The organism is Mycobacterium sp. (assembly GCF_004298145.1).
In the GTDB taxonomy this organism is placed as follows: Bacteria; Actinomycetota; Actinomycetes; order Mycobacteriales; family Mycobacteriaceae; genus Mycobacterium.
In genome coordinates, this window is sequence record NZ_SCRH01000062.1 from 1 (window position 1) to 57221 (window position 57221).

The window sequence follows — 57221 nt, forward strand, 5'->3', positions numbered from 1 at the left end:
GGTGAGCGAGCAGAACGAGCGTGGTGAGTGATGCGAGGGAGTCGACCCCTCTGACGTGGGAGGTGAGCGAGCAGAACGAGCGTGGTGAGTGATGCGAGGGAGTCGACCCCTCTGACGTGGATGGCGAGCGAGCAGAAGCCGTGACGGCGATCTCGTTGTCCTGTCGGCGGGCGGCGCGGCCGGTAAACTGGTCGGATGCTTGAGGCCACCGCGGCAGCCGACGTTCACCCGCTCGTGTCCCAGCTTTCGGCGCTGCACCGGTTCCACCTTCATCTCGACATCGCCGTCGTCGTGGTGGTTCTCGTGTTGACCGACCTGATTGCGCACTTCACCACGCCGTGGGCCAGCATCGCCACCGTCCCGGCGGCCGCTGTGGGGCTGGTCATCTTGATGCGGTGCCGGGGTTTGGGGTGGGCGGACCTGGGCCTGGGCCGCGAGCACTGGAAGCCCGGACTGGGCTATGCGCTGGTGGCCGCGGCCGTCGTGGCGTCGGTGATCGCGGTCGGTGTGCTGCTGCCGGTGACCCGGCCGATGTTCATGAACAATCGCTACGCCACGATCTCGGGGGCGATGGTCGCCTCGATGGTCGTCATTCCGCTGCAGACCGTCATCCCCGAGGAGCTGGCTTTTCGGGGCGTCCTGCACGGCGCGCTCAACCGGGCCTGGGGCTTTCGCGGGGTCGCGCTCGCGGGCTCGCTGCTGTTCGGTCTGTGGCACGTCGCCACGTCGTTCGGATTGACCAGCAGCAATGTGGGTTTCACCCGGCTGTTCGGCGGCGGAATCGTCGGAATGCTGACGGGGGTGGTCGGCGCCGTGTTGGTGACGGGAGCAGCGGGTTTCGTCTTCAGCTGGCTGCGCCGGCGCAGCGGCAGCCTGATCGCGCCGATTGCACTGCACTGGTCACTGAATGGGCTCGGTGCGCTCGCGGCCGCGTTCGTGTGGCATTTGTCCACCTGACGCATTCACACCAGCAGCACCGCCGCGCCCGCGATGCGGCCGGCGCTCAGATCTGCCAACGCCCGATCCGCTTGTCCAAGAGGATATTCCGGCGTGGTTACCTGGATGTGATGCTTACCCGCGAAGCCGAGGAAGGCCCGCGCGTCGGCCCGGGTGTTGGAGGTGACCGATCGGACCTGGCGTTCCTGAAACAGGTGGCGCTGGTAGTTCAGCGTCGGGATATCCGACAGGTGGATCCCGGCGATCGCCAGCGTGCCACCGCGATCCAGCGCCTCCAGCGCGGGCAGGACCAAATCACCGACCGGAGCGAACAGGATCGCGGCGTCCAGGGGCACGGGTGGCGGCTCCGCCGCGCCTTGTGCGGATGCGGCGCCAAGTTCCAATGCCAGCTCGCGGGCCCGGGATCCTCGGGTCATCACGTGTACCTCGGCCCCTTGCGCCAGGGCGACCTGCGCGGTGATGTGTGCGCTGCCGCCGAAACCGTAGAGACCCAGGCGTCCACCGGGCGGCAGCGCGGCGCGAAGTAGCGAGCGGTAACCGATGATGCCCGCACACAACAACGGGGCGAGTTCGCTGTCGCTGTAACCGCTGGGCAGAGGGTGTGCGAAAGCGGCTGGGACGGTGGCGAATTCGGCGTACCCGCCGTCTGCGTCCCAGCCGGTGTAGCGCGACTCCGGGCACAGGTTTTCGTTGCCTTGACGGCAGAATTTGCACGCGCCGCAGGTGTGGCGCAGCCAGGCGATGCCCACCCGGTCCCCCACCCGAAACTCGTCACCGGCCGCGGAACCGATTTCGACGACCTCGCCGACCACCTCGTGCCCGGGTGTGACCCGGTCGCGGTGGACGGGAAGGTCGCCTTCGGTGACGTGCAGGTCGGTGCGGCAGACCCCGCACGCGCGCACGGCCACCAGCAGTTCGGACGGCCCGGGCCGCGGCACCTCCGTGGTGACCTGCTCGAGCGGGCCGGTGTCCATCGGCCCGGGTCGACGCACGCGCCAGGCGCGCATTGCCGTGGTGGTCACCGGTGTAGCCATCACACCATCATGCCGCTAACCACCACGGCTGCAACGGGTTAAGTTGCTATGTTCTGCGCACCATGCCGACGATCCAGAGCAAAATCAACGAGCCGAGAAGCGCGGTGAAGAAGGTGAAGAAGTAGCCGCCACTTGCGGTGTCGACGAAGAAGCTCAAGATGAACCCGCCGACCAACGCGCCCACAATGCCGATCACGATGTCCATCAAGATGCCGGCTCCGCTACCGCGGATGATCTTGCTGGCAATCGCACCGGCGATGCCGCCGATGATGATGTAGCCGATCCAGCCGACGCTGGTGAGTGTGCTTGATCGAGCAAGGTATTCGGTAGCTGCCATGACGGTCATGAGAGGTCTCCTTGCAATCGCTGGCAAAGCCCAGCGCTTTGCTGGGCCATCACTTCGGTATACCCAGTTTGGGTCACGAAATTAGTGCCGAATTGGAGACGGTTGACGACCCAGTTCGGTGTCGCCTCCGTGCGATATCGAGACGGTCAGGCCGAGAGGGTCTGCTGCGGCGCCGGTGTGGGGGCGGTGGGAGTGACCTCTACGGCCGGCGCCTGGCCGGGCGCCGGCGCGGGTGCTCCCGGAGCCGCGGGCGCTGCGGGAGCACCCGGCGCGCCTGGCGCCGCCGGGGTGCCCGGAGCCGGTGGCGGAGCTGCCGGCGGCGTCCAAGCCTGGATCGACTCGGTGAGCGCCTTGGCCGCGCCCCTGTCCACCGGGTTGTTCGAGGTTCCGAGCCACACCACGAACCAGCGTTGGGCGTTCCCGCCATTGGCCGAGCCGATGACGCCCGTCCAGATCTGGCCGTTCGGCTTGGAGGCATCGCTGAATTTGACTTCGTAATACGACCCGCTTCCGGTGCTTCCATTGGCGCCGGTGAGCGGGCTGCTGTCCTGGTTGATGCGAGTACCGGGATAGGGCATGAAGAACTCGCCCATGTCTGAACCCAGGCGCACCGCGGCCTTGGCGTCGTCGGCTTCCGCACTGGCGTAAAGCTTTTGGTCGAGGCGGCCCATCACGATGCGGGTGTCGTTTGCAACGAGGGGCGGCTGGTCGGGCATCGGTGGCGGACCGGTCACCTTGCTCAGCAGTGCCGAGCCGTAGTCCAGATGGGAAGCGTCGGATTCCACCCAGCCGGCGGGCAGGACGTAGCTGAATCCCCCGACGGCGTTGTTGATCCGCCCGGCGTTGGGGTCAACCGGGGGCGCGTTGGGGTCGACGGGCGGGGGCGCCCCGTTCGGCGCGGGGGGTGGCGGCGCTGCCGCGTTGGGATCCACCGGTGCCGGTTGCCCATTCGGCGCGGCCGGCGCCGCGGGCGGGGCCGTGGCCGTGCTCGGCGGGACGGGGGTCGGGACCTCGGGGTCGGCAATCGAGGTCGCCGGCAACGCGATGGCGAGTGCGCTGGCACCGCTCACCGTGGTGATCGCCAGTGTCGTCCACAGTCCTTTGCGACGGGTCGAGGTCGGTTCCACCTGCTCCATGGCGACGAACCTACCGTGTTACCGCTGTGACGCAAGGAGCTTTGCGGACTAATGCAGCGCAGTTGTGCCGATGTTGCCAATGTGCAACCTGCCGGGTACCGCCGCGTCGCCCGGCCAGTCCGCCGGCGGCGCTCAGTGCGCGGCCGGATATAGCGCCACCTCATGGGCTTTCACGGAGAACCACACCCGGTCCCCCGGCGTCAACCGCAACTCCGAAGCGGCGTCCGCGGTGATCTCCGCGGCCAGCCCGGGCGCCCCATCGGGTTGTTGAGCGCCACGCACCAACACCGCCGACCCGCGGATGTCCATCTCGGCCACGGTGACCTCGACGGCGTTGCGGGGGCTGCCGTGCGGCTGGTCGCGATAGACGGCCACCACCGTCGGCGGGAAAACCGCGATCGCGTGCTGCTCGGGTGAGACCAGGTCGCCTCGGTCTCGTGGGGCCGCGTACCAGCGGTCTCCGGACTGCGCGACCAGCGAACCGTCGCGGTCGACCGTTCCATTGACCAGGTTGACACCCGCGATGCGGGCCGCGAAATGGCTGCGGGGCGCCGTGAGCACATCGGGCACCGGGCCGATTTCGGCGACCCTCCCGGACTCGAGCACCAGCACGCGATCGGCCAACGTGAACACGTCCAGCAGATCGTGGGTGACCAGGATCGCCGCGCAGCCGACGCGGGTGACGACCTTGCGCAGCAGCGTGCGGATCGCTGCGGCCGCGGCGACGTCAAGGCCGGCCAGGGGCTCATCGAGCAGCAGCACGTCGGGTTCGGCCGCCAGTGCCCGCGCGATCGCGACCCGCTGAGCTTGTCCGCCGGAGAGCTGCCGCGGTTTTCGATCGGCAAGGCGCTCGGCGTTCACCTCACGCAACCAGCCCAAAGCCGTCGCTTTCGCGCGAGCCGAGCGCAGCCTCGCGCGACGACCATGCGGTCCGAAAGCGACGTTGGCGGCAACACTCATGTGCGGGAACAACAGTGCGTCTTGCAGCAGCAGCCCGACCCGGCGGTCGTGGGTGGGGACGTTTATCCCGGCCGTGGTATCGGTCAAGACCCGGTCCCCCAGCCGCACCACCCCGTGGTCGGGTCGAAGGAGACCCGCGATGACATGCAGGACAGTCGATTTGCCCGCGCCATTGGGGCCCAGCACCGCGAGCACCTCCCCCACGGACACGGAGAACTCCACATCCAGATGGCGCTCGGAGACGACGGCGCGGAACCGCAGTTCGCTCATGGTCCGGCCCTACCTGACGTCGGTCCCGGTCAGCCGGCGCGTGCCCAGCCCCAGTACCACCAGGGCCGCCACCACCACCAGCAGGATGGACAACGCCACGGCCGCGTCGGCGTCGGTCACCCGTTGCAAATAGATCTCCAGCGGCAGCGTGCGGGTGACCCCCTGCCGCGAGCCGGCGAAGGTCAGGGTCGCGCCGAACTCGCCGAGCGAGCGGGCGAACGCCAGCACCGCGCCCGAAACGACGCCGGGCACCAGCAGCGGCAGGGTGACGCGCCACCAGACCACGCCGGGAGGCGCCCCCAGCGTCGCGGCCACCACCTCGAAATCGGCTCCCGCGGTACGCGCGGCACCCTCGAGGGAAATCACCAGGAACGGCAGCGAGACGAAGGTCTGCGCCAGCACCACGGCGGTGGTGCTGAAGGCGATGCTGACACCGGCAGCCTCCAGGTATCGGCCGAGCAATCCGAGCCGCCCGAACGCGTACAACAACGCAATCCCGCCCACGACCGGCGGCAGCACCAACGGCAGCAGAATCAACGGCCGCAGCAACCGCACGGGCCGCGCCGTGCTGCGCGCCAGCACCAGCGCCATCGGCACGCCGAACGCCACGCACAGCACTGTGCTGGCGGCGGCGGTCTCAAGGCTGAGCAGCAGCGCCGCCCTCGACGAGGAGCTGGTGATCAGCGACCAGAAATGCGGCCAATCGACCTTGACCGCGATGGCCAGCAAGGGAAGCACCACGAAGATCGTCCCGACGGCGGCGGGGAGATACACCCAGCGGGGCAGATCCGTCGGCCGGTGCACGGTCGGGGGTCAGGGCCTGACGAAACCGGCCTGGGCCAGGATCTGTTGCCCGGTCGGGGAGGTCACCAGGTCGACGAACTTCCGCGCCTGCGTGGGAAGCTGAGCCTTCTTGAGCACACCGATGGGATAGACGTTCACCGCGCCGGCGGCCTCCGGGAAGGTCACGGTCGCGACCTTGCTCCCGGCGGTCCTGGCGTCGGTGACGTAGACCAGCGCGGCATCGGCCTGGCCGCTGGTGACCTTGTTGAGGGCGTCCGTGACGCTGAGTTCCTCGCTGACCGGGTTGAGACGCACCCCGGTGCTGTCCTCGACGCGACGGGTGGCCGCCCCACACGGCACCGGCTGCTGACAGATGACCACGTTGAGCCCGGGCCGGGCCAGGTCGGCAAAGGTTCCGATCTTCTTCGGATTACCCGGCGCGGTGACGATGACCAACGTGTTCGACGCGAAGTTCGTCGGGTCGCCGGTCAGCAGGCCCGCCGTGCTGACCTTGTCCATCTGCGCGGTGTCGGCCGATGCGAAGACGTCGGCGGTCGCACCCTGCGTCAACTGGATCGCCAGCTCGGAGGAGCCCGCGAACTCGAATTCGACGCCGGTGCCCGGGTTTTCGGCCTTGAACCGCTGGCCGATCTGGGTGAACGCCGGTTTGAGCGACGCGGCGGCGAACACCATCACTTTCCCCGATGCCTGGGAGGACTGCGCCGGCTGTGGTTTGGAACCGCACCCGACCAGCCCCGCTACCAGCACCGTCGAAACCAACCCGGCCAGGATCCCGATCCGACGCATGGATGCACCCTAACCCGCCGATGATGCGGCCCGCGCGGCGGCTGAATCACCGCAAGAAAGTGACGCACCAATAGTTACCCAAATGATCCGCGCGTCGCGGCGCAAAAATTTCGTCAGGTAGCTACTGTCCAGTAACATATACGGGGATTGACGCCATAACGCGCTGAGATCCCAGGCAGAGGAGGTCATGGCAGTGGAGGTACTGGTTACCGGCGGAGACACGGAGCTGGGGCGCACGGTGGCCGAGGGCTTCCGCGATGACGGCCACAACGTGACCCTCGTGGGCGCACGCAAGAGCGATCTGGAGATCGCCGCCAAGGAACTAGAGGTCGAGGCGATCGTCTGCGACACCACCGACCCGGCCAGCCTCGAAGAGGCTCGCCCGCTGTTCCCCCATCACCTGGACACCATCGTCAACGTGCCGGCACCCACCTGGGAGGCCGGTGATCCGCGCACCTACTCGATCGCCGATACGGCCAACGCCTGGCGCAAGGCCCTTGACACGACGGTGCTTTCGGCGGTGCTGACCGTCCAAACCGTGGGTGATCATCTGCGCTCGGGCGGGTCCATCATCAGCGTGGTACCCGAGAACCCACCGGCGGGCAGCGCCGACGCCGCAATCAAAGCGACGCTTGCGAATTGGACCGCGGGACAGGCAAGCGTTTTCGGCACGCGCGGAATCACGGTCAACGCCGTCGCGAGTGGGCGCAGCGCTGCGGCCGGCTACGACGGACTCTCACGCACGCCCGCGCCGGTGGCCGCGGAGGTCGCCCGGTTGGCATTGTTCTTGACCACGTCGGCGGCACGCCACATCACCGGTCAGACGTTGCACGTGAGCCATGGCGCGCTGGCTCAGTTCGCCTGAGGCGTAACGCGCGCCCTTCGCAAACCCTTCTCCCATGCCCGGCCGATCGCTACGGTAATCACCGTGGCTATTCGACTTGGTCTGCAGATTCCCAACTTTTCCTACGGCACCGGGGTAGAGCAACTCTTCCCCACCGTCATCGCTCAAGCCCGCGAGGCCGAATCCGCCGGATTCGACTCGGTTTTCGTGATGGACCACTTCTACCAACTGCCGATGTTGGGATCGCCCGATCAGCCCATGCTGGAGGCCTATACCGCCCTGGGGGCGCTGGCCACCGCCACCGAACGGGTACAGCTCGGCACCCTGGTGACCGGCAATACGTATCGAAACCCCACGCTGCTGGCGAAAATCATCACCACGCTGGACGTGGTGAGCCAGGGCCGCGCGATTCTGGGGATCGGGACGGGCTGGTTCCAGCTCGAGCATGACCAGTTGGGTTTTGAATTCGGCACGTTCACCGACAGGTTCAACCGGCTCGACGAGGCGCTGGCGATCATCCTGCCGATGATCAGGGGCGAGCAGGCGAGCTTCTCGGGCAAGTGGTACCGCTCCAGCGAGGCGTTCGCCAATCCTCGTTTCCGCGAACACCTTCCGCTGATGATCGGTGGCAGCGGCGAAAAGAAGACAATCCCGCTCGCCGCAAGGCATTTCGACCACCTCAACGTGATCGCGGGCTTCGATGAACTGCCCGGCAAGTTGGAGGTGGTGCGCCGCTCCTGCGAGGAGGTGGGCCGCGACCCGGCCACCCTGGAAACCAGCACGCTGACCACGGTGCTGATCGACGAAAACGCGAGCCTCGACCAGATTCCCGCCGAGATGAAACAGCGGATGGTGGTCGGCACCCCGGACTCGGTCGCCGATCAGATCAAGACCAAGGTGGTCGACGCGGGAATCGACGGCGTGATCATCAACCTGCCGTTCTACACGCCGGGTGTCGTCCAGGCGGCCGGTGAAGCGCTGCGCCCGCTCGTCGGGCTGTAACGACTTCGCCCGCGTGCGGTCGCGGATTCGTCGCGCCGCGGTAATACTTTCGTGTAGCAGCGTTTACCTGCGCCACAACCGCGCAGCGCAGAAGAATAGGGCCCGGGAAGTCCATGAAGAAACGAGCGTGGGCGGCGATCGCCGTTGTCGTGGCGTTCGCCCCGGCCCCCGTCGCGCATGCCGACAACAATTGGATCGCGATGGCGATATCGGACTCCACCGGGCACATCAGCATCGCCGATGGCGCAGCCAACCAGGGTGCGGCCGAGAAGTCGGCCATGGACACATGCCGCAAGAGCATCAGCGACTGTCGCCTGCTGGCCAGCGGCCAGGGCGGCTGCATGGCCCTCGTCTTGAACGCGGCCAAATCCGGATACTTCGGAGGCTGGGGTCCGACACGCGAGGAAGCGGAGGCGGCGGCGCTGGCGCGCGCACCCGGCGGAATGATCCAGGCAGGCCATGATCACTGCACGGGAGAAGGTTCTCTCCAATGACGACGGGGTGATTCGCAGGTCTGATAACCAGGTCTGATAACTACGCCACAGTGCCTGTCGACCACCAGGGGTGATACAGGCGATGTGGTTGATTACACATGTTGCGAGTTAGGTTTCGGGGTATCCGCCTGACTAGCGTGGTTGGTAATCGCAGTCGCGTGCCCAAAAGCCCCCGTCAGGAGCAGCGGAAACATGAGCCCCCAGCCAGGAACGACAGCTGGACCGGAGCGTCGCCATCAAGTCGTCGTCATCGGCTCGGGCTTCGGCGGGCTCAACGCTGCAAAGAAACTCAAGCACACAGGCGTCGACATCAAATTGATCGCCCGCACCACGCACCACCTTTTCCAGCCGTTGCTCTACCAAGTGGCGACGGGCATCGTGTCCGAAGGCGACATCGCCCCGCCCACCCGGGTCGTCTTGCGCCGGCAGCGCAACGTCCAGGTATTGCTCGGTGACGTCACGCACATCGACTTGGCCGGCAAGTTCGTCGTATCGGATCTGCTTGGCCACACCTACGAAACCCCTTACGACAGCTTGATTGTCGCCGCCGGGGCCGGGCAGTCGTATTTCGGGAACGACCATTTCGCCGAGTTCGCCCCGGGCATGAAGTCGATCGACGACGCCCTCGAGGTACGTGGGCGGATCCTGAGCGCGTTCGAACAGGCCGAGCGGTCTCGTGATCCGGAACGGCGGGCCAAGCTACTCACGTTCACCGTGATCGGGGCAGGCCCCACCGGCGTCGAAATGGCCGGGCAGATCGCGGAATTGGCGACCTACACGCTGAAAGGCTCCTTCCGGCACATCGATTCCACCAAGGCGCGCGTGATCCTGCTCGACGCCGCGCCCGCCGTGCTGCCGCCCTTCGGCGACAAGCTGGGTCGGCGGGCCGCGGACCGGCTGGAGAAAATGGGTGTGGAGATTCAGCTGGGCGCCATGGTCACCGACGTCGACCGCAACGGCATCACCGTCAAGGACTCCGACGGCACCGTCCGGCGGATCGAATCCGCTTGCAAGGTATGGTCCGCCGGCGTTTCAGCCAGCCCGCTAGGCCGCGACCTTGCCGACCAATCGACGGTCGAGCTCGACCGTGCCGGGCGGGTCAAGGTGCTGCCCGACCTGTCCATCCCCGGCCACCCCGACGTGTTCGTCGTCGGCGACCTCGCCGCCGTCGAAGGCGTACCCGGCGTAGCCCAGGGTGCGATCCAGGGCGCCAAGTACGTCGCCAACACCATCAAGGCCGAACTCGAAGGGGCCGACCCGGCCGAGCGGGAACCGTTCCAGTACTTCGACAAAGGCTCCATGGCCACGGTGTCGCGGTTTTCCGCGGTGGCCAAGATCGGTCCGGTCGAATTCAGCGGCCTGTTCGCCTGGTTCGCGTGGCTGGTCCTGCACCTGGTCTACCTGGTCGGGTTCAAGACCAAGATCAGCACGCTGCTGTCGTGGACGGTGACGTTCCTGAGCACCCGGCGGGGCCAACTCACCATCACCGAGCAGCAGGCATTCGCCCGAACCCGGCTCGAACAGCTGGCGGTACTTGCTGCGGAGACCAAGCGCCCGGTCGCCAGACGGGCCAGCTAGCCGGGGCTGGCCGGTTTGCGAATCCTGTTCCCCGACTGGGGTATTCGATAACCTTGGGCAGGTGAATCGTGGGCCCTTTGATCACCCTTCGCGGAGCTCGAGATTCTGCAGCCGCACCTGGCCCCGGGCGATCACGCGACCGTCGTCGTCGGTGATGGTGACCAACCACAATTGCTGGCGCCGGCCGCGGTGTATCGGCTCGACCTTGCCGTACACCATGCCCGAACCGATGGAACGCAGAAAGTCGGTGTTGTTGTTGACTCCCACGACATTCCCGCCGCCGCGGGTGGCCAGCCAGGTGTAGGCGGCCACGCTGGCCATGCTTTCGATCATCGAGCAGTAAACGCCGCCGTGCACGAGACCCATCGGCTGCAACAGTTTCGGGGTCACCTCGAGTTGGGCGCGGGCACCGTCGGGGCTGAGTTCGGTGAACTGCAAGCCGATCTCGCGGTCGAAGGGCGCGGTGAAATCGGGCGGAATGATCGTTTCCTGCGGCTCTGGCACGTCCCTGTGTTTACACCATCGCTTGCGGGCAGGCTCTCGCGGTAGAACAACCGGTCGGAGAACATCCTCCGAAAACGGCTGAGCCCCGTGCACAAGGCACGGGGCTCGCCGATCGAGTAAGACCGGGGGTCACTGCAGCCCTCAGGACTCTCACACGGTCCGTTATCGCTCGACTCGGTAAGCATAGGCAAGGCTGCCCTAAGTTTGCAAGGGGTATTGTTCGACGTGTTCGCGGCGGGACGCGTACGGCGGCCGACACAGTGATTCGTCAGCTTTCTGTACGACCGCCGGTAGTAAGCGGGAGTACTCTGGATTTGACGCTCAGGAGATGAACGAAACTATGGCCAAACTGACACGGCTGGGGGACCTGGAACGGGCCGTCATGGACCATCTGTGGTCCACGCCCGAGCCCCAGACCGTTCGCCAGGTCCATGAGGCGTTATCGGCGCAGCGCGACCTCGCCTACACCACGATCATGACCGTGCTGCAGCGGTTGGCCAAGAAAAACCTGGTCTCCCAGATCCGCGACGACCGGGCACACCGGTACGCCCCCGTGCACGGCCGCGACGAGCTGGTCGCCGGCCTCATGGTGGACGCGCTTTCCCAAGCCGAGGATTCCGGGGGCCGGCAGGCCGCCCTGGTGCACTTCGTCGAGCGCGTCGGCGCCGACGAGGCGGAGGCGCTTCGGCGCGCACTGGCCGAACTGGAAGCCAATCAACGCACTAACTCACCATCTGCTGGCGCTGCCCCGGAGGGCTGAGGGACACTAGCAGTGTGTCCGCGCTGGCTTTCACCATTCTCGCGGTGCTGCTGACCGGCCCGGTGCCGGCCATGTTGGCACGCGCGCGCTGGCCGCTGCGCGCCCCCCGGGCCGCAATGGTGTTGTGGCAAGCCGTCGCGCTGGCCGCGGTCCTGTCGGCATTCAGCGCCGGCATCGCGATCGCCACCCGGCTGCTCATGCCCGGTCCCGACGGACGGCCCACGGCCAGCATCGTCGGCGCCGCCGGCCGGCTGGGGTGGCCGCTCTGGACCGCATATATCGGCGTCTTCGCGTTGACGGTGCTCGTCGGCGCCCGATTGATGGTCGCCATCGCCCAGGTGGCGATCGCCAATCGGAGGCGACGGGCCCACCACCGCATGGTCGTCGATCTGGTCGGGGTCGGCCACGACGCGGCGCTGTCCCAGACGTGCACCCGAACGCGCGACCTTCGCGTGTTAAATGTCCCGCAACCGCTGGCCTACTGCCTGCCGGGTGTGCGCAGCCGGGTGGTGGTCAGCGAAGGAACGCTGAGCGCGCTCGCCGACGCCGAAGTCGCGGCCATCCTCACCCACGAGCGGGCTCACCTGCGGGCCCGTCACGACCTGGTGCTGGAGGCGTTCACCGCCGTGCACGCGGCCTTCCCGCGGCTGGTCCGCAGCGCCAACGCGCTGGGCGCCGTCCAGCTTCTGGTCGAACTGCTCGCCGACGACGCCGCGGTGCGCGCCGCCGGCCGCGCTCCCCTGGCCCGGGCGCTGGTCGCCTGCGCGTCGGGGCGGCCGCCGTCGGGCGCGCTCGCGGCGGGCGGTCCCAGCACGGTGCTGCGTGTGCGCCGGCTGGGCGGGCGCGGCAACAGCGCCACGTTGTCGGCGACCGCATACCTTGCCGCGGCGGCGGTATTCGTGGTGCCCACCGTCTCGCTCGCCGTGCCGTGGCTCACCGAGCTGGAACGCCTGTTCAACCTCTGAGGCCGCCGACGGCTGATCACCCCGGGCACACGTCCATGCGCTGTGCCACAGTGTCACCGAAAGCTTTTGCTGAAAAGTTCTCCCGATTGAGAGGCGAAGACATGAGTTCGTCGGACACCCAGGCGGGTTCCAAGACCGGCACCGCGCAGATCGGCGTCACGGGCCTGGCCGTGATGGGGTCGAACATCGCGCGCAATTTCGCCCGCCACGGCTACACCGTGGCGCTGCACAATCGGTCGATCGCCAAAACCGATGCGTTGCTCTCCGAGCACGGTGACGACGGCACGTTCGTGCGTTCGGAGACCATCGCGGAATTCCTGGACGCGCTGGAAAAGCCGCGGCGGGTGCTGATCATGGTCAAGGCCGGCGACCCGACGGACGCGGTGATCAACGAGCTCGCCGACGCCATGGAGGAAGGCGACATCATCATCGACGGCGGCAACGCCCTCTACACCGACACCATCCGCCGGGAAAAGGCGATGCGCGAGCGCGGCCTGCACTTCGTCGGCGCCGGCATCTCCGGCGGTGAGGAGGGCGCGCTCAACGGCCCGTCGATCATGCCCGGCGGCCCGGCCGAGTCGTACCGGTCGCTGGGCCCCCTTCTCGAGGAGATCTCCGCGCACGTGGACGGGGTGCCGTGCTGCACGCACATCGGTCCCGACGGCGCCGGGCACTTCGTCAAAATGGTGCACAACGGAATCGAATACTCCGACATGCAGTTGATCGGCGAGGCCTATCAACTGCTGCGCGACGGGCTCGGCAAAACCGCCGGCGAGATCGCCGACGTGTTCGACGAGTGGAACAAAGGCGACCTGGACAGCTTCCTCGTCGAGATCACCGTGCAGGTCTTGCGCCAGACCGACGCCAGGACCGGGAAGCCGCTCGTCGACCTGATCCTCGACGAAGCCGAACAAAAGGGCACCGGCCGCTGGACGGTCAAGTCGGCGCTGGACCTCGGCGTGCCGGTCACCGGCATCGCCGAGGCGGTGTTCGCGCGCGCGCTGTCGGGGTCGGTGACCCAGCGCAAGGCCACCACTGGGCTCGCGTCGGGGCAGCTCGGTGAAAAGCCCAGTGATGCACGGCAATTCACCGAGGACATCCGGCAGGCACTCTATGCGTCCAAGATCATCGCCTACGCGCAGGGCTTCAACCAGATTCAGGCCGGCAGCGCCGAATACGGCTGGGGCATCACCCCCGGCGACCTGGCCACCATCTGGCGTGGCGGCTGCATCATCCGGGCGAAATTCCTCAACCGGATCAAAGACGCCTTCGACGAAGACCCGGACCTGCCGACGCTGATCGTTGCGCCCTACTTCCGCAGCGCCATCGAGGCCGCCGTCGACGGCTGGCGCCGGGTCGTGGTGACCGCGACCCAGTTGGGCATCCCGATCCCCGGCTTCTCCTCGGCGCTGTCCTACTACGACGCGCTGCGCACCGAGCGGCTGCCCGCGGCGCTCACCCAGGGGCTGCGGGACCTCTTCGGCGCGCACACCTACGGCCGTATCGATGACGAGCCCGACAAGCGCTTCCACACGCTGTGGAGCGGCGATCGCACCGAAGTGCCGGCGTAGCGCGGCCACATTGGAGGGCGTAAGGGGGCTTGAGTTGCGATGAGGTTTCTCGACGGGCACCGACCCGGATACGACCTGACCTACAACGACGTCTTCATCATGCCGAACCGCTCGGAGGTCGCGTCGCGATTTGACGTGGACCTGTCCAGCGGTGACGGTTCGGGCACCACGATTCCGGTCGTTGTCGCCAACATGACCGCGGTGGCCGGGAAGCGGATGGCGGAGACGGTGGCGCGCCGGGGTGGCCTCGTCATCCTGCCGCAGGATCTGCCGATCACCGCGGTCGAGCAGACGGTGGAGTTCGTCAAGGGCCGCGACCTGGTCCTCGACACCCCGGTGGTGCTCGGGCCCGACGACTCGGTGTCCGACGCGACGGCGTTGATCCACAAGCGGGCGCACGGTATCGCCGTCGTGGCCTTCGAGGGCCGTCCCGTTGGTTTGGTGAGCGAATCGTCGTGCCTCGGCGTGGACCGCTTCACCCGGGTGCGCGACGTCGCGATGACCGACTTCGTCACCGCCCCGGTGGGCACCCAGCCGCGCAAGATCTTCGACCTCCTCGAGCAGTCCGCGATCGGTGTCGCGGTCATGACGAATGCCGATGGGACGCTGGCCGGGGTGCTGACCCGCACCGGCGCCATCCGCGCGGGTCTGTACACCCCGGCCGTCGACGCGCGTGGCCGGCTGCGGGTGGGCGCGGCCGTCGGCATCAACGGCGACGCGGGAGCCAAGGCGCGCTCCCTGGTCGAGGCCGGAATCGATCTCCTGGTCATCGACACCGCGCACGGACATCAGGTCAAGACGCTGGAGGCGATCCAGACGATCGCGTCGCTCGATCTCGGTGTGCCGCTGGCGGCGGGCAATGTGGTCTCGGCGGAGGGCACCCGCGATCTGCTCGGCGCCGGGGCGAGCATCGTCAAGGTCGGGGTCGGCCCGGGCGCGATGTGCACCACCCGGATGATGACCGGAGTCGGCCGCCCACAATTCTCGGCCGTCGTCGAATGCGCCTCGGCCGCAAGGGAATTGGGTGGACATGTGTGGGCCGACGGCGGCATCCGGCATCCGCGCGATGTGGCGCTGGCGCTGGCCGCCGGTGCGTCCAACGTGATGATCGGGTCGTGGTTCGCCGGCACCTACGAGTCGCCCGGCGACCTGATGCGCGACCGCGAGGACCAGCCGTACAAGGAGAGCTACGGCATGGCGTCCAAACGGGCCGTGGTCGCCCGCAGCGGCGCCGAGACCGCGTTCGACCGGGCCCGCAAAGCGCTGTTCGAGGAAGGCATTTCGACGTCCCGGATGGGGCTGGACCCGGCCCGCGGCGGCGTGGAGGATCTGCTCGATCACATCACCTCGGGGGTGCGCAGCACCTGCACCTATGTCGGCGCCGCCAGCCTGCCGGAACTCTACGAACGGGTCGTGGTCGGGGTGCAGTCGACCGCGGGCTTCGCCGAGGGGCATCCGCTACCCCTGGGGTGGTGACACGCTGGCTAGGGTAAGGCCAGCCTTGCCTAATTGGCCCTGCTAACCTACTGCGCCATGACCTCCTCCTCCCCTACCTCCTCATCCACCGTGAGCGCCGAGGTGCTGAGCATCCTGCGCGATGACCTCAACGTCGACGTGTCCCGCGTGACCCCCGACGCCAGGCTGGTCGACGACGTCGGACTGGATTCCGTGGCATTCGCCGTGGCCATGGTGGCCATCGGAGAACGGCTGGGTGTCTCGCTGTCCGAAGAGGAACTGCTGAACTGCGACACGGTCGGCGACATGCAGGACGTGATCGCAGCAAGACCTCGCGATGAGTGAACTGGCCGCGGCGCTGGCCGCCGCGATGCGCGGCGGCACCAGCGATCTGGTCGTCTTCGACCGCGAGTCGTCGGCATGGCATCGCCATCCCTGGCCCGAAGTGCACGGGCTGGCCGAAAGCATCGCCGCATGGCTGCTGGACCGGGGTCGGCCCGCCGCCGTTGGGCTGGTCGGCGAACCGACCGTCGAATTCGTCGCCGCCATTGCGGGCGCGTGGCTGACGGGCGCGAGCGTCTCGATCCTGCCCGGCCCGGTGCGCGGCGCCGACGGCCGGCGCTGGGCCGAGGCGACGCTGACCCGTTTCAGCGGCATCGGGGTGCGCACCGTCCTGAGTCACGGCTCGTACCTGGACGGCCTGCAATCGTTGGATCCGGCCGGCCTCGACGACGACATGGTCATCGAAAACCTTGGCCCCGCGGCACATACGGGCCGATCATGCATCGATGTGCCCGCGCGAAGCGAGAATCCGGCGATCCTGCAGGGGACCGCGGGCTCCACCGGCTCACCCAGAACCGCCGCGCTCTCGCCGGACGCGGTGCTGGCCAACCTGCGCGGCCTCAATCAGCGCCTCTCCGTCACTCCGGCGGACGTCGGCTGCTCGTGGCTGCCGCTCTACCACGACATGGGGCTGTCCTTCTTGCTCGCATCGTCGCTGGGCGGCATGTCGGTATGGCTCGCTCCCACATCGGCTTTCACCGCCTCGCCGTTTCGCTGGCTGGGCTGGCTGTCGGAAAGCCGAGCGACGATCACCGCGGCACCCAACTTCGCCTACAACCTCGTCGGCAGGTACGCCCGCCGGGTCTCCGATGTCGATCTCGGCGCCGTGCGGGTGGCGATCAACGGCGGGGAGCCGATCGACTGTGAGGGATTCGAGCGATTCGCCGAAGCGATGGGCCCCTTCGGATTCGACGCCGGCGCCGCCACTCCGTCTTACGGCCTGGCGGAGTCGACGTGCGCGGTGAGCGTGCCCACCCCGGGCACCGGACTGCGGTTCGCCAACGTCACCGACGAGACGGGGTCGCGCCGCCACGCGGTGCTGGGCGAACCCATCCCGGGCACCGAGATTCGGATCTCGCGGCGCGACGGCGCGCAGGGCGACATCGGTGAGATCGAGATCCGCGGCGCGTCGATGATGGACGGTTACCTGGGTCACGAACCCGTCGACCGCGAAGACTGGTTTCCCACTGGCGATCTCGGCTTCTTCGCCGACGACGGGCTGGTGGTGTGCGGCCGGGCCAAGGAACTCATCACCATCGCCGGACGCAATATCTTCCCGACCGAGATCGAGACGGTCGCCGCCGGAGTGCGCGGGGTGCGCGAAGGCGCGGTGGTGGCGCTGGCCACCGGCGAACGTTCGGCGCGTCCCGGCCTGATCGTCGCCGCCGAATTCCGGGGGGCAGATCAGGCGGGTGCGCGCACCGAAGTCATCGCGCGCGTCGCATCCGTGTGCGGCGTCGTTCCCTCCGACGTCATCTTCATGGCACCGGGATCGCTGCCGCGAACCTCGTCGGGCAAACTGCGCCGCCTGGAAGTGCGGCGCTCTCTGGAGGCGGTGGATTGAGTGACCGCAACGGTTTCCACGTGAGCTGATCGCCGCCGGGACGGCGCCCGAATACGGCGGCTACGCGCCCGTCGTCGGGGCTTTCAGCTCGTAGAGCGCCATGCGCCGGTTCGTCGTGTCGTGCTCGCCGAGGAACGTGCATCCGACGTACTCGCACAGCCTGCGCGCGGCGGTGTTGCGGTGATCGGGGTCGAACATGATCCGGCGGCAGCGCGGCTCCACCGAAAAGACGCTGGCCACGATCCGCGGCAACAGCATCGGGCCCAAGCCCCGGTTCACCAGTTTCACATCGGCGATGGCGGCATGCAGTCCCAGGTCATAGGGCTCTGCATCATAGTGCCGTGAGATCAGATCCTTTGCGCCCCAATAGAGTTCGAGGTACGCGCAATCCATGCCGCGAATTTTCCCGATCAACGGCAGGGAGTAGGTGCCCTCGAGCTGGGCATCCAAGTGCTGCCGCCACCGCGGCGCCGGCCAGTCGTACTCCCACGCCTCGGCCAGATGCGGACGGTTCATCCACTCGGCCACCATGTCCGCATCCGCGAGCTGCGCGGCGCGCAGCCCGAAGGGCGGCTCCAGAAAGGGCGCGGGTGGCCGGGGAAGCTGCGCGATCGCGTCCGCGATATCGAGGCGTTCGCGCGGCAGGATCTGAACGGACGGCGTTTCCGTTGGGGCGTCGGGCATAGTGCGCAGAGCGTACCTGAGTAAGGGTAGGCATACCGTAGTTACCCCCGGTCGCCGGTGTCAGCCGGCGGCGGTACCGGGGTGGCGCCGAGTGGTCGGCGCGGCACGGCCGTAACCCGGGCTAGCATAGGGCAGCAAAGACGGAAGCGACCGCGTCCGCTCGGTCACCAGGCAGCGAAAGGATCGACGTGCCGCAGGCACCCGCGCAGGCCATCGGCTTGCCGGCGCACGGGCCGTCGGACGAGCCGCCCGATGCGGAGCCTCCTCCGGCGCCTGCCTCGGTTCCCGGGTCACCACCGTCGACCAGCGAGCGGCGTAGTTCATGAACGTCCCCGTCACCGTGATCAGCGTTGTGGCGATCGCGGTGCTGATCTTCGGCAACGCCGTGTTCGTCGCCGCCGAATTCTCGCTGACCACGCTGGACCGCAGCGCCGTGGAGGCAAACGCCCGCACCGGTGGCCGCCGCGACCGGTGGATCCGCCGCGCACACCGCCGGCTGTCGTTCCAATTGTCGGGCGCCCAGCTCGGGATCTCCGTCACCACGCTGGCGGCCGGTTACCTGACCGATCCGATGGTGGCGGACTTGCCGCACCCGTGGCTGGACGCGCTCGGCATCCCCGACAAGGTTGGCGACGCGATCATGGCCGCCCTGGTGCTGGTGATCGTGACGTCGGTGTCGATGGTGTTCGGCGAGCTCGTCCCCAAGTATCTGGCGGTGGCGCGACCACTCTCGACCGCCCGCGCCGTCGTGGGCGCTCAGCTGTTGTTCTCGCTGCTGCTGACCCCGGCGATCAGATTGACCAACGGCGCGGCGAACTGGATCGTGCGCCGGCTGGGCATCGAGCCGGCCGAGGAGCTGCGGTCCGCGCGGTCACCGCAAGAGTTGTTGTCACTGGTGCGTTCGTCGGCGCGCAGCGGCGCACTGGACGCCGCGACGGCGGGCCTGGTGCGGCGATCGCTGCAGTTCGGAACCCTGAGCGCCGAGGAGTTGATGACGCCCCGGTCCAAGATCGTGGCGCTGCACACCGACGACACCGTCGCCGACCTGGTGACCGCGGCCGCCGAGTCCGGGTTTTCCCGTTTCCCCATCGTCGAGGGCGACCTCGACGAGACCGTCGGCATCGTGCACGTCAAACAGGTGTTCGCGATCCCGCGGGCCGACCGTGCGCGCACGCTGCTGACCACGGTGGCCCAACCCGCTGCGGTGGTGCCGTCCACGCTGGACGGTGACGCGGTGATGGCCGAGATCCGGGCCAACAGCCTGCAAACCGCACTGGTCGTCGACGAATACGGGGGCACCGCGGGCATGGTGACCCTCGAGGACCTGATCGAAGAGATCGTGGGTGATGTCCGCGACGAGCACGACGACGCCACCCCGGATGTGGTGCCCGCCGGCAACGGCTGGCAGGTGTCGGGCCTGTTACGCATCGACGAGGTGGCCACCGCTACCGGCTTCCGGGCACCCGAAGGTCCCTACGAGACGATCGGCGGGCTGGTGCTGCGCGAGATCGGTCACATCCCGACCGCCGGTGAAACGGTGAAGCTGCCCGGCCTGGACGCCGATGGGCTGCTGGACGCGGTGGCGCGCTGGCAGGCGCGGGTGATCCGGATGGATGGCCGCCGGATTGACCTCCTCGAACTGACCGAACTCAGTGGTCACGACGAAATCCTCGCCGCGGGGGGATACCGATGAACGACACCATGGGCCTGGTGCTGTCGTGCCTGCTGATTGGGGTGAACGCCTTCTTCGTCGGGGCGGAGTTCGCGTTGATCTCGGCGCGGCGCGACCGCCTGGAAGCGCTCGCCGAACAGGGCAAAGCCGCCGCCGTCACGGTGATCCGCGCCGGTGAGCAGCTGCCGTCCATGCTGGCCGGCGCGCAGTTGGGCATCACGGCGGCCTCGCTGCTACTCGGCCGGATCGGCGAGGCGGCGGTCTCCGACCTGGTGCAAACGGCGCTCGGACTGACCACGATTCACCCGGCGCTGCTGCACACGTTGTCGTTCGCGATCGCGCTGGCAATCGTGGTGACGCTGCACGTGCTGTTGGGTGAGATGGTGCCCAAGAACATCGCGCTGGCCGGTCCGGAGCGCACGGCGATGCTGCTCGTCCCGCCCTATCTGGCCTACGTGCGCGTGGCCCGGCCGTTCATCGTGTTCTACGACAAGTGCGCCAGCGTGGTGGTGCGCGCGCTCGGCGTCGAGCGCAGGGAGGAGCTGGGGATCGCGGTCTCCCCCGTCGAGCTGAGCGAGATGATCGCCGAATCCGCGTCGGAGGGGTTGTTGGATCAGGAGGAAGGCACCCGGCTGGCTCGGGCGCTGCAAATCCGCCACCGGGTGGTCGGCGATGTGGCGGTGCCTCTGGCCGGCGTGCACGCGGTACCGGTGGTCGCGGCGGGCAAGGGCCCGACGGTGGGAGCGGTCGAGGCGGCCTCGGCCCAGAGCGGTTACTCCCGCTTCCCCGTGGCAAACGTCGACGGGACTTTCGTCGGCTATCTGCACATCAAGGACGTGCTGGCCCTCGGTGGCGATCCGCAGACGGTGATCGATCTGGCGAAGGTGCGGCCCCTGCCGGGGCTGCCGCGGTCGCTACCGCTGGCCGACGCTTTGGCGCGGCTGCGGCGCAGCAATAGCCATCTGGCTTTGGTGACCGACGAAAGCGGCGCCGTGGTGGCGATGGTGGCGATGGAAGACCTGGTCGAAGACTTCGTCGGGACGATGCGCGAGGCGTAGCGATACTGGGCGGCGGGCGGGGCTGCGCGCAGCCCGTATGATCTTCACGGCTACCAGTTAAGAAAGTGCTGGGGGGCACTAGCGGGCTGAGGACGACTGAGCACCGCTTGCACGCGGAATGTGCGTTGCTGGAAATCAATCCCGGTGTTTGCCGCAGCGTCATTCTTGGGCCTGTCGGTGTGGCCTGACCTGCTGCGGCGGGTTCGGGTGGATAACGCTCGCCAGGCTGTGCTCGGTAGGCTGATGACATTGCCAACCTGGGCCTGTCCGGCCCGATGGTGGTCCAGGGCGGCCCATGACGGAGGAGAATCATGACTGATCGCGTGTCGGCGGGGAACTTGCGCGTCGCCCGGGTGCTGTATGACTTCGTAAACGCAGAGGCCTTGCCCGGCACCGATATCGACCCGGACACCTTCTGGGCGGGCGTCGACAAAGTTGTCACCGACCTGACCCCCAAGAACCAGGATCTGCTGCGCCGGCGTGACGAGCTGCAGGCCCAGATCGACAGGTGGCACCGGCAGCGCGTCATCGAGCCGCTCGATATCGACGCCTACCGCGAGTTCCTCACCGAAATCGGTTACCTGCTGCCCGAACCCGCGGACTTCACGATCACCACCTCCGGTGTCGACGACGAGATCACCACGACCGCGGGTCCCCAGCTGGTGGTGCCGGTGCTCAACGCCCGGTTCGCGCTGAACGCCGCCAACGCGCGGTGGGGTTCGCTCTACGACGCCCTGTACGGCACCGACGTCATCCCCGAGAGCGATGGCGCCGAAAAGGGGTCCGGCTACAACAGGGTTCGTGGCGACAAGGTGATCGCCTACGCGCGCAAATTCCTGGATGAGGCGGCGCCGCTGGAATCCGGGTCGTGGGCCGACGCGACCGGCCTGTCCGTCGAGGACGGCCACCTGAAGGTCGCGACCGCCGACGGCTCGGTCGGACTGGCCAGCCCGGAGAAGTTCGCCGGCTACACCGGGGAGCTCGGCTCCCCCAACTGGTCGGTGTTGCTGGCCAACCACGGCCTGCACATCGAGATCCTCGTCGATCCGGACTCGCCGATCGGCAAGACCGACGCGGCGGGCATCAAGGACGTGATCCTGGAATCGGCCATCACCACGATCATGGACTTCGAGGACTCGGTGGCCGCCGTCGACGCCGACGACAAGGTGCTCGGCTACCGCAACTGGCTCGGGCTGAACAAGGGCGACCTGTCCGAGGACGTCGACAAAGACGGCAAGACCTTCACCCGGGTCCTCAACCAGGACCGCACCTACTCCACACCCGACGGCGAGGGCGAGCTGACCCTGCCGGGCCGCAGCCTGCTGTTCGTCCGCAATGTCGGACATTTGATGACCAACGACGCGATCGTCAGGAGCGAAGGCGACGAAGAAATAGAGGTGTTCGAGGGCATCATGGATGCGCTGTTCACCGGTCTGACCGCGATCCACGGGCTCAAGAACGGCTCCGACAACGACGGGGTGAACGGCCCGCTGCAAAACAGCCGCACCGGGTCCATCTACATCGTCAAGCCCAAGATGCACGGGCCCGACGAGGTCGCGTTCACCTGCGAGCTGTTCAGCCGGGTCGAAGACGTCCTCGGCCTGCCGCAGGGCACCCTCAAGGTCGGCATCATGGACGAGGAGCGGCGCACCACCGTCAACCTCAAGGCATGCATCAAGGCCGCGGCCGACCGGGTGGTGTTCATCAACACCGGCTTCCTGGACCGCACCGGCGACGAGATCCACACCTCGATGGAGGCCGGCCCGATGATCCGCAAGGGTGCGATGAAGAACACCACGTGGATCAAGGCCTACGAGGACGCCAATGTCGACATCGGCCTGGCCGCCGGCTTCAAGGGCAAGGCGCAGATCGGCAAGGGCATGTGGGCGATGACCGAACTGATGGCCGACATGGTCGAGCAGAAGATCGGCCAGCCGAAGGCCGGCGCCACCACCGCGTGGGTGCCCTCGCCGACGGCGGCCACCCTGCACGCGATGCATTACCACTACGTCGATGTGGGCGCCGTGCAGGAGGAGCTCGCCGGCAAGAAGCGCACCAACATCGACGAATTGCTGGCCATTCCGTTGGCCAAGGAACTGGCCTGGGCTTCCGAGGAGATCCGCGAGGAGGTCGACAACAACTGCCAGTCCATCCTCGGATACGTGGTGCGCTGGGTCGAGCACGGTGTCGGTTGCTCCAAGGTGCCCGATATTCACGACGTGGCGCTCATGGAAGACCGTGCGACGCTGCGGATTTCGAGCCAGCTGCTGGCCAACTGGCTGCGCCACGGTGTGATCACCGAGGAGGACGTGCGGGCCAGCCTGGAGCGGATGGCGCCGCTGGTGGACGCGCAGAACGCGAAGGATGCGGCGTATTTGCCGATGGCTCCCGACTTCGACGACAGCCTGGCATTCCTGGCGGCGCAGGACCTGATCCTGACCGGAACGCAGCAGCCCAACGGCTACACCGAGCCGATTCTGCATCGCCGTCGGCGCGAGGCCAAGGCGCGCGCCGCGCAGTCGAATTAAGCCTGCGCTCAAATCGGGTTCAGACGTGTAATAGTGCCGCGGATGACTAAAATCGGCGGCGAGTTCATTCGGATGGATCGACGGAAAGGCCGCGGGCACTGCTATGGGTAGGCACAGTGCGCCCGACCCTGACGACTCCCTCGAGGAACCGCCTCGCGACGACGTGGTCGACGAGCCGTCCCGAGGTGAAGACGCAGGACATCAGCAGCGGGATGCCGGCGCCGAGGAGGCGGCCGATTACTACCCGGACGCCGATGACCATGCGGACGAGGATTACTACTCGGACGAACGTGCCTATTCCGATGACGAGCCCTACGCCGCCGGCGACGCGTTTGCAGACAGCACGGCCGACGAGTACCCGGAATTTCCGCCGCGGCAGGGCGGCCCCGCGGGTTCGGAGCCGTCGGCCTCGCCACCGTCGCTGTTCCGGGGCGGTCATCGCGGGCTCGGCGATTGGCGGGGTGGTCATCGCAGCGAGGGCGGACGGCGGGGCGTCAGCATTGGTGTGATCGTCGCGCTGGTCGCCGTCGTCGTGGTGGTGGGATCGGTGATCCTGTGGAGCTTCTTCGGTGACGTCCTGTCCAAACGTTCCCACAAAGCGGCCGGCCGCTGCGTGGGCGGCCAAGAGACCGTCGCCGTCGTGGCCGATCCGTCGATCGCCAATTCCGTGCAGGAATTCGCGGAAAGCTACAACAAATCGGCCGGCCCGATCGGCGATCGCTGCATGGTGGTCAGCGTCAAGCCGGCCGGCTCGGACGCCGTGCTCAATGGTTTCATCGGCAAGTGGCCCGCCGAACTGGGCGGCCAGCCGGCCCTATGGATTCCGGGCAGCTCGATTTCCGCCGCACGCCTGGCGGGCGCCACGGCTCAGAAAACGATCAGCGAGAGTCATTCGTTGGTCAGCTCACCGGTGCTGCTTGGTGTGCGCCCCGAACTGGCAGCGGCCCTTTCCAACCAGAACTGGGCGGCACTGCCGGGGCTGCAAACCAACCCGAATGCGTTGGCCGGCTTGAATTTGCCCGCGTGGGGGTCGCTGCGATTGGCGCTGCCGATGAACGGCAACGGGGACGCATCGTTTCTCGCCGGCGAGGCGGTGGCGGCCGCGTCGGTACCGCCCCGCGCCCCGGTGACGCAGGGCACCGGCGCGGTGCACGCCCTGTTGAGCGGGCAACCCAAACTGGCCGACAACTCGCTGACCGAGGCAATGAACACGCTGCTGAAGCCCGGTGACCCGGCGACCGCACCGGTGCACGCGGTGGTCACCACCGAGCAGCAGCTGTTCCAGCGCGGCCAATCGCTGCCGGACGCCAAGAGCGCCTTGGCTTCCTGGCTTCCGCCCGGGCCTGCGCCGGTGGCCGACTACCCCACCGTGCTGCTCAGCGGTTCGTGGCTGACCCGGGAACAGGCGACGGCGGCCAGTGAGTTCTCCCGTTTCATGCGCAAGCCCGACCAGCTGGCCAGGCTGGCGAAGGCGGGCTTCCGGGTCAACGGTGTCACGACGCCCAGCAGCCCGGTGACCACGTTCCCGGCGCTCCCGTCCACGCTGTCGGTGGGCGACGACCCGATGCGCGCCACACTTGCCGAGGCCATGGCCGCCCCGTCGAGCGGACAGGCCACCACCATCATGCTTGACCAGTCGATGCCCGGCCAGGAAGGCGCAAAGTCCCGGCTGGCGAACGTGATTGGGGCGCTTCAGGACAGGATCAAGGCGCTGCCCCCCACCGCTGTCGTCGGCCTGTGGACCTTCGATGGTCACGAGGGTCGCTCCGAGGTGGCAAGCGGGCCGCTGGCCGACGCTGTCAACGGCCAGCCGCGCTCGGCGGCACTGTCGGCCGCGCTGGACAAGCAGTACTCGTCGGGCGGTGGTGCCGTGTCGTTCACCACGCTGCGAATGATCTATCAAGATATGCAGGCCAACTACCGTGCGGGCCAAACCAATTCGCTTCTGGTGATCACCGCCGGACCGCACACGGACCAAAGCTTGGACGGACCGGGGCTACAGGACTTCATCCGCAAGAGTGCGGACCCGGCCAAGCCGATCGCGGTGAACGTCATCAATATCGGTGCCGATCCGGACCGATCGACGTGGGAAGCGGTCGCCCAGCTCAGTGGCGGCAGCTATCAGAGCCTTGCGACGTCGGCATCCCCCGATCTCGCGACGGCGATCAACGCCTTCTTGAGCTAACGGGCCGGCCGGCCACCAGACGCCCCAAGTGCCGGCCCGGTGCGCGCAAACTCACTGTTCGGCTGCGATCCGATGCCTGGATGGCGGGTCTGCGGCGGAGAAATTTCGTGTGCTGTCTATCAAAAGACGATCGGCTATGTCAGACTGACTGATAGAACTCATCATCATTTCTATCAGTGTTGGCCATGGAAAAGATGCCCTCTGCACCACTGGACGCCGCCGCGGCGCCGGCGTGGCGCTCGATCGGTCCCGATTCGGTCCCCTGGCGGCGCCGGACCCATCACGCGGAGTTCGCGAGGGACGGGTGGGCCCGCACCCGGCTTCTCCCCGAATCTCGTTGAGCTCTCAGCCCACCCAGGAAGGCGCGTCATGGCCCAACCGTTGCCCACGGATCCGGAGGACGCATCGGTCCGCCCCGATCGGCGCGCCCGGCGGGCGCACACAGATTCGGCCGACACGTCGTTTCTGGCCGAGGAGATATCGCCCTGGTTGTCCCCCGCCTATGGCGCGGCGAATGTCGTGATGCAGCTCGCGAATTCGGGGGTCGCCTATGGCGTGATGGAGAGCAAGGTCGACAGCGGAAATCTGTACAAGCATCCCTTCAAACGGGCCCGCACCACCTTCACCTACATCGCGGTGGCCATCGCCGGCAACGCGCAGGATCGCCGGGTGTATCGGGATGCGGTCAACGCCGCACACACACAGGTGCGCTCCGGCCCGCAAAGCCCGGTGCGCTACAACGCATTCGACCCCGCGTTACAACTCTGGGTGGCCTCCTGCATGGCCGCGGTCTTCGAGGACACCCGCAGGCTGCGGGGTGGCCGATCCCGACAGGACCCCGAAACCGTGCACCGGGCCGCGTCGGTGTTCGCCACCATGTTGCAGGTGCCGCCCGAAATGTGGCCTGCCGACCGGGAAGCCGCTGACCGGTACTGGCGGGAGCAACTCGATCGACTCGACTTCGACGAACGCATGCGCAGCTATCTGATCGGAATCGCGCGGCTGAATTTTCTGCCCGCCCCCGTTTCTGCACTGTTCGGCGGATGGAATCTCTTCATGACGCTGGGCTACCTGCCGCCGCAGCTGCGCGCAAAGCTCGGGTTCGGTTGGTCGGGAGAGCAGCAACGCCGATTCGACCGCTGGCAGCGTGTCTTCGGGGTGTTGGACCTGTTCACGCCGCGGTTCTTGACGCGCCTGGGCGTGCAGGCGGTGGTGTGGGACATGCGTTTGCGTTACCGAATCGGGGCAACCGTCGTGTGACGACGTAACGACACGCACAAGGAGGAGCGCGATGACGACGACAAGCCGAATGGGACGACGCGGCAACGATTCCGCAGCGACGACGGTACCCGCCGAACCGGAATTGAATTCCGCGCATCGGGCATTGGCCGACGACGTCAGGTGGTTCGCGGGGTCGCCCTTGGCCGCGGCGTTCGGCCGTCTGGCCCTCGACCAGGTCGCGCACCGGGAAATCGCGGCCGCGGTGGATCGCAGCGGTCGGTTCGCCGACAACTTCACCGACCGAGGGATCCGCAGCGCCGCGTTCACGGCCCTGGCGGCGTTCGGCGACAGTTCGGACGTGCAGGCGTCGCGGGCCGACCTCAAACGACTGCACCGCGACGTGCGCGGCATGGGAAAGGACTCGTTCAGCGACACCCGCTACAGCGCGCTGAACCCCGAGGTGTGGACCTGGGTGGCCGTGAGCGGCCTCAACCTCTTGTATCAGGGTTACCTGCGGGTGTGCGGGCGTCGCCTCACGCCCGCCGAAAAGGAGGTTGTCTATCAGACGCTGCGCTCGGAACTGCAATTTCTCGAACTGCCCAGCAAGCAGGGGAAACTACCGGCGACCCTGCACGACATGCTTCGGCACTACGACGCCGTGGCGACAAACGACTTGGCCGACAACGAATTTCTGCAATTCGCCAACCGCAGCTTCGTCGCCCCGCCGATCCCGAAGTTGTTGGTTTCCCGCCAGATTCGGCCCGTGCTGCGATTGGCCTGGCCGGTGATGACCACGCTGGCGTCACGTCCGGTGGTGGTGTGTTCGGCCGCCGTCGCCCACCCCACCATGCGCCGGCTGCTCGGGGTGCGGTGGGGCACTCGCGAGCAGGTCGAGTTCGCCGTCTACGTCGCCGCTTTGCAGATGGGTTGGCGATGGTTGCCGCGCCGGCTCACGCTGGAGCCCCTGGCGTACAACCGCTACCAATACGAGCGGCTCCGCAACCGCTACCGTTCGGTGTTGTTGGATTCGTTCGCGGCGCCAAGCCGGAGCTGATTCGGCACGACGCTGAAGCGCCCGCGACGCGATACGACGTGATACCCCACTCGGCTGGAGGGCAGATGGCAGACCCCGCGATGCTGATCGGCCTGCTGCCCGACGGCCTGGCCACCCTCGATCCGACCGCCCGCGCGATCGTCACCGCGGCACGCACCTGCTTCACCGAGCGCGGATTCTCCAACACCACCATGCAAGACATCGCCGACACCGCCGGTGTCGGCGTCGCCACCGTCTACCGCCGTTTCCGGCACAAGCGAAACCTGGTGCGGCTGACCATCATGGACGAATCACTGCGGTTGACCACGCTGATCTCCGAGGTCGCTGGCCGCGCGGAAACCCCGGAAGAGGGGATCGCCGAAGTCTTCGCCGCGTTCGTTCACGAGGCCTCCGCCCCCAAGCTCTTGACCCGAAGCATCCGCGAATCGCCCGCCGCCGGGGAACTGTCCGCCTACCTGACCGACGCGAATCTGATCGCCATCACCCGTAGCTACATCGCGACCTGGCTGCGCCACTGGCAGGAGCGCGGCGAACTGGCAGCCGACCTTGACACCGAGGTCGTCGGCGAGATGATCGGGCGGCTGATCATCTCGCTGATCAAGACGCCCGAGTCCGTCATCCCGATCTACAACCTGAACGAGGCCCGCCACTTCGCCCGCCGGTACCTGGTGCCGCTGGCGTTGCAGGCCCCGGCGCCCACACCCGGATGATCCCGCACCGACCCGATCGTCAGGCGAACGCCTGCACCGGCGGGCACGAGCAGACCAGATTGCGGTCGCCGTAGGCGCCGTCGATGCGACGCACCGGCGGCCACACCTTGGGCCGGAAGTCCTTGCCCAGCGGATAGGCGGCCTCTTCCCGGGTGTACGGGTGGTCCCAGTCACCCATCACCAGGCACTCGGCCGTGTGCGGGGCGCCCCGCAGCGGGTTGTCGTCAACCGGCCACTCCCCCGCGCCCACCCGGTCGATCTCGCCGCGGATGGCGATCATGGCGTCGCAGAAGGCGTCGATTTCGGTCAGGCTCTCGCTCTCGGTGGGCTCCACCATCAGCGTGCCGGCCACCGGGAAACTCATGGTGGGCGCGTGAAAGCCATAGTCCGCCAAACGTTTTGCGACATCGTCGACGGTCACTCCGGTGGACTTGGTGATGCCCCGCAGGTCCAGGATGCACTCGTGAGCCACCATGCCGTTCTCACCCGTATAGAGCACCGGGAAGTACTCGTCGAGGCGGCGGGCGATGTAGTTGGCCGAGGTGATCGCGGTCAGCGATGCCGCGCGCAAGCCTTCGGCCCCCATCATCCGGATGTAGGCCCAGCTGATGGGCAGGATCGAGGCGGACCCGTACGGCGCCGCCGACACCGGATGCCCCTGGGGCAGCTCGGGGGCATACGGATGCCCGGGCAGGAACGGCGCCAGATGCGAACGCACCGCCACCGGCCCCACCCCCGGCCCACCGCCCCCGTGCGGAATGCAGAACGTCTTGTGCAGGTTCAGGTGGCTGACGTCACCCCCGAACTTTCCCGGCCGCGCGAGGCCGACCAGCGCGTTGAGGTTCGCGCCGTCCACGTACACCTGGCCCCCCGCGTCGTGGGTGGCCGCGCAGATCTCGACGATGTCGTGCTCGTAGACGCCGTGTGTCGACGGATAGGTGATCATCAGCGCCGACAGCCGGTCACCGTGTTCGCCGACCTTGGCGCGCAAGTCGTCGAGGTCCACGTCGCCGTTCTCGTGGCAGGCCACCACGACCACCCGCATCCCGGCCAGGGCGGCCGACGCCGCGTTGGTGCCGTGCGCGCTCGACGGAATGAGGCAGATATCGCGGTGCGGTTCGCCGCGGCTGGCGTGGTAGTCGTGGATGGCCAACAGGCCGGCGTACTCGCCTTGCGACCCGGCGTTGGGTTGCAGCGAGACGGCGTCGTAACCGGTGATCCGCACCAACCAGGTCTCCAGGTCGGCGATCAGGCGCCGCAGGCCCGGGGTGTCGGATGCCGGCGCGAACGGGTGCTGACGGGCGAATTCCGGCCAGGTGATCGGTTCCATCTCGGCGGCGGCGTTGAGCTTCATGGTGCACGAGCCGAGCGGAATCATGCTGCGGTCCAACGCGATATCTTTGTCCGCCAACGTGCGCAGGTAGCGCATCATCGCCGTCTCGGTGCGGTACTGGGTGAAGGCGGGATGGGTCAGGAACTCCGATGTGCGGGTCGCGATGTCCGCGCCGGTCGGCGTGGCGGCCCGGGCCCCGAAGGCCTCGAGCACCGCGGTGACGTGCTCGTCGGTGGTGGCCTCGTCGCAGGCCACCGACACGTGATCGTCGTCGACGCGCCACAGGTTGATGCCGTTGGCTTTCGCCGCGGCGAGCACCTCGTCGGCACGCCCCGGTACCCGCGCCAGCACGGTGTCGAAGTACTTCTCGTGCACCAACGCTGTGTCGGCCGCCGAGCCGAGCCCCCCGGCGATCGCCTCGGCGTGAGCGTGGACGCGGCGCGCGATCGCGGTCAGCCCCTCGGCGCCGTGGTAGCTGGCGTACATCGCGGCCATCACCGCCAGCAGCACCTGCGCGGTGCAGATGTTGCTGGTCGCCTTGTCGCGGCGGATGTGTTGCTCGCGGGTCTGCAGCGCGAGCCGGTAGGCCGGCGAGCCGTCGGCGTCCAGCGACACGCCCACCAGCCGGCCCGGCAGCTGACGGGCGTGGTTGGCGTGCACCGCCAGGTAGCCCGCGTGCGGGCCGCCGAATCCCATTGGCACACCGAATCTTTGGGTGCTGCCGAAGGCGACGTCGGCGCCGATCTCGCCGGGGGGCGTGATCAGTGTCATGGCGAGCAGGTCGGCGCCGATGGCGATCAGCGCGCCACGGTCGTGCGCCTGCTGGACCAGCGCCGCCCAGTCGCTGACCCGCCCGCTGGCCCCGGGCAGCTGCGTGATGACGCCGAAGAACTCTCCGTCCGGCAGCCCTTCGCGCAGGTCCGCCGTGACGATCTCGATGCCCAGCGGCTTGGCCCGGGTCGCGACGATGGCCGCGGTCTGGGCGAAGACGTCGGCGTCTACGGCCAGCCGGTTGGTCTTGGCGCGGGCCGCGCGGTGCATCAACGTCATGGCCTCGGCGGCCGCGGTGCCCTCGTCGAGCATGGAGGCGTTGGCGACCTCGAGCCCGGTGAGGTCGGCCACCATCGTCTGAAAATTCAGCAGCGCCTCCAGCCGGCCCTGGCTGATCTCCGGCTGATAAGGCGTGTATGCGGTGTACCAGGCCGGGTTCTCCAAGATGTTGCGCAGCAACACCGGGGGCGTGAGCGTGTCGTAGTAGCCCTGACCGATCATGGACACGGCCACCGTGTTGGCCGCGGCCAACGCCCGCAGCTCGGTCAGCGCCTCGGTTTCACTGGCGGGCGCCGGCAGCCGGTCCAGGCCCGGCGCGGCGCCGCCGTCGGTGGGCCTGTCCAGGATGCCCGCCGGAACCGCCTTGGACGCCAGCTCGTCCAGGGAGTCGACACCGATGACGGCGAGCATGGCCGCGACGGCCTGGCTGTCCGGGCCGATGTGCCGAGCTGCGAACGTGGATTGATCGGGCACTGGAAACTCCTGAGTAGGCGGACAACGACAGACCAAGGCAGAGGACGAACGGCCCTCTCCCTCTGTCTTCACCCATTCGCCGGGCGCCTGAGAGATTCGGCGCCGGATGCTTGTCCTGAACGCCTTTCCCCATCGGCGGGTGTCGACCGCTGGAAACTCCAGGGGTAGACACCGCTTTCCAGAGGCATCATTGTTTCGCGCGGTCCGGGTGCCTGAGAGGTTGACGGAGAGGTGTTGCTCCTTCGGCGTCCGTGACTGGCAGCCACGGAACTCTCCCGCTCGAATACGATGCGCGGCCCAGTTTACTCGGACGCGTGTGCGAATCCGCCGCGAGCGTGCGTGTCGATACGCCGACCCGCCGTGCGGCGCGGCATTGAGCGCACCCTCGCGCCGAAACCGTCAGCCGATCTTGCGGTCGCGGTGCTTGCGCCGGGACGCCAGCTCGTCTTCCGGCTCGGCGATCGACTCGCCGCCGTCGGCCCGCTCGCCCGGGAAGTCCGCGATGACGCCGGTCAGCTCGCGCATGGCGCCGGACACGGCGATGCCGAATACGCCCTGCCCACCCTGCAGCAAGTCCACTACCTCTTCGGCGGACGTGCACTCGTAAACGGTAGTGCCGTCGGAGAACAGGGTGATGTTGGCCAGATCCTGAACACCGCGCTGGCGCAGGTGGTCGACCGCGACGCGGATGTTGTGCAAGGAGATGCCGGTGTCGAGCAACCGCTTGACGATCTTGAGAACCAGGATGTCCTTGAACGAGTAGAGCCGCTGGCTTCCGGAGCCCGCCGCGCTGCGGATCGACGGGACCACCAGCGAGGTGCGTGCCCAGTAGTCCAGTTGCCGGTAGGTGATGCCGGCGATCTGGCAGGCACTCGGTCCGCGGTAGCCGACGAGTTCGTCGGGCACGGAGTCGTCCGGAAAAAGTCCGGGCTGTACGGGTGCGCTGGCCGCGGTGACGCTGCGGTCACTGCTCGGTGCGTTTCCCTGCTCAGTCAGGTTGAGCTGCTCTTGGCGTGGCTGCTCGCTCACGGTGGTTCCTCTCCGCGATCGCGCTCTCGTCGTTAGCTGCGTGTCTGGCTGCACCGCAGCCACGTCTGCTCAGGCCCGAGTGCTAGTGAGCTTACGCTTTCCGATAGCCGCCGCGCCTGAAGTCGTGATCAAAGTATGGCCGCAACGGGGCCAACTGGGCGAGCTATCCGCCAGCGTGTCGACATCCCGTCGCTAGTTGAGATGCATCCGTGATGTCCTCACCCAGGCTAGTCCAGCGACACCCGTCCTTCCTAAACGCTGGTGGTAGGCGGCAGGGCCGGATCGCCCGCCTCCTCTGCGCACCCCGCGCTCCGCAAGCTGCATCGTCAACGCGCTCAAGTGGCCTTGAAATCGTCGGGAGACACGCTGTCGAGAAATTCTTTGAACTTCTCCACCTCGTCCTCGCGGACGGCGGTGCCACCCTCTTCGTCGGTTTCGTCGGGGATCAGCAGCCCGGCCTGGGCCAGCACGGGCTCCTCGACATAGATGGGAACACCAACGCGCAGTGCTATCGCCACCGAATCCGAGGGACGCGCCGACACGGTGATGTTGCGATCGAACACCAGGTCGGCGTAGAAAGTCCCTTCCTGCAGATCGACGATCCGCACCTCTTTCAGCGAATGCCCAAGCGCGGCAATGACATCCCTGATCAAATCGTGCGTCAACGGGCGAGGCGGCTCAACGCCTTGCTGCTCGAGGGCGATGGCGGCAGCCTCCGACTGGCCGATCCAGATTGGCAGGTAACGGTCACCGTCGGTCTCGCGCAGCAGTAACACCGGCTGGTTTTGCGGCTGCTCTACGCGAATGCCGACAACACGAACCTCTCCCATTTGTGTCTGCCCTCCGCATTCGTGGCCGCCGGTTGGAGTGGTATTCGGAGCGACGGCGAGGCCAAATATCCGCCCTACCGCCGAAACCAAGTTGTCGACCGAAGTCTAGTCCTCAGCGATCCAGAACGTCGCGAACGGCGGATTTGATCAACGACGTGTGCAACGTGATGGCCAGCGCCGCAACTTCACGCGCCAAGTCGTCGGCGCGATCGCGGGCGCCGGCTTTGCCGGCTTTGACTACCGGCCCGGCGATTTGGGCGATCAGGTCCGACTGCCGGTCGGCCGCCGATCGGAATGCGCGCAGATGCCGCGGCTCGACGCCGTAATCCGACAGCGCCTGCGCGCATTGCAGGATGACGACGGCGTGCTCGTCGAAGAAACCGGCGGGGCCGGTCGTGATAACTCCGGCTTTGAGCAACGCGGTCAGCAGCTCCTCACCCACGCCCGCGCGCTCCAGTAGGTCTTCACGGCTCAACCGGACGTGCGTGGGGGCCACCGTCGAGGTATCGAAGCCGGCATCCGCGCCGTCATCGACGTCCCCGGTCCCGGCCACCGACACCAGGCGCGGCACGGCATAGGACGTCTTGAAGGGCGGTAGCTCACCGTCGGGCTGGGCGTCCAGCTGCGCCCGGATGACCTTCAGCGGCAAGTAGTGATCGCGCTGCGCGGTAAGGATGAAGCGCAAGCGCGCGCAGTCGTACGCGGTGAACCTTCGATAGCCCGACGCGGCCCGCTGCGGCGTCACCAGCCCTTCGGCCTCCAAGAAGCGAATCTTGGAGATGGTGACATCGGGGAAGTCCGGCCTCAACAGTTCCAGGACCGCCCCGATCGACATCCCGGCCAGTGCCGAGCTATCGGGTGCGCTCACTAGCCCGACGATCCTCCATCCTCACCCTGCTTGGGTCCGGTCAGAAACACCAAGCGGAACTTGCCGATCTGCACTTCGTCACCGTTGGCGAGCACCGCGGAATCCACGGGCTCGCGGTTGACGTAAGTGCCGTTGAGACTACCAACGTCGACCACGCTGAATTCGTTGTTTTCCAACCTGAATTCGGCGTGCCGGCGACTGACGGTCACGTCGTCGAGGAAGATGTCGCTGTCGGGGTGCCGGCCGGCCGACGTGGTGGGCTGGTCGAGCAAGAACCGCGATCCCGCATTGGGGCCCCGTTTGACGACCAGCAACGCCGACCCCGCCGGGAGTCCTTCGACCCCGGATACCGCGCTCTCCGTCCCCGCCTGTGCGGGTGCGTCCAGCTCGTTGAGGAAGTCGGCACGGAAGACAGAAGTCGTCTCTACCGTGACCTCGTCCGAATTCTGGTCTTGCTGACTTCCTGAGTCCATGTCCGTCACGCGCTGCTCCTCACTGGCCGCTGTGGCGTTGTCTGTCCGGGCCGCCCGGCCGGCTTCCGCACCGGGTCGTCTTGCCCGGTATGCCGGTCTTCAAAAGGTAGATGTGTCGACGGTACCGCGCACCCGCCTGCAATGCGTCCACCACCTGACGATCCGAAACTTCGATTCCCCGTATGCCGGCTGCACCGCTCGCCCGCCCGCGCGGGGCTGCAGGGACATTAGCAACCGTCATTCGGTCAGCGTTCCGCGGTAGGCCTCCGCGTCGAGCAGCGAAGAAATGGCGGACTCCACTGCGGCGACATCGGATACCTGCACATCCAGCAACCAGCCGGCTCCATAGGGATCGGAGTTCACCAATTGCGGGCTGCCTTCCAGATCGGTGTTGACGGCCGAGACTTTGCCCGACAGCGGGGCATACAAGTCCGACACCGATTTCGTGGATTCGACTTCGCCGAAGGATTCACCCGCGGTCAGCTCGGCACCCACGTCGGGCAGCTGAACGAAAACGACATCGCCCAACGCCGACTGCGCAAAGTCGGTGATGCCCACCCGCACGGTGTCATCACCACTTCGACGAACCCATTCATGTTCGGCGGTGTAGTGCAGATCGGGCGGGATATCGCTCACGAGTGATCCTGTCTGTTCGGAAGTTGCTCACTTGACGGGCTGAGCGTATTGGTGCGGTTTTGGTTGCCGCAAGGTGGTCACGTCCACCCGATCACCCTGCTGGACCGACATTCGCGCACCGACGCGCTTGACCGTGTCCTGTGCGCCCCCGGGAATGTTCATGGCCGCGGCCAGGGTGGGCGGATCTCCAATCGCCAGAATCGAATACGCGGGCGACAGCGTTTTGGAGTCGATGGTCAGCGACCCGGGCATACCCGCGACCCAGGTGTCGACGCCCACCCGCACGGACTGGTGTGCATCGTTGACTTCGATCGCCTCGGCCCCGGCCGCACGCAACTCGTTGATCACGTCGAGCATCGCCTCGGGGGAAACCCCCGGCCCCGGGTCCTCGATCGTGACGGTGACGCCGGGCCCGGTCGCGCCCACCGCGCCGACCAGGATGGACAGCGCCGCCAGCCTGGACTGGGCGGACTGGATGGCGGCCTGGTCGTTGTTGCCGGACGCCTGTAACGAATTCAGCGTGTTCTCCAGCTCGTTCACCTCGCTGCGGAGCGTGCCTTCGCGCTGCCGCAACGAATCCAGCAACACCAACAGGTCGGCGGGGCGGGCCGTGTCCAGCGAATCGCCCGATTCGGTCTGGCGGACCTGCGTGACGATGGCGATGCCGAGAAGCAGACACAACAGGACGGCCAGCGTCCCGAAACCCAGCCGGGAACGACCACCGCGCAGCATCCCGGACAAGCCGGTTCGGCGGACCGGCCCGATCTCGGGCCGGGGATGTTTCCCGGGCAGTTCGTGGCGCCCGTGCGGCGCACCCTGATCCGACGTCGTATCGGCGTCGGGGTGAGCCGACCGGGCTGGCCCGTCACCACTTTGGCCGGCGGTGCGATCTGCTGGATCCTGGCTCACGTTGACCTCAACTGGGTCATGGCGCCACTCCTCCTCATCGCTTCGCTCTGCATCGTCGCCGGCGCGGTCATGGCGCCGCTGCTCCTCATCGTTTCGCTCTGCATCGTCGCCGGCGCGGTCATGGCGCCGCTGCTCCTCATCGTTTCGCTCTGCATCGTCGCCGGCGCGGTCATGACGCCACTCCTCCTCATCGCTTCGCTCTGCATCGTCGCCGGCGCGTGACTACGCCCCGAAGAGCCGACGGCGCAATGCCGCGGCATTGCCGAAGATCCGGATACCCAGCACGACGATGATGGCCGTGGACAACTGGGTGCCCACGCCAAGTTGGTCGCCGACGTAGACGATCAGGGCGGCCACGAAGACGTTGAACACGAACGAAATCACGAAGACCTTGGGGTCGAAGATCCGTTCCAGATACGCACGGAGCCCGCCGAACACGGCATCGAGGGCCGCGACCACCGCGATCGGCAAATAGGGCTGGACGACTTCGGGCACCGCGGGGTGAAAAACCAGGCCCAGCACGATACCGATCGCCAGCGCTGCGATACCGATCATGCGTGGTTTCCCGTCTCGCACAGGCGACCCTGAGTGTTCGGGACTTTTCTCACTGTGGCCCAATCTGCTTGGCGAACTTGACATCCCGGATCGATCCGGCAGGCAGCGAAAGACCGTCGGCGACATCCACCGTAACCACCACGCCGTAGGAGACCTCCAGCAGCCTCAGGCGCTGCAACCCCGGGCTGTTGTCGAAGACATCGCGCATCGAACGCGGTGGCCCGATCGCAAGGATCGTGTACGGACTGCTGGTCGGATTGTTGTCAACCAGGATCGCGCCGCCGGCTTGCCGGATGGTCACGTTGGGCCCGATCCGCACGCCGCCGACCGAGACAGCCTCGGCGCCGCTGGCCCACAACGAGTTGACCACCAGCTGCAGGTCGCGGTCCAGGATGATCTGCCTACTGCCGCTGACCCGTTGTTTGGACACGTCGGAGAGATTCGGGCTGGCACCCGGATCGGTCACGGTCATCTTCAGACCGGGGCCGATGATCGCCGTGCTGGCCGCGGCCAGGCCGAGCGCGTCGAGGCGCTTCAGCAGCCGCTGTCCCTCGGCGTCTTCGGCCAACGCGTGTCGCTGCACGTCGTCGACTTGTGTCGAGAGCCCGTTGCGCCGTTGGGCCAACTTGGTCGCGGAGCGTTCCGCCGACCGCACGTTGCCCAACAACAGTTGCTGCGCGTCGCGCACCCCGGGGGCAACCGAGCGGGCCTGCGCGACCGCGGCGGCGAAGACCGTGGCGATGAGCAGCGCCGCCAGCGCCTGCCAGAGCCAACCGAACGCGCGTTGGCGTCCGCGCCGCGGTCCCTCGGCCGGACCGCGTTTGGCCGCCGCCGCGGCGTAGCCGGGATCCAGGTGCTCGGACAGCAGCGCGCGCAGCAGTGAGGGCACCGGAATCCGTTGTGGCCGCGCCGCCACGTGCGCGCTCTGACCGGCGTTCGGGTCATAGCCGCCGAGCATGCGGTCCGCGTCAGCCATGGTCAGCCACTTTCGTCACGGCCGACGGGCGGGATGCGCGATCGACCTTGGGCATGCGACGCAGGACCAGAGTCATCTGAACCGCATACTGCGCGAACGCCCACAGATAGGCGTACATACCCCAGATCAGGAAGGCCCACCCGCAGGCGCCCACCACCCGGCTCCACAACGCTTCCCACGTTCCCAGCAGCACCAGCGGAAAGCCGGACATCAGGGCGAACGTCGCCGCCTTGCCGATGTAGGTCACTGGCAGCGCCGAGAGTCCGCGGCTCCACAGCAGCGGCAACGTCGCGGCCAACAGGCCATCCCGGGCGAGCAGGATGACGACGAACCACCACGGGACGATGCCGCTGAACGCCAACGCGATGGGAACGGCTGCCATGTAGAGGCGGTCGACGGCGGGATCGAGCAGCACACCCAGCCGCGAGGACTGATTGAGCGTCCGGGCGATCTTGCCGTCGGCCCAGTCCGATGCGCCGCTGAACATCAGGATCGCGACCGCCCACCCCGGGGCGTGCGCGACCAGCAAGGCGTAGACGAACACCGGAATGAGCGCCAGGCGGACAGCGCTGAGCGCGTTGGGGACCGTCAGCACCCGGTTGGGCGGAAGCACCGGCTCCATGAGCCGTGACCTTAGCCCGGTGACGATGCGGTCCGCAGCACGGACCGTTGAGGAGGCGGGCCATCGGGTACGCCCGGTGACGGTGCGGTCCGCAGCACGGAGCGACCAACGCCCAATGTGAAGCTGGACGCACACTCGGACACCAGTGTGCGGCTGGACGCACATTCGTGCGCTGAGTCGAAGCGGAGAACCTAGCGGAATATCCCGGGCAGGCTCAGGGTGGACAGCGTGTCATCCGACAGCGGGTTGTCGTTGACCATGTACGTCCACGTCGACGTGGGCCGCGCCAGCTTGGACAGATCCAGTCCCGGCTCCTCGTCGACGACGTTCGCGGTTTCGAAGGTCTGCTGGGCCGCCTCGATCGCGTCCGCGGCCAGCGACGCGAACGCGTCGACCGCCAACCGGTGAAACTCGTCCAGTGGATTCTGCCGGCCCAGCGCCCGCAAGTGGATGCTCTCGCGGATGTCGGCCAGATACGCCAGGTGGTCGGCCCAGCCGCGGTCCAGGTGATAGAGCATGATCTGCCGGCAGATCGTCTCGAGGCGTTCCTCGGAGATCTCCCCGGCCAGCTCCTCGTAGCGCTTCGGCGCCAGTTCGGCGAGTTCCTCGCGCGCGGTTACGGTGCGCAGCAACGTATTACGTCGATCCACGATGATGGCGCGCTGCTGGGCGATCAACTGGTTGTAGCGCCAGGTGTTCGCGTGCACGTCCAGCATGCGGCCCTCGGCGACCCGCTGGGCATGGTCGAGCAGCCCGGCCGCCTTGGGGCTGACGATTCGGCCGTCGTCGTCGGTTTCCATCGGGAGTTTGTTGTGGTCGAGGTTCGCCGCCACGACGTCGTCGTCCCAGCTGGAGAAGAACACCGACGACCCCGGGTCGCCTTGGCGCCCGGCGCGGCCCCGCAGCTGGTTGTCCAGCCGTTCGGTGTGGTGGCGGCCGGTGCCCACGACGTGCAGCCCGCCCAGCTCGGCGACGCGGTCGTGGTCGGCTTCGTCGGAGCCGCCGAGCCGGATGTCGGTGCCGCGCCCGGCCATCTGTGTCGACACGGTGACCACGCCGAACTTGCCCGCCTCGGCAATCACCTGGGCCTCCTCGGCGTCGTTTTTCGCGTTGAGCACCACCGCGGGCACGGCGCGGCGCAACAGCCGTTCGTGCAGGTCCTCGGATTCGGCCACATCGCGGGTGCCGACCAGCACCGGCTGACCCGTCTCGTGCACGTCGGCGATGTGCGCGACGATCGCGTCGTTCTTGGCGGCACCGGTGATGTAGACCCGGTCGGACTCGTCTTCACGAATGTTGGGCTTATTCGGTGGAATTGGCGACACACCGAGCTTGTAGAACTGGCGCAGCTGCTCACCGGCGGCCAGCGCGGTGCCGGTCATGCCGCACACGGTGGCATAACGGTTGATCAGCGCCTGCACGGTGATGGTGTCGAGCACCTCGCCGGTTTCGGTGGTCTCGATACCCTCCTTGGCCTCGACGGCGGCCTGTAGCCCGTCGGGCCAGCGCTGCAGTTGCGCGATGCGCCCCCGCGAGGCGTTGATCAGGTGCACCGCGTCGTCGCGGACGATGTAGTGCACGTCGCGCTGCAGTAGCACGTGCGCGTGCAGGGCGACGTTGACCTCGGTCAGCGTGGTGCCGACGTGCTCCTCGGAGTACAGATCGATGCCGCCGAGCGCCTTTTCGACCTTGCGCGCGCCGGCCTCGGTCAGGTGGACGTTGCGGCTGTCGGAATCCGTGTCGAAATCGGCTTCGGCGTTCAATTCACCGACCAGCTTGATGATTTCGAGCCGCGGCGTCTCCCGATGGGTGGTCCCCGCCAGCACCAGCGGCACCAGCGCCTCGTCCACCAGCACCGAGTCGGCCTCATCGATGAGCGCCACGTCGGGGTTGGGTGACACCAGGTCGTCGACGTCGGTCACCAGCTGATCGCGCAGCACGTCGAAGCCGATCTCGTTGACCGATGCGTAGGTGACGTCGCAGCCGTAGGCGGCCTTGCGCTCGGTGCTGGACGACTCGGCGGTGATCCAGCCGACCGTCAGCCCCATGGCCTCGATCAGCGGACCCATCCACCCCGCGTCACGACGGGCCAGGTAGTCGTTGATCGTCACCACGTGCACGTGCCGCCCGGCGAGCGCGTACCCGGCCGCCGCGATCGCGCCGGCCAGGGTCTTGCCCTCACCGGTGGCCATCTCGATCACGTCGCCGGCCAGCATGCGCAGGGCCCCGAGCAGCTGCACATCGAATGGACGCAGGGCCGTCGATCTTTCGCCCGCCTCCCGGGCGATGGCGAGGAATTGCGGGATGTCCTCCGATTCCGCGAGGTCCTCGAGGTTGAGCAGCCCGGCCGCTTTGCGCAGCTGCTCGTCGGTCAGACCGGCCGCCTCGTCGTCGTATTCCGACGAGTCGGTGACCTGGGTGAGCGAACGGCTGCGGTCCTTTTCGGTGCTGGCACCGAGCAGCTTCCAAAAGCGGCTGCTCAGCCGGCCGGGTTGAGCGCGGGTGGTCTTAGGCACAGGTCAACGGTACGCGGTGGGCCCTCAACCACTGCGAGCGTGCGTGTTTGCCCGCGACACGCCGAGCCTGCGCACTCTCGCCGGGGTGTGGCTCAACCGAGGTTGGAGCGGCGTGGATACGCGACGTCGGGGTCGGTGAGCACATTGACGACGGCGGGCAGGCCGCTGGCGAAGGCCCGTTCCAGGGCGGGCCGCAGCTCGCCCGGTGCGGCGACCAGCTCGCCGTGGGCGCCCAGGGCGCGCGCCACCTCGTCGTAGCGGGTCCCCGGTCGCAGCTCGGCCACCACGGAATAGCCGTACAACGCCTCCATGGGGTGTTTTTCGAGCGCCCAGATCCCGTTGTTGCCGATCACGGACACGACTTGCACGTTGTGCCGGACCAGGGTGTCCCATTCCATACCGCTGAAGCCGAACGCGCCGTCACCCTGCAGCAGGACCACCTGACGCTCCGGCCGGGCCAGCTTGGCGGCCAGGGCGTAGCCGGGTCCCGAACCCAGGCAGCCGAACGGGCCGCTGTCCAGCCAGCAGCCCGGCAGGTAGCTGTCGATCACCCGGCCGGCGTAGGACCCGAAATCGCCGGCGTCGATGACGACGATGGCGTCGCGGTCCAGCATGGGCGCCAGCTCCGCGTACACCCGCATGGGGTGCAGCGGGACGCGGTCGTCGGCGAGTTCGGCCTTCTCCTTGGCACGCGCCGCGGTCTCGGCCGTGCGGAGATCCTCGATCCACCCTCGGTGCTCGGCGCCACCCGCGGTGGCCAGCGCCGCGAGAATCGTCGGCAGCTCGCCGTAAAGCTCGGCCTGCACCGGCCGCGGATGGGGGCGCTCGGGTCGGACACGGTCGACTACCACGAGCTGGGTCTGCTGCCCGAACACCGCGCCGAAGCCGAGCCGGAAATCCATGGGCACACCGACGATCAGCGCAACGTCGGCCTCCCCCAAGGCTTTTCCGCGAACCCGGGAGAACGCCAACGCATGGTCGGCCGGGACTGCGCCGCGGGCCATCCCGTTCATCAGCACCGGGATTTGACGTTCCTCGGCGAGACGCAGCAGGGCCGCTTCCCCGTGTCCCCACCACACGTTGGTGCCCGCCATGATCACCGGGCGCTTCGCCGCGGACAGCAGGCCGGTGGCACGGGTCAGCGCCTGGTCATCCACACCGTCGGCACCGTGGCCCGGCGCCGGGTCGGTGAGAGCCCCGGGGCGCCCTGACACATCGGGGTCGTCCGACATGGAGAACACGTGGTCCATCGGGAAGTCGACGAAACCCACGCCCGACGGCGCACCGACCGCGGCCCGCAATGCCTCATCGACGAGCCGGCCGGCGTCGTTCGCCGACTGCGCGGTGGCGGCGAAGCGGGCCAGCGGCGCCACAAACGGCACATGGTCGATCTCCTGCAGCGAGCCCATGCCCCAGCGCTGCGCCGGCGCCCGGCCACCCAGCACCACCAGGGGTGATTGGTTCTGCTGCGCCGCCGCCATCGCGCTCATCCCGTTGGTGATGCCCGGCCCCGCGGTCAGCGCCGCCACGCCCGGCGTCCTGGTCACCTTCGACCAGCCCTCGGCGGCGAAGGTCGCGGTCTGTTCGTGGCGGGTGTCGATCAGCCGGATACCCTCGTCGCGGCAGCCGTCGTAGATGGAGAACAGGTGCCCGCCGGACAGTGTGAAGACGGTGTCGACCCCGCCGGCCCGCAGGCGCCGCGCGACGAGACGACCGGCATGCAATGTCGGTGCGGGGGTGGCGTCGGTAGTCATCACCGCAGCCTAGCCAGATCCGTCGGGTACCTTCGCCGAAGGATTTGAAGGTGAGGAGAGTCCGATCACCTCGACCGTAAGGAGACGTCGACCATGGGTCCCAAGCCGTTCAAACCATCGATCAACTGGTCGGCGGCACCCTTGGATTCGTTGCGATGGGTCGCCGTAGCGTGGGTGATCAGCGCCGTCTGTCTGTTCGGGGTGCTGCTCGCGTTCCGCTACCTCACGCCCTGGGGCCGGCAATTCTGGCGGATCACTCGCGGCTATTTCGCCGGGGCACACAGCGTCCGCGTGTGGCTGATGCTCGGCGTGTTGCTGCTGTCGGTGCTGTTGTCGGTGCGGTTGGTGGTGTTGCTCAGCTACCAGGGCAACGACCTGTACACCTCGGTGCAGAAAGCGGTGCAGGGCGTCGCAGCCGGCGACGACGTCGTCAAACAGTCCGGCATCCACGGCTTTTGGATGTCGATCGCGATCTTCAGCATCCTGGCGATCTTGTATGTGTTCCGGTTCATGGTGGACATCTACCTGACGCAGCGATTCATCATCGCCTGGCGCATCTGGCTGACCGCCCACCTCACCGACGACTGGCTGGGCGGCCGCGCCTATTACCGGGACCTGTTCATCGACAACACGATCGACAACCCCGACCAGCGCATCCAGCAGGACGTCGACATCTTCACCGCCAACGCGGGCGGAACCCCGAACGTCCCGTCCAACGGGACGGGCGGCACGTTGCTGTTCGGGGCCGTCAACGCCGTCGCCTCGGTGATTTCGTTCGCCGCGATTCTGTGGAACCTGTCCGGGAACCTCAACATTGTGGGCGTGACGGTGCCGCGGGCGATGTTCTGGACCGTTCTGGTCTATGTCGTGGTCGCCACGGTGGTCGCGGTTTGGCTGGGGCATCCCCTGATTCAGCTGAGCTTCAACAACGAAAAACTCAACGCCGCGTTCCGTTATGCCCTGGTGCGGTTGCGCGACGCCGCGGAGGCGGTGGGCTTCTACCGCGGCGAACGGGTCGAGCGCGCGCAGCTGTGGCGGCGGTTCACCCCGATCATCGACAACTACCGCAAGTTCGTTCGCAGGACCATCATCTTCAACGGATGGAACTGGACGGTGTCGCAGGCCATCGTGCCGCTGCCGTGGGTGATTCAGGCCCCGCGGCTGTTCGCGGGCCGGATCGACTTCGGCGACGTCGGTCAGAGCGCGACCGCGTTCGGCAACATCCAGGACTCGCTGTCCTTCTTCCGTAACAACTACGACGCCTTCGCTTCGTTCAGGGCCGCGATCATCCGGTTGCACGGATTGGTGGACGCCAACGAGCAGGGTCGCGCGCTGCCAACCATTCTCGTTAAACCCAGCGAAGAGAGCGCGGTTGAGCTACGGGGCATCGAAGTGCGCACGCCGGGGGGCGACCAGCTGGTCGACTCACTGGATATCCAGCTCGACCTGGGTGACACCCTGGTGATCACTGGACGCTCGGGAGCCGGCAAGACGACGCTGCTGCGCAGTCTGGCCGAATTGTGGCCGTACGCCTCGGGGACACTCTGCCGCCCGGACGGCGACAACGCGACGATGTTCTTGTCGCAGTTGCCGTATGTGCCGCTCGGGACTCTGCGCACCGTGGTGTGCTACCCCAATTCGCCGGACGACATCTCCGATGACCGGCTGCGCGATGTGCTCACCAAGGTGGCTCTGGCGCCGCTCATCACCCGGCTGGACGAAGACCGGGATTGGGCCAAGGTGCTTTCCCCCGGCGAGCAGCAGCGCGTCGCGTTTGCACGCGTCCTGCTCACCAAACCGCGAGCGGTCTTCCTCGACGAGGCCACCTCCGCGTTGGACGTTGGCCTGGAATTCGCGCTGTACCAGTTGATGCGGGCGGAGCTGCCGGAGTGTGTCATGGTCAGCGTGAGCCATCGGCCCGCCGTCGAACAGCACCACGAGCAGCAGCTCCACCTGCTCGGCGGCGGCGCGTGGCAGCTGGGCCGTGTCGAAAAGGAGCCCGCGCAGGTCTAGCGCCTGCACGCCCCGCCCTTAACGCCGCCGCGCCGCGTGCGCTCCGGCGCGGGGTCTTAGCGCGCCTGCACGCCCCCGGCCCGCCGCGCCGCGTGCGCTCCGGCGCGGCGCCCGAAGAACGAACCTTCACCGAGCTGTGTCCCGCTGGCGTAACCCTTACCGTCCTGGGCGAGGTTGGATGCGCACGCGCCGGCGGCGTACAAGCCGGGCACCACAGTGCCGTCGGCCCGTTGCACCTCGCCATCAACCGTCACCGCCAGGCCGCCAATCGTGAATCCCGAGTACATCGCCCGGCCGAGCGACAGATCGAACACCGCCCACGGACCATTATCTTGCGGCGCAAGGAATTCCGGCTGCTTGTGGAAATCGGGATCCGCACCGGCGGCGGCGAGCTCGTTGTAGCGGTCCAGCGTAGCCGCGAGGTTGCCCGCCGGGATACCAAGCGCGGCTTCCATTTCCGCGATCGTGTCGTAACCATCGAGGAAGCGGATCAGCGGCATGGCGGGCATCTGGGTGTGTGCTTCGTCGACGACCAGGTATGCGGTCTGCTCGGGCTGCTCGAGCACGAAAGCCGAGGTGCGCGAGTGGTAGGAGTCCTCGGCGACGAAGCGCTTGCCCTCCTTGTTGACGATGACGCCGGTCAGCAGGACCTCCGGCGGATAGGCCGCCGCGGTGATGAACAACTCGTCCATGTGCTTGGTGGCCCCGCCCGCCGAGACACCCATCCGGATGGCCAGCCCGTCGTCGTTGGGGTTGCCCAGGATGTAGGGCGCGGCCAGGCCGTGATGCTTGGTGCGCCGCGGCTGGCCCAAAGCGGGAGTGTGCTCGGCAACCATCTCCGCATTCATCGCGAAACCGCCCGCCGCGATGATGACGGCTTTGGCCTTGACGGCGCCGGTTTCGGCGAAATGCTTCCACGCGACACCGACCACGGCGCCGTCGGCGTCCAGGATGAGGTTGGTTGCCCCTGTCTCGTAGCGGATCTGCACGCCCAGCGCGTCGGCGCGTTTGACCAACAGATCGATGACCATGGACGCACCACCCAACTCCCCGGGCACCGGCACGGAATGCCCGCGCGGCGCCGGCTTGGCCCGTTCACAGAAGGGCCACACCTTTTCATTGCCCGTGTAGCTGAGGCCCTCGGTGCCCGGCGGGACGACGACTTTGCCCGGGTAGTAGCTGCGCTCGAACTGAAAGCCCAGGTCTTCCAGCCAATTGAAATGCTCGACACTGCCGTCGCAGTAGGCGCGGATCTTGTCGAGTTCGGGCTCACGCGAGACCTCGACGAGGTACTTGTACATCTCCTCGGCGGAGTCGTCCTGACCGGTCGCCTGCTGCACCGCGGTCCCGCCGCCGAGGTAAAAGTGGCCTCCGGCAAGCGAAGTGGTGCCGCCGGCCGCGGCCGCACGTTCGAACACCAGCACCCGCGCCCCACCGGCCGCCGCACTGACCGCGGCGCAGCCGCCGGCGATGCCGAATCCGATCACCAACACGTCGACCTCGTCGGACCACGACGTCACGTCGTTCGCACTGATGGTTGCCGGTATCTCCGTGCTCATTGGCGCCACTCCTTCTCATCGCCGCGCTCTGCATGGCCGCTGGCGCGGCTCAGCGCTGCTCCTGTTTGATGTAGTCGTAAAACGCCCTCATTTCGGGCGTGACGTACGCGAACTCCACAAACGCCACTCCCGCCTGCGGCGCCGAGACATAGGCGAATTGGATTCCCCCGGGCATCACGCCTTGCTGCACAACCGCGGTGCCTCGCTCAGCAGCCTCGACCAACGCCGCCTCGAACTGCTCGGGGCTTTCGGCCTCCATGCAGACGTGGTGCAAACCCGCCCCGCAATCGGACAAAAAGTCACTATAGATGTTCTCGCCGCGCACCGGTTGGATCAGCTCCAACTGCATGTCGCCGAGGTAGCTCAGGGAGATGCTGGCGACGAAATCGGCGGGCTTGCCCTGGTAGCTGCAGGAGTCCGGAGCAAAGTGCACCTCGGGTATGCGCACCCACTTCCGCACGCCTAACAGGCCGGTGAGGGCTGTTTCGGTGGCATCCAGGTCGGCGGTAACCCACGCGATCTGCGTCGGTGATTCAACGGGGAGGCTCATCGTCTCGCAGAATAGTCCAGTCGTCCGGCCGCCAGAAAGGGCCTGAATGACTTTGCCATGCCGCGCCCGTCCGCGCCGGAAATCGTCTTGTGAACACGTTCTAATTCCACCTGTTTGCGGTGGCCCCCGGACATCAATGTTGGCTCAGCACGTCCACCAGCAGCCGCAGCTGGATGTCGAAGAGCGCTGCCGAGTCGGTGAGCGTGTCGGCGCCGTATTGCCCGAACACTTCGAGGCTGATGGCGCCCAGCACCCCGGCCCACAGCAAAAAGCACTTGGCAAGCACCTGATCATCGCCGGGGAATCCGAATTCGTGCCGTATCCGTTCGAAGTCGGATGACATCGGTTGCGGGGCAAGATCATTGGTCAGCCGGATGTCCCCGGTGGCAATTCCGGCCGCGACGGCGTCAAACAGGGCCGCGACCACCCGGGTGCCGACCGCGACGGTGCGCTCCGGCGGCGCGTGATACCCGGGGACCGGGCTGCCGTACAGCAGGGCCCAGCACGCCGGGTGTGCGACGGCCCATGCCCGGGTCGCCCGCGCAATGGCGATGACGTCGTCGCTCCACAGTTCTCCCACGGTTTCGCGGGCGCGCTCCACGGTGTCGGCCAGGTCGGAATAGGCGTCGACCAACAGCAAGGTCAGCAGCTCGTCGCGGCTGGACACGTACCGGTACACCGCCGAGGACACCATGCCCAGGTCGCGGGCTATCGCGCGCACCGACAACCCGGCCGCGCCGCGGTCCACCAGTTGGCGGCGACCGAGTTCGATGATTCGCGCCTCGATCTGCTCCCGTGACTCCTGGCGTTTACCCACGAGGCCAGTCTGACACAACCGAGAACACTGCTCTTGCTTTCCGAACGGGGTTGTGGCAGCCTGATCGAAATTGAGAGCACCGCTCTCAGAGTTTCCGACGAGATTCGCCGAGAGGATGCACGATGTCCACGCGCTATGAAGAGCCGAACCGGGCCGCCCGGGCGGCCAACGTGGTGATCCGCTGGCTTGCCGATGCGGGGATCAGCATCGCCGGGACCCGAGCGCTGCGGGTCCGTGGCCGCAAAACCGGTAAGCAGCGCGCGGTCGTGGTCAATCTTCTGACGGTCGACGGCGTGGACTACCTGGTCTCGCCGCGCGGCAACACCCAGTGGGCGCGCAATGTCCGGGCGGCGGCCGTCGTCGAGATGGGTTCACGCTGGCACCGGCAACGCGTGCGGGCCAGCGAGGTCGGCGACGCGGCCAAACCCGACCTGCTGAGGCGTTACCTGGCCCGGTGGTACTGGCAGGTCAAGGACTACGTCGGGGGGCTCACGCCGGACAGCACCGACGAGCAGTTCCGCGCCGCGGCGCCCACGATTCCGGTGTTTGCGCTGACCAAGGCGGGCTGACGGGAACCGATCGAGCACCTACCGGGCGTTGTCCCGCGCCCCGAGGTCTTGGCGAGCCTCCTCCGACGTGGCCCGCCACGACACGGCCGCCGGAAAGTCCCCCCAGACACTGTTGAAGATTCCTACGAGCTGTCCCGGGCCGCCGCTGGGCGCCAGATACACCGGCCCACCAGAGTCCCCGTTGTGGCTCTGCACGCCGTTGGTCATGGTGAACCAGCCGTTGTTCACGCTCTGCACCGTCCCGCAGGTTTCCCCGGTGATCACGCCGAAATGACAGACCGGCTGGCCGGGCGTAAGCGCCGGGGAAGAGCCCGAGACCAGTGGACGACCGCTCGGCAGGACGTTGTTCGCCGTGACGTCGTTGTCCAGCACGATCGCTTCGTAGTCGCTGATCGCCTGGCTCGTGGACACCGTTGTCCCGCTGGGGGTGTTGTCCCGGAAGGCCGCCAGCCGGCCGATGACGGTACCGCCCCGATCCGTGACCACGCCGCCCCCGCCCCGGCAGTGTCCCGCGGTGAACGCGATTTTCAGGCTGGGGTCGACGTATCCCAACGTGCAGACGCGGTTGTCCTGGCGTATCTCCATGCCCGGATACACCACGACGTCGGCTCTTGCCGGCGCGGCCGGCAGCGAGGAGCCGAGCGCTGCGGCGGCAACCGACGCGGCGAATGCGCACCTTGCCAGGCGATGCACCATGAACTCCGATCCATCGGGCGGATACCGACGGGAGGTCGAGGTTACGGCGTAACCGCCCCCCACGTTGAGCTTTTCGCGCCGGGCCGCGCGGATGTTACAGAGAGGTCACGAGCGACGCCGCGGCGCCGGTTTGACCGGCTGCGCGCGGCGCCCAGCCGGGCGGGCCGAATACATAGCCCAACCGGTCCCTCAGTCGGGTTGCCGATCGCCAATCGCGGGCGATCGCGACGTATTCGCGGGTCTGCAGCTTCCAGATGTTGAAGGTGTCCACCTGCTTCGTCAGGCCGTAGTGCGGCCGGAACAGCTCGGGCTGGAAGGTACCGAAGAGGCGGTCCCAGATGATGAAGATGCCGCCGTAGTTTTTGTCGAGGTACACCTTGTCCATTCCGTGGTGCACCCGGTGGTGCGACGGCGTGTTGAAGACGAACTCCAGCGGCCGTGGCAGCTTGTCGATCCGCTCGGTGTGGATCCAGAACTGGTAGATCAAGTTCACCGAGAAACTGAAGAACACCATCCACGGTGGAATTCCTAACAGCGGCAACGGAATCCACATCAAGATCTCGCCGCTGTTGTTCCATTTCTGGCGCAGCGCGGTGGCGAAGTTGTAGTACTCGCTGGAGTGGTGGGCCTGGTGTGTCGCCCAGATCAACCGCACCCGGTGAGCGATCCGGTGATAGGCGTAGTACAGCAGGTCGACGCCGAGGATCGCGATCACCCAGGTGTACCAATGGGTCGGCGAGAGGTGCCACGGCGCGACGTAGGCATAGATTGCGGCATAGCCGAGCAGGGCCAGGGTTTTCCAGCCCGCGGTGGTGGCAACCGAAACCAGCCCCATCGAGATGCTGGTCAGCGAGTCGCGGGTGTGGTGCGCCCCCGACGCGGGCCGTGCGGTGTCGCCGGTGTCGGTCGCGAGGTGTTCCAGTTTGCGGGCCGCGGTCCATTCGAGGGTCAACAGCAACAAGAAGAACGGAATGGCGAACAGCACCGGATCCCGCATCTGCGGGGGCAGGGCGGACAGGAAGCCGGAGAGGGCACTCACACAGTAAGACTACGACGAACGCCGCGCTGCTCAGCGGCGATCGTCGGACTGCAGCTCGTCTCCGGCATACCACTGCACCGCGCGGACTCCCGGCAGCAGGGATAGCTCAGCCACCAGCCGCTCCAGCCGGGCCGGGGCGTCACCGTTCATCAGCAAGTGAGCGGTCAAGGTGATCTCGTCGTCGGCCGGGTGCCCGGTGTGGATCCCGCGAAGCGTGATGTCATTGCCGCCGGCATGCTGGACGATCTGAGCGCGCGCGTACTTCTCGTGCTTGGGACGGCAGACGACCTGCACCAGATAGGGCAGCAGGCTTTCGTCTTCGTCGGCACTGTTGTCGCGGTCGATCAACCGGCCGAGCGGGCGCCCCAGCAGATGAATGCCGATAACCGTGCCGGTGCCGATCAACGCGAATACCAGGTGCCCGGACGCGGCCAGTACGCCTATCGCCGCCGAGCACCACAGGGTGGCCGCCGTGTTGAGGCCCCGGACGTTGACCCCCTCCCGCAAGATCACCCCACCGCCCAGGAAGCCGATACCGGACACCACATAGGACGCGACCCGGGTGGGGCTGGAATCCGAGGTGGCCGCCGCGTAAAGGACGAACAGGGTTGCGCCGCCGGCGACCAGCGCGTTGGTGCGCAGGCCGGCCCGACGGGCCCGCCACTGCCGTTCCAGGCCGATGAGGGCGCCGCAGCCCACGCCGACGCCGAGGCGGAGCACGAAATCGACAGCGCTCAGCGTTTCCACGACACACTCCTTCCCGGTTGCACGACGGCGAAGGGAGCTAACCAAATCCGGGTTAACCGCAAGTGGAGCCCAACCGCGCCGCTGACGTCGGGAGTATCCCCCGGCGCGCGGCGAGTCTCAGGCTAACCGGCTTTGGGCGTCAGGTGGCGGGGGCAGTAGGTGCTCGATGCGAGCGCCGCGAACTTGGCCGCGGCGTCCATCGTCATTCCGGGGTTCTCGGCCTTGATGTCGCTGAGAACCTGCAAACCCGTTTCGCCCCTGCCCATCAACCCGCACACCGCTTTGGCGGACATGATCACTTGGGTGGGGCTGCTGTAGGTGATACCGGAATTGCTGAGGTTGGTGAGGAATGCCGCATCGTCGCCCTCCGGCTCGGCGTGCGCGGGCGGTGCGAAACTGATCACGCCGAAGGCGCCGAGCAGCGCGAGGAGGAATCTCATGCCGTTCCCGCCTTTCCGAGCTGGGCATCGGGCATGGTGACTTGGGGTTTGTTGCCGCTGGACACGTGCACCGCGTGGATCCCGGGCTTTTTCGACAGTTGGTCGAGCAGAGCGTCGAGTCCAGCCTTGTCGACATTCCAGTGCTGCACGGCCTCCGGTTGCTTTTGTAGCTTCGCGATGACGTCGTCGAGTTTGACGGGCTCGACGGTCTTGTGCCCACCACCGGCGCCGGCCCGGACGCCCCTCGCGCTCACGACTTGGGACGTGACAGCGCCGAGTGCTCCCCCGGTCAGACTTCCCAGCGCCATCTGACCGAGTACGGTTCCCGGGATCCCGGCCGCCGGGACCGCGGCCAGGCCGGCGGTCGGCGCCAGGCTGCTGGCCAGCCTGATTGCCGGGGTCGCCGACGCCCAGGCCGGTGGCACCGACAATTTGCCCACCACGTTCGCCTCGCCCATGCCCGCCGATGCCGCGCTGGTCAGGCCGGCGCCGGCCGAACGCAACCCGAGCCCGGCGCCCAGCGCGGACTTCGGGATTTCCAGGCCCTCAACGGGGAGGTTGTAGAACATCTTGAACTCGGTCATGGCGAGGTTGATCGGGCTCATACTGTCGTTGGCGACCGTGCTGAAGCGGCCGATGTCGGCGAGGATCCCGAAGGTGTTCTGCCACGTTGTTCCGGCCAGCGGTGACCCCGTGAGGTTATTGAGCATCTGGTCCCAAAAGTTCATGTAACCGCGCGAAGCGTTGCCGATGGCCTCGAGTAGCTGCGTGAATATGTTGGACGGTGGAGCCGCAGCGTTCGCGGCCGCGCCGGTACCGCTCGCCAGACTGCTGGCCTCGCCGACCGCGGTCGCCTGGGCGGCGATCCCGGTCGCAGTCGTGGTCTGCGGCGGCTCGGTGAACGGTGTCAGTCGCGTGGCGGCCGCCGACGCGCTGGCGTAGCCGAACATCGCTGCGGTGTCCTGCGCCCACATCTGTCCGTATTCGGCCTCGGTGGCGGCGATCGCGGTGGTGTTCTGCCCGAAGATATTCGTTGCCAACAGCATTGTCAGCCGCATCCGATTGGCCGCGATCTCGGTCGGCGGCACGACGGCCGCGAAGGCGCTCTCGTAGGCGCTTGCGGCCGCCGTGGCTTGGATGGCCGCCGTCTTGGCCTGCACCGAGGTAGCCGACATCCATGCCACGTAGGGCGCCGCCGCGGCGGCCATGGCGACGGCCGACGGGCCGGTCCAGGCCTCGTTGGCCAGACCTTCGACGATCGATCCGTAGGACGACGCCGTCGACTGCAGCTCGGCGGCCAAGGCATCCCACGCGGCGGCGGCCGTCAACATGGGTCCGGCGCCCGGACCCATGTACATCTCACCAGAGGTGATTTCGGGTGGCTGGAACGCGAAATTCATGGCCTCGCCTGTCCTGCGCCGGCCACATACGAACGAGTGCCGGCAAACATCTCGTCAATCGCCGACGTTTCCGGCTGTGTAGTCACCAAAGACATGGGTCGCCCTCCGCGTTTCATGTGGATCAATGCCATTTCAGGGGTCACGTCAACGGCCCCTCAATCCGCCGGAACCACGATGATGGTGGCGGTAGTGGCCGTCGTGGTCGCCGGCGCGGCGGCGCCGGTGGTGCCGTTACCGACGGTGCGCACACCGGCGCCCGCCAACGCGCGTCCGGCCAGACTCGCCATGGCCATCTCGCCGAACATGGCCCCGTGCGGCGTCGCAGGAATCGCCGGGACAGCCCCCAAACTCACGCCCGGCAGTACCGAGGCGACCGTCTTCAGCACGGGGGCGGCGGTGGCCCAGCTTTGCGGCACCGACAGCGATCCGACCAGGGTCGCGCGGCCCATCGAACCCGCCACGCCCCCGGTGTCCGGTGTCATGGCCGAGACGTAGCCGCCCCGCAGCGGCGCCAGCGACGACAGCCCCCCGGCGGTCGCCTTCCCGCCGCCGAGCAGTTCGGCGACACCCGGTGCGTTTTGGGACAGACCCAGGGCCTGCAGGGACAGCAGCCACCAGCCGCCGGGCACGATGATCGCCCCGATGGGGCTGTAAGCGCCGGTGACGGCGGCAAAAAAGGGCCGCAGCGCGGCCGTGATCGGGTAAATCGCCTCGATGATCGATGCCGCCGGCGTCGCTGCCGCCGCCGAAGGGGTGGCCGCGAGGCCCTGCAACATCATGGGCGTCACGTTGATCAACGCAGGCAGCTGGGATTCGATATCCGACGCGGCACTGTGCGCCATCGCCGCGGATTGCCTTGCCACCCCGGATGCATCGGTGGTCTGCGGTGGCTCGATGAACGGTGCCAGCCGCGTGGCCGCTGCCGACGAGCCGGCGTAGGCATACATCGCTACGGCATCCTGGGCCCACATTTCGGCGTACTCCGCTTCGGCCGCCGCGATGGAGGCGGTGTTCTGCCCGAGGATGTTGGTGGCGATCAGAGTCATCACCAGGCTGCGGTTGGCGGCGATCACCGGCGGGGGCACCGTCGCCGCGAACGCGGTCTCATACGCTGCGGCGGCGAGTCTGGCCTGCATCGCCGCCTGCTCCGCCGTTGCCGCGGACGCCGTCGCCCACGACACGTACGGCGCGACCGCGGCGCTCATCGACGCCGCCGCCGGACCCAACCATGACCCGATGGTCATGCCCGTGATCGTCGAGTTGTAGGCCGCCGCGTAGGAATGCAGTTCGGCTCCCAGCGCATCCCATGCCGCAGCCGCGGCCAGCAACGGCCCCGATCCGGCCCCGACGTACATCCGTCCTGAATTGACCTCTGGTGGCAACGCACCGAAATCCACCAGCTACCTCCCGTATCCCAATGGCGCAAGGGTAGGGGCGAATATGCAGCCAGCTCGCAAACGAGCCACGGCTCAAATGGAATTCATGAGATCTGCCGGCGAAGCATATGCATATTCCATGTGTTTCTTGCCGGCAGCACTCCTTCGGCCCCTCGCCTGAGAATTTCTCAGGGTCGGTATCCGGCCCGCGGCGCAGGTGCGAGGACTGATTCCTGCGCGGTGAATTTCAGGCTTTCACAGCGGCTTTCGGGTGTGACACAGACTTCTCGACCGCAGTCGCCGCGTTGCCCCGGGGCTATCTTTGGTTAAGTTGCTGTGGGCAATAGTATTTCGCTGCGATCGCCAAGAACGACGTTGCGTGATCGTCGGTGAGTCCGGGATTTTCGCTCTTCAGTTCGTCCACCATTTGGGGACCCATCTCGCCGTGTCCCATTGACACGCACACGGCTTTGGCGAATTTTATTGCCCCGTCCGGGGTGGCGTACGTGATGCCCGCGCTGCGCAGCGACGCAAGGAAGCTTGCTTCCTCGCCACCGGTTGTCGCCGGATCACCGTGCGCGAGCGGGGCCAGAACAATCGCGGCGGAAACGCCGACGCTCAGCGCCACCAGCAGTCTCATAACTCGTGATTGTCCCATGCTGCGGGGAAGCGCGCAGCGCTGGATCTCACGCTGTAGACATGTTGGGCGACACCGTACTCCACGTCACCGCCCGAGAGATGGGCGGCGACGTGTCATGCCTTGGAGAGTTGGCTGGGGCAGTAGAACTTCGCGGACAGCACAGCGAAATTCGATGCCATCTCCATGTCCATCCCGGGGTTGTGGGTTTTCACGTCGTGGACGACCTCGAGGCCCGGTTCGCCGTTGTTCAAGCACGAGCACACCGCCCTTCCGGCGGCGACGGCCGAGCCCGGGGTGGAAAAGCTGAAGCCGGCTTGATGCAGCGCCGCGATGAAGCCTCCGTCGTCGCCGCCCGGTTCTGGTACCGGATCGGCGTAGGCCGGTGCGGCAAGGCCGATCATCGCGAACGCGCTGAGTAGCGTCAGTAGTGGTTTCATCATTCGTCACCCTTCTGTTGCAACCTGTGAACCGCGTGAACACTGGTTTGCCTTGTTCCCTAACCCAACTGGGCATCGACGGGCAGGACTTTGGACGTGGCCCCCTTCTTCAGGTGCACAGCGTGGATGCCGGGCTTCTTGGCCAGCTGCTCGAGTAGCGCGTCGAGGTTTTCCTGATCGACGTTGTGGTGCTGCACGCTTTCGGGCTTCTCCGAGATTTGTGCGACGAGGCGTTTCAGCTGTTCCGGTGATCCCTTGTCGTGAAGGTCCTTGATCGGAGCCATCCGATTACGGACGCCGGCACGAACCGCCGTGGGGGCCCCGGAACCCGCAGCGCTGCCCAGCATCCCGGCCAGCCCCATCGAACTGAACAGGCTTCCCCCGCCCAGCGTGGCCGCCGGCACGGCCTCGGTCCCGGTGGCCGACAGGGCGGCAGCCACGGTCCGGATGGAGGGGGTGGCCGTGGCCCAGCTGGGTGGGATCGACAGCTTGCCGACCAGAGTGCCGGCGTTTCCCATGCCTGCGAGGGGGTTGATCGCGCCGAACAGGGTGCCGCGACCGAAGCCCAGCGCCCCCAGCCCGGCGCCCAGCGCGTCTTTCGGCAACGCGCCGTAGGCGACGGGTGGGGCGAACTTGAGCCACTGCGACAACGGGAAATTGATCAGCAACCCGATGTCGTTGAACTGCGTGGTCAGGCCCAACGGCACCTTCACGGCGTTGTACATGGCGGTGTATAAGCTGGCCCCGCCCGGGACGGTGTTGAAGAGATTCGTCATGAACGTCTGATAGACGTACGCCAGGTTCGCCGGGCCCGAGAATGCCCCGCTAAACGGCAGTGTGGTGGTCGCTGCCGCCGCCGCGGTGCTCGCCACATTGGCGGCCGGGCTGCCGGCCCCCGAGGACACGGCGGCCGCTTGCATCGGTTCGGCCGCCTCGTTGGTGGTCTTGGGCGCCGGACTGAACTCCGTCAATTGGTTGCCGGCGGTGGCCGACGAGGCGAAGTAGGTGTCCATCGCCGCGGCGTCCTCTGCCCAGAACTCGCCGTACTGGGCCTCGTTCGCGGCGATCGCCGACGTGTTCTGCCCAACGACGTTGGTGACCACCAGTTGTGCGAGCAGGGCACGGTTTTCCGCGATCACCGCCGGCGGCACGTGTGCGGCGAACGCGGTCTCGTAGGCGGCCGCCGCCTCGGTGGCCCGGATCGCGGATTGTGCGGCGCGCGCGGCGGTTTGCCGCATCCAGGCCACGTATGCGGCGGCCGCGGATGCCATGGCAAGCGACGACGGGCCCACCCAGGGCCCAGCCGTCAGGCTCGAGATCACCGACGAATAGGACGACGCGCTGGACTGCAATTCGGTGGCCAGCTCCTGCCAGGCCGTCGCCGCGGCCACCAACGATTCAGCACCCGGACCGCTGTACATCCGGCCCGAGTTGAACTCCGGCGGAAAGGCTCCGTAAAACATTTCTGGTCCCCTTACCTAGGTGTTCTGGTGGACAGTTCTTGGCTGCCAGGCGATTTGGTCATCGCGGTCATTCCTCGATGCACGGGATCACGATGATGGTGGCTGCGGCCGGGTCGGCCTCGGCGGCGACACCGCCCACCGATCCCACCGCCGCGGCGGCGCCGCCGAACGGCCGGGTCGCGGCGGCGGCGATGGCGCGTCCCGCCAGGCCGGACAGGGCCATCTGGCTGAATATGCCCTCCTCGCCGGCCAGCGCGGCCGGCATACCGCTCGGCAACACCTGGGCGAGCGTTCGGATGGCCGGAACGGCCTCCGTCCAGCCCTGCGGCACCGACATGCTGCCGACCAGGGCGGCCTTGCCCATCGACCCCGACACCTGCCCTGCCCCGACCGCCGAGCTGAGCATGGGCTTGACGGCATTGGCGCCACCGGTCAGGGGCGCCAATGCTCCCGAAATGGCTTTCGGCCCAGCCAGATAGGCGGCCGCGCCCTGCCCGTTCTGGCCCCAGGCGTACGCCTGCCCGAACGACAGGAACGGACCGCCCGGAATGCTGCTCCACGACTGCGGTGAGTACACGCCGGTCAGTACCGACCAGAACTCGTTCCAGTTGGTGATGAAACTCGGCGTCGTCAGTCCGGTGGACGTGGTTCCCGTCGTGCTGGCGTTGGTCACGCTTTGCACCGCCGGCTGCAGCGTGCCGCTCAGCTGCGACAGCTGGGTGGCAGTGTTCGAACTGGACTGCCCGCTGCTCTGGGCGACCGCGGCGGCTTGCGTGGGGCCGGCCGATTCATTCGCGGTGCGTGGGGGTTCGGCGAACGGTGTCAGCGCCGACGCGCTCGCCGAGGAGGCCGCGTAGCCGTACATGGCGGCGGCATCCTGCGCCCACATCTCCATGTAGTGGGCCTCGGTGGCGGCGATGGCCGGCGTGTTCTGGCCAAGGATGTTGGTGGCGACCAATGTGGCGA

At 67.3% G+C, this 57221-nt stretch carries 53 protein-coding genes, 1 pseudogene and 1 riboswitch (1 of these 55 running past the window's edge); of the genes and pseudogenes, 20 read left to right on the forward strand and 34 right to left on the reverse strand.

The annotated features are described in order from the left end of the window. Positions 1-195 precede the first annotated feature (195 nt). On the forward strand, positions 196-957 hold the full coding sequence (locus EPN51_RS25950) for a CPBP family intramembrane glutamic endopeptidase (RefSeq protein ID WP_293048602.1): 762 nt from the start codon (positions 196-198) through the stop codon (positions 955-957). A 5-nt stretch (positions 958-962) separates the two neighbouring features. Here the strand turns inward: EPN51_RS25950 and EPN51_RS25955 are convergent, their stop codons facing one another. The 6 genes from EPN51_RS25955 to modA form a co-directional block, all read right to left on the reverse strand. Then, the gene (locus EPN51_RS25955; RefSeq protein WP_293048603.1) at positions 963-1991 is read right to left on the reverse strand and encodes a zinc-binding alcohol dehydrogenase family protein; all 1029 of its coding nucleotides are present in this window, start codon (positions 1989-1991) and stop codon (positions 963-965) included. Positions 1992-2037: 46 nt separating this feature from the next. After that, positions 2038-2337: a GlsB/YeaQ/YmgE family stress response membrane protein gene (locus EPN51_RS25960; protein WP_293048604.1), complete on the reverse strand. Its 300-nt coding sequence runs from the start codon at positions 2335-2337 to the stop codon at positions 2038-2040. Positions 2338-2483: 146 nt separating this feature from the next. Next, entirely contained in the window at positions 2484-3473 is a 990-nt protein-coding gene (locus tag EPN51_RS25965; RefSeq protein WP_293048605.1) for an alanine and proline-rich secreted protein Apa, read from the reverse strand. A gap of 132 nt (positions 3474-3605) precedes the next feature. Beyond that, positions 3606-4703: a sulfate/molybdate ABC transporter ATP-binding protein gene (locus EPN51_RS25970; protein WP_293048606.1), complete on the reverse strand. Its 1098-nt coding sequence runs from the start codon at positions 4701-4703 to the stop codon at positions 3606-3608. Between the two features lie 9 nt (positions 4704-4712). Then, positions 4713-5507: an ABC transporter permease gene (locus tag EPN51_RS25975; protein WP_293048607.1), complete on the reverse strand. Its 795-nt coding sequence runs from the start codon at positions 5505-5507 to the stop codon at positions 4713-4715. Positions 5508-5516: 9 nt separating this feature from the next. Continuing rightward, positions 5517-6293 carry a molybdate ABC transporter substrate-binding protein gene (gene modA, locus EPN51_RS25980; RefSeq protein WP_293048608.1) on the reverse strand — a complete coding sequence of 259 codons (777 nt, stop codon included), beginning with the start codon at positions 6291-6293 and terminating at the stop codon, positions 5517-5519. Between the two features lie 187 nt (positions 6294-6480). On the opposite strand from modA, the gene EPN51_RS25985 reads away from it, so the two are divergent. The 4 genes from EPN51_RS25985 (at position 6481) to EPN51_RS26000 (ending at position 10211) form a co-directional block, all read left to right on the forward strand. Then, positions 6481-7158 carry an SDR family oxidoreductase gene (locus EPN51_RS25985; RefSeq protein WP_293048609.1) on the forward strand — a complete coding sequence of 226 codons (678 nt, stop codon included), beginning with the start codon at positions 6481-6483 and terminating at the stop codon, positions 7156-7158. A 57-nt stretch (positions 7159-7215) separates the two neighbouring features. After that, positions 7216-8139: an LLM class F420-dependent oxidoreductase gene (locus EPN51_RS25990; protein ID WP_293048745.1), complete on the forward strand. Its 924-nt coding sequence runs from the start codon at positions 7216-7218 to the stop codon at positions 8137-8139. Between the two features lie 113 nt (positions 8140-8252). Further along, positions 8253-8633 (forward strand): DUF4189 domain-containing protein, encoded by a 381-nt coding sequence (locus EPN51_RS25995; protein WP_293048610.1) that lies wholly within the window; start codon positions 8253-8255, stop codon positions 8631-8633. A gap of 192 nt (positions 8634-8825) precedes the next feature. Then, positions 8826-10211, forward strand: coding sequence for an NAD(P)/FAD-dependent oxidoreductase (locus EPN51_RS26000; protein ID WP_293048612.1), 1386 nt, complete (start codon positions 8826-8828; stop codon positions 10209-10211). 81 nt (positions 10212-10292) lie between these two features. On the opposite strand, the gene EPN51_RS26005 is transcribed toward EPN51_RS26000, so the two are convergent. Beyond that, positions 10293-10715 (reverse strand): PaaI family thioesterase, encoded by a 423-nt coding sequence (locus EPN51_RS26005; protein WP_293048613.1) that lies wholly within the window; start codon positions 10713-10715, stop codon positions 10293-10295. Positions 10716-11055: 340 nt separating this feature from the next. On the opposite strand from EPN51_RS26005, the gene EPN51_RS26010 reads away from it, so the two are divergent. From EPN51_RS26010 to mbtM, 6 genes are all read left to right on the forward strand, one after another. Next, positions 11056-11475 carry a BlaI/MecI/CopY family transcriptional regulator gene (locus tag EPN51_RS26010; RefSeq protein WP_293048747.1) on the forward strand — a complete coding sequence of 140 codons (420 nt, stop codon included), beginning with the start codon at positions 11056-11058 and terminating at the stop codon, positions 11473-11475. 14 nt (positions 11476-11489) lie between these two features. Then, entirely contained in the window at positions 11490-12440 is a 951-nt protein-coding gene (locus EPN51_RS26015) for a M56 family metallopeptidase (protein ID WP_293048614.1), read from the forward strand. Positions 12441-12541: 101 nt separating this feature from the next. Beyond that, positions 12542-14011 carry an NADP-dependent phosphogluconate dehydrogenase gene (gndA, locus tag EPN51_RS26020; RefSeq protein ID WP_293048615.1) on the forward strand — a complete coding sequence of 490 codons (1470 nt, stop codon included), beginning with the start codon at positions 12542-12544 and terminating at the stop codon, positions 14009-14011. Between the two features lie 39 nt (positions 14012-14050). Next, entirely contained in the window at positions 14051-15487 is a 1437-nt protein-coding gene (locus tag EPN51_RS26025) for a GuaB1 family IMP dehydrogenase-related protein (protein WP_293048616.1), read from the forward strand. A 57-nt stretch (positions 15488-15544) separates the two neighbouring features. Then, positions 15545-15811, forward strand: coding sequence for an acyl carrier protein (locus EPN51_RS26030; RefSeq protein WP_293048618.1), 267 nt, complete (start codon positions 15545-15547; stop codon positions 15809-15811). Next, positions 15804-17372 carry a long-chain-fatty acid--ACP ligase MbtM gene (mbtM, locus tag EPN51_RS26035; protein WP_293048620.1) on the forward strand — a complete coding sequence of 523 codons (1569 nt, stop codon included), beginning with the start codon at positions 15804-15806 and terminating at the stop codon, positions 17370-17372. The genes EPN51_RS26030 and mbtM overlap by 8 nt, the downstream gene beginning before the upstream one ends. Before the next feature lie 60 nt (positions 17373-17432). Here mbtM and EPN51_RS26040 read toward each other — a convergent pair whose 3' ends face one another. Then, the gene (locus EPN51_RS26040; protein ID WP_293048621.1) at positions 17433-18056 is read right to left on the reverse strand and encodes a GNAT family N-acetyltransferase; all 624 of its coding nucleotides are present in this window, start codon (positions 18054-18056) and stop codon (positions 17433-17435) included. A 322-nt stretch (positions 18057-18378) separates the two neighbouring features. Between EPN51_RS26040 and EPN51_RS26045 the strand changes: the two genes are divergently transcribed. From EPN51_RS26045 to EPN51_RS26075, 7 genes are all read left to right on the forward strand, one after another. Next, on the forward strand, positions 18379-19749 hold the full coding sequence (locus EPN51_RS26045) for a hemolysin family protein (RefSeq protein WP_293048623.1): 1371 nt from the start codon (positions 18379-18381) through the stop codon (positions 19747-19749). Next, on the forward strand, positions 19746-20786 hold the full coding sequence (locus EPN51_RS26050; protein ID WP_293048625.1) for a hemolysin family protein: 1041 nt from the start codon (positions 19746-19748) through the stop codon (positions 20784-20786). The genes EPN51_RS26045 and EPN51_RS26050 overlap by 4 nt, the downstream gene beginning before the upstream one ends. 311 nt (positions 20787-21097) lie before the next feature. After that, positions 21098-23314: a malate synthase G gene (locus EPN51_RS26055; protein WP_293048626.1), complete on the forward strand. Its 2217-nt coding sequence runs from the start codon at positions 21098-21100 to the stop codon at positions 23312-23314. Between the two features lie 103 nt (positions 23315-23417). Further along, positions 23418-25499: a substrate-binding domain-containing protein gene (locus tag EPN51_RS26060; RefSeq protein ID WP_293048628.1), complete on the forward strand. Its 2082-nt coding sequence runs from the start codon at positions 23418-23420 to the stop codon at positions 25497-25499. A 369-nt stretch (positions 25500-25868) separates the two neighbouring features. After that, a complete protein-coding gene (locus EPN51_RS26065; protein WP_293048630.1) occupies positions 25869-26759 on the forward strand; it encodes an oxygenase MpaB family protein in 891 nt (296 codons plus the stop codon). 31 nt (positions 26760-26790) lie between these two features. After that, on the forward strand, positions 26791-27774 hold the full coding sequence (locus EPN51_RS26070; protein WP_293048632.1) for an oxygenase MpaB family protein: 984 nt from the start codon (positions 26791-26793) through the stop codon (positions 27772-27774). A 65-nt stretch (positions 27775-27839) separates the two neighbouring features. Next, positions 27840-28484 (forward strand): TetR/AcrR family transcriptional regulator, encoded by a 645-nt coding sequence (locus tag EPN51_RS26075; protein WP_293048634.1) that lies wholly within the window; start codon positions 27840-27842, stop codon positions 28482-28484. A 19-nt stretch (positions 28485-28503) separates the two neighbouring features. Here the strand turns inward: EPN51_RS26075 and gcvP are convergent, their stop codons facing one another. The 13 genes and pseudogenes from gcvP to EPN51_RS26140 all read right to left on the reverse strand — a co-directional run bounded on the left by gcvP (position 28504) and on the right by EPN51_RS26140 (position 42509). Then, positions 28504-31341, reverse strand: coding sequence for an aminomethyl-transferring glycine dehydrogenase (gcvP, locus tag EPN51_RS26080; protein ID WP_293048636.1), 2838 nt, complete (start codon positions 31339-31341; stop codon positions 28504-28506). Positions 31342-31531: 190 nt separating this feature from the next. Beyond that, positions 31532-31629, reverse strand: a riboswitch (glycine riboswitch). A gap of 111 nt (positions 31630-31740) precedes the next feature. Further along, positions 31741-32370, reverse strand: a complete 630-nt coding sequence (locus EPN51_RS26085) for a MerR family transcriptional regulator (RefSeq protein WP_293048638.1) — start codon at positions 32368-32370, stop codon at positions 31741-31743. Positions 32371-32705: 335 nt separating this feature from the next. After that, positions 32706-33200, reverse strand: a complete 495-nt coding sequence (locus EPN51_RS26090; RefSeq protein WP_008256980.1) for a bifunctional nuclease family protein — start codon at positions 33198-33200, stop codon at positions 32706-32708. Between the two features lie 112 nt (positions 33201-33312). Next, the gene (locus tag EPN51_RS26095; protein ID WP_293048640.1) at positions 33313-34068 is read right to left on the reverse strand and encodes a MerR family transcriptional regulator; all 756 of its coding nucleotides are present in this window, start codon (positions 34066-34068) and stop codon (positions 33313-33315) included. After that, on the reverse strand, positions 34068-34550 hold the full coding sequence (gene garA, locus EPN51_RS26100) for a glycogen accumulation regulator GarA (protein ID WP_008256985.1): 483 nt from the start codon (positions 34548-34550) through the stop codon (positions 34068-34070). The genes EPN51_RS26095 and garA overlap by 1 nt, the downstream gene beginning before the upstream one ends. A 228-nt stretch (positions 34551-34778) precedes the next feature. Beyond that, the gene (gcvH, locus tag EPN51_RS26105; RefSeq protein ID WP_293048669.1) at positions 34779-35177 is read right to left on the reverse strand and encodes a glycine cleavage system protein GcvH; all 399 of its coding nucleotides are present in this window, start codon (positions 35175-35177) and stop codon (positions 34779-34781) included. Between the two features lie 27 nt (positions 35178-35204). Continuing rightward, entirely contained in the window at positions 35205-35969 is a 765-nt protein-coding gene (locus tag EPN51_RS26110; RefSeq protein WP_293048754.1) for a DUF881 domain-containing protein, read from the reverse strand. Between the two features lie 149 nt (positions 35970-36118). Beyond that, a pseudogene (locus EPN51_RS26115) lies at positions 36119-36208 on the reverse strand (sirohydrochlorin chelatase); the annotation flags it as partial. Positions 36209-36308: 100 nt separating this feature from the next. Further along, positions 36309-36641: a small basic family protein gene (locus EPN51_RS26120; RefSeq protein WP_007170008.1), complete on the reverse strand. Its 333-nt coding sequence runs from the start codon at positions 36639-36641 to the stop codon at positions 36309-36311. A gap of 49 nt (positions 36642-36690) precedes the next feature. Then, positions 36691-37617 carry a DUF881 domain-containing protein gene (locus EPN51_RS26125; protein WP_293048691.1) on the reverse strand — a complete coding sequence of 309 codons (927 nt, stop codon included), beginning with the start codon at positions 37615-37617 and terminating at the stop codon, positions 36691-36693. Next, entirely contained in the window at positions 37610-38239 is a 630-nt protein-coding gene (locus EPN51_RS26130) for a CDP-alcohol phosphatidyltransferase family protein (RefSeq protein WP_293048693.1), read from the reverse strand. The genes EPN51_RS26125 and EPN51_RS26130 overlap by 8 nt, the downstream gene beginning before the upstream one ends. A gap of 191 nt (positions 38240-38430) precedes the next feature. After that, the gene (gene secA2 / locus EPN51_RS26135) at positions 38431-40755 is read right to left on the reverse strand and encodes an accessory Sec system translocase SecA2 (RefSeq protein ID WP_293048695.1); all 2325 of its coding nucleotides are present in this window, start codon (positions 40753-40755) and stop codon (positions 38431-38433) included. Positions 40756-40847: 92 nt separating this feature from the next. Next, positions 40848-42509 carry an acetolactate synthase gene (locus tag EPN51_RS26140; RefSeq protein WP_293048697.1) on the reverse strand — a complete coding sequence of 554 codons (1662 nt, stop codon included), beginning with the start codon at positions 42507-42509 and terminating at the stop codon, positions 40848-40850. Between the two features lie 93 nt (positions 42510-42602). Between EPN51_RS26140 and EPN51_RS26145 the strand changes: the two genes are divergently transcribed. After that, the gene (locus tag EPN51_RS26145; protein WP_293048699.1) at positions 42603-44522 is read left to right on the forward strand and encodes an ABC transporter ATP-binding protein/permease; all 1920 of its coding nucleotides are present in this window, start codon (positions 42603-42605) and stop codon (positions 44520-44522) included. A gap of 56 nt (positions 44523-44578) precedes the next feature. Here the strand turns inward: EPN51_RS26145 and EPN51_RS26150 are convergent, their stop codons facing one another. From EPN51_RS26150 to EPN51_RS26160, 3 genes are all read right to left on the reverse strand, one after another. Beyond that, positions 44579-46081: an FAD-binding protein gene (locus EPN51_RS26150; protein WP_293048701.1), complete on the reverse strand. Its 1503-nt coding sequence runs from the start codon at positions 46079-46081 to the stop codon at positions 44579-44581. Between the two features lie 49 nt (positions 46082-46130). Continuing rightward, positions 46131-46631, reverse strand: coding sequence for a VOC family protein (locus EPN51_RS26155; RefSeq protein ID WP_293048703.1), 501 nt, complete (start codon positions 46629-46631; stop codon positions 46131-46133). 133 nt (positions 46632-46764) lie between these two features. Continuing rightward, complete coding sequence (locus EPN51_RS26160; RefSeq protein WP_293048705.1) at positions 46765-47448, reverse strand: TetR/AcrR family transcriptional regulator; 684 nt, start codon at positions 47446-47448, stop codon at positions 46765-46767. 122 nt (positions 47449-47570) lie between these two features. On the opposite strand from EPN51_RS26160, the gene EPN51_RS26165 reads away from it, so the two are divergent. Continuing rightward, positions 47571-48017 (forward strand): nitroreductase/quinone reductase family protein, encoded by a 447-nt coding sequence (locus EPN51_RS26165; RefSeq protein WP_293048707.1) that lies wholly within the window; start codon positions 47571-47573, stop codon positions 48015-48017. Between the two features lie 18 nt (positions 48018-48035). Here the strand turns inward: EPN51_RS26165 and EPN51_RS26170 are convergent, their stop codons facing one another. The 10 genes from EPN51_RS26170 to EPN51_RS26215 form a co-directional block, all read right to left on the reverse strand. Continuing rightward, positions 48036-48713, reverse strand: a complete 678-nt coding sequence (locus EPN51_RS26170) for a hypothetical protein (RefSeq protein ID WP_293048709.1) — start codon at positions 48711-48713, stop codon at positions 48036-48038. A gap of 94 nt (positions 48714-48807) precedes the next feature. Beyond that, positions 48808-49752, reverse strand: a complete 945-nt coding sequence (locus tag EPN51_RS26175; protein WP_293048711.1) for a sterol desaturase family protein — start codon at positions 49750-49752, stop codon at positions 48808-48810. Positions 49753-49782: 30 nt separating this feature from the next. Continuing rightward, on the reverse strand, positions 49783-50499 hold the full coding sequence (locus EPN51_RS26180) for an MgtC/SapB family protein (protein ID WP_293048713.1): 717 nt from the start codon (positions 50497-50499) through the stop codon (positions 49783-49785). Between the two features lie 122 nt (positions 50500-50621). Then, complete coding sequence (locus EPN51_RS26185) at positions 50622-50939, reverse strand: DUF732 domain-containing protein (protein ID WP_293048715.1); 318 nt, start codon at positions 50937-50939, stop codon at positions 50622-50624. Continuing rightward, on the reverse strand, positions 50936-52339 hold the full coding sequence (locus EPN51_RS26190; RefSeq protein ID WP_293048717.1) for a PPE family protein: 1404 nt from the start codon (positions 52337-52339) through the stop codon (positions 50936-50938). The genes EPN51_RS26185 and EPN51_RS26190 overlap by 4 nt, the downstream gene beginning before the upstream one ends. 155 nt (positions 52340-52494) lie before the next feature. Continuing rightward, positions 52495-53736 (reverse strand): PPE family protein, encoded by a 1242-nt coding sequence (locus EPN51_RS26195; protein ID WP_293048719.1) that lies wholly within the window; start codon positions 53734-53736, stop codon positions 52495-52497. A 295-nt stretch (positions 53737-54031) separates the two neighbouring features. After that, on the reverse strand, positions 54032-54355 hold the full coding sequence (locus EPN51_RS26200; protein WP_293048721.1) for a DUF732 domain-containing protein: 324 nt from the start codon (positions 54353-54355) through the stop codon (positions 54032-54034). Positions 54356-54468: 113 nt separating this feature from the next. Next, positions 54469-54795 carry a DUF732 domain-containing protein gene (locus tag EPN51_RS26205; protein ID WP_293048723.1) on the reverse strand — a complete coding sequence of 109 codons (327 nt, stop codon included), beginning with the start codon at positions 54793-54795 and terminating at the stop codon, positions 54469-54471. A 56-nt stretch (positions 54796-54851) separates the two neighbouring features. After that, entirely contained in the window at positions 54852-56255 is a 1404-nt protein-coding gene (locus EPN51_RS26210; RefSeq protein WP_293048725.1) for a PPE family protein, read from the reverse strand. A gap of 67 nt (positions 56256-56322) precedes the next feature. Then, a protein-coding gene (locus EPN51_RS26215) for a PPE family protein (protein WP_293048727.1) crosses the window boundary here: on the reverse strand, positions 56323-57221 show its 3' portion. Its footprint extends 352 nt past the window's final position; only the last 899 of its 1251 coding nucleotides appear in the window; the start codon falls outside the window, past its right edge — the gene reads right to left on this strand; it ends in the stop codon at positions 56323-56325.

Excerpts from the sequence above, each read along its gene's own strand:
- EPN51_RS26170 (WP_293048709.1), bottom strand. The coding sequence starts at position 48,713 with ATGGTGCATCGCCTGGCAAGGTGCGCATTCGCCGCGTCGGTTGCCGCC.
- EPN51_RS25995 (WP_293048610.1), top strand. The coding sequence starts at position 8,253 with ATGAAGAAACGAGCGTGGGCGGCGATCGCCGTTGTCGTGGCGTTCGCC.
- EPN51_RS26200 (WP_293048721.1), bottom strand. The coding sequence starts at position 54,355 with ATGAGACTGCTGGTGGCGCTGAGCGTCGGCGTTTCCGCCGCGATTGTT.
- EPN51_RS26000 (WP_293048612.1), top strand. The coding sequence starts at position 8,826 with ATGAGCCCCCAGCCAGGAACGACAGCTGGACCGGAGCGTCGCCATCAA.
- EPN51_RS26125 (WP_293048691.1), bottom strand. The coding sequence starts at position 37,617 with ATGGCTGACGCGGACCGCATGCTCGGCGGCTATGACCCGAACGCCGGT.
- EPN51_RS26055 (WP_293048626.1), top strand. The coding sequence starts at position 21,098 with ATGACTGATCGCGTGTCGGCGGGGAACTTGCGCGTCGCCCGGGTGCTG.
- modA (WP_293048608.1), bottom strand. The coding sequence starts at position 6,293 with ATGCGTCGGATCGGGATCCTGGCCGGGTTGGTTTCGACGGTGCTGGTA.
- EPN51_RS25960 (WP_293048604.1), bottom strand. The coding sequence starts at position 2,337 with ATGACCGTCATGGCAGCTACCGAATACCTTGCTCGATCAAGCACACTC.
- EPN51_RS26145 (WP_293048699.1), top strand. The coding sequence starts at position 42,603 with ATGGGTCCCAAGCCGTTCAAACCATCGATCAACTGGTCGGCGGCACCC.
- EPN51_RS25965 (WP_293048605.1), bottom strand. The coding sequence starts at position 3,473 with ATGGAGCAGGTGGAACCGACCTCGACCCGTCGCAAAGGACTGTGGACG.
- EPN51_RS26070 (WP_293048632.1), top strand. The coding sequence starts at position 26,791 with ATGACGACGACAAGCCGAATGGGACGACGCGGCAACGATTCCGCAGCG.
- EPN51_RS26210 (WP_293048725.1), bottom strand. The coding sequence starts at position 56,255 with ATGTTTTACGGAGCCTTTCCGCCGGAGTTCAACTCGGGCCGGATGTAC.
- EPN51_RS25985 (WP_293048609.1), top strand. The coding sequence starts at position 6,481 with ATGGCAGTGGAGGTACTGGTTACCGGCGGAGACACGGAGCTGGGGCGC.
- EPN51_RS26150 (WP_293048701.1), bottom strand. The coding sequence starts at position 46,081 with ATGAGCACGGAGATACCGGCAACCATCAGTGCGAACGACGTGACGTCG.
- EPN51_RS26065 (WP_293048630.1), top strand. The coding sequence starts at position 25,869 with ATGGCCCAACCGTTGCCCACGGATCCGGAGGACGCATCGGTCCGCCCC.
- EPN51_RS26165 (WP_293048707.1), top strand. The coding sequence starts at position 47,571 with ATGTCCACGCGCTATGAAGAGCCGAACCGGGCCGCCCGGGCGGCCAAC.
- EPN51_RS26050 (WP_293048625.1), top strand. The coding sequence starts at position 19,746 with ATGAACGACACCATGGGCCTGGTGCTGTCGTGCCTGCTGATTGGGGTG.
- EPN51_RS26130 (WP_293048693.1), bottom strand. The coding sequence starts at position 38,239 with ATGGAGCCGGTGCTTCCGCCCAACCGGGTGCTGACGGTCCCCAACGCG.
- EPN51_RS26120 (WP_007170008.1), bottom strand. The coding sequence starts at position 36,641 with ATGATCGGTATCGCAGCGCTGGCGATCGGTATCGTGCTGGGCCTGGTT.
- gndA (WP_293048615.1), top strand. The coding sequence starts at position 12,542 with ATGAGTTCGTCGGACACCCAGGCGGGTTCCAAGACCGGCACCGCGCAG.
- EPN51_RS26140 (WP_293048697.1), bottom strand. The coding sequence starts at position 42,509 with ATGACTACCGACGCCACCCCCGCACCGACATTGCATGCCGGTCGTCTC.
- EPN51_RS26185 (WP_293048715.1), bottom strand. The coding sequence starts at position 50,939 with ATGAGATTCCTCCTCGCGCTGCTCGGCGCCTTCGGCGTGATCAGTTTC.
- EPN51_RS25955 (WP_293048603.1), bottom strand. The coding sequence starts at position 1,991 with ATGGCTACACCGGTGACCACCACGGCAATGCGCGCCTGGCGCGTGCGT.
- EPN51_RS26030 (WP_293048618.1), top strand. The coding sequence starts at position 15,545 with ATGACCTCCTCCTCCCCTACCTCCTCATCCACCGTGAGCGCCGAGGTG.
- mbtM (WP_293048620.1), top strand. The coding sequence starts at position 15,804 with ATGAGTGAACTGGCCGCGGCGCTGGCCGCCGCGATGCGCGGCGGCACC.
- EPN51_RS25970 (WP_293048606.1), bottom strand. The coding sequence starts at position 4,703 with ATGAGCGAACTGCGGTTCCGCGCCGTCGTCTCCGAGCGCCATCTGGAT.
- EPN51_RS26075 (WP_293048634.1), top strand. The coding sequence starts at position 27,840 with ATGGCAGACCCCGCGATGCTGATCGGCCTGCTGCCCGACGGCCTGGCC.
- EPN51_RS26010 (WP_293048747.1), top strand. The coding sequence starts at position 11,056 with ATGGCCAAACTGACACGGCTGGGGGACCTGGAACGGGCCGTCATGGAC.
- EPN51_RS26060 (WP_293048628.1), top strand. The coding sequence starts at position 23,418 with ATGGGTAGGCACAGTGCGCCCGACCCTGACGACTCCCTCGAGGAACCG.
- EPN51_RS25950 (WP_293048602.1), top strand. The coding sequence starts at position 196 with ATGCTTGAGGCCACCGCGGCAGCCGACGTTCACCCGCTCGTGTCCCAG.
- EPN51_RS26155 (WP_293048703.1), bottom strand. The coding sequence starts at position 46,631 with ATGAGCCTCCCCGTTGAATCACCGACGCAGATCGCGTGGGTTACCGCC.
- EPN51_RS26040 (WP_293048621.1), bottom strand. The coding sequence starts at position 18,056 with ATGCCCGACGCCCCAACGGAAACGCCGTCCGTTCAGATCCTGCCGCGC.
- EPN51_RS26045 (WP_293048623.1), top strand. The coding sequence starts at position 18,379 with ATGAACGTCCCCGTCACCGTGATCAGCGTTGTGGCGATCGCGGTGCTG.
- EPN51_RS26205 (WP_293048723.1), bottom strand. The coding sequence starts at position 54,795 with ATGATGAAACCACTACTGACGCTACTCAGCGCGTTCGCGATGATCGGC.
- EPN51_RS26090 (WP_008256980.1), bottom strand. The coding sequence starts at position 33,200 with ATGGGAGAGGTTCGTGTTGTCGGCATTCGCGTAGAGCAGCCGCAAAAC.
- EPN51_RS26190 (WP_293048717.1), bottom strand. The coding sequence starts at position 52,339 with ATGAATTTCGCGTTCCAGCCACCCGAAATCACCTCTGGTGAGATGTAC.
- EPN51_RS26025 (WP_293048616.1), top strand. The coding sequence starts at position 14,051 with ATGAGGTTTCTCGACGGGCACCGACCCGGATACGACCTGACCTACAAC.